This window comes from Epilithonimonas zeae (assembly GCF_900141765.1).
GTDB classification, from domain to species: Bacteria; Bacteroidota; Bacteroidia; order Flavobacteriales; family Weeksellaceae; genus Epilithonimonas; species Epilithonimonas zeae.
In genome coordinates this window covers 230,686-288,356 of record NZ_FSRK01000001.1, presented here as the reverse complement: position 1 = coordinate 288,356, position 57,671 = coordinate 230,686, and the positions used below count along the sequence as shown (strand labels likewise).

The 57,671-nt window shown below is 35.4% G+C and carries 42 protein-coding genes (2 of these 42 only partly in view); 30 read left to right on the top strand and 12 right to left on the bottom strand.

The window, feature by feature from the left end; all coding sequences use genetic code 11:
* A protein-coding gene (gene gldJ / locus BUR19_RS01255; RefSeq protein WP_074233121.1) for a gliding motility lipoprotein GldJ crosses the window boundary here: on the bottom strand, positions 1-864 show its 5' portion. Its footprint begins 744 nt before the window's first position; the window shows 864 of its 1,608 coding nt (coding positions 1-864); it begins with the start codon at positions 862-864; its stop codon lies beyond the left edge, outside the window.
* A 159-nt stretch (positions 865-1,023) separates the two neighbouring features.
* Between gldJ and porU the strand changes: the two genes are divergently transcribed.
* The 3 genes from porU (at position 1,024) to BUR19_RS01240 (ending at position 8,588) form a co-directional block, all read left to right on the top strand.
* Entirely contained in the window at positions 1,024-5,016 is a 3,993-nt protein-coding gene (porU, locus tag BUR19_RS01250; protein ID WP_074233120.1) for a type IX secretion system sortase PorU, read from the top strand.
* Between the two features lie 43 nt (positions 5,017-5,059).
* Positions 5,060-6,190 carry a type IX secretion system outer membrane channel protein PorV gene (gene porV, locus BUR19_RS01245; RefSeq protein ID WP_074233119.1) on the top strand — a complete coding sequence of 377 codons (1,131 nt, stop codon included), beginning with the start codon at positions 5,060-5,062 and terminating at the stop codon, positions 6,188-6,190.
* Positions 6,191-6,332: 142 nt separating this feature from the next.
* A complete protein-coding gene (locus BUR19_RS01240) occupies positions 6,333-8,588 on the top strand; it encodes an FUSC family protein (protein WP_074233118.1) in 2,256 nt (751 codons plus the stop codon).
* A 480-nt stretch (positions 8,589-9,068) separates the two neighbouring features.
* Here the strand turns inward: BUR19_RS01240 and BUR19_RS01230 are convergent, their stop codons facing one another.
* Entirely contained in the window at positions 9,069-9,680 is a 612-nt protein-coding gene (locus BUR19_RS01230) for a 4'-phosphopantetheinyl transferase family protein (RefSeq protein ID WP_074233116.1), read from the bottom strand.
* Positions 9,681-9,824: 144 nt separating this feature from the next.
* Here BUR19_RS01230 and BUR19_RS01225 point away from each other — a divergent pair, with 144 nt between their 5' ends.
* The 11 genes from BUR19_RS01225 (at position 9,825) to fabF (ending at position 24,141) form a co-directional block, all read left to right on the top strand.
* A complete protein-coding gene (locus tag BUR19_RS01225; RefSeq protein WP_074233115.1) occupies positions 9,825-10,202 on the top strand; it encodes a hypothetical protein in 378 nt (125 codons plus the stop codon).
* Between the two features lie 203 nt (positions 10,203-10,405).
* On the top strand, positions 10,406-11,488 hold the full coding sequence (locus tag BUR19_RS01215) for an efflux RND transporter periplasmic adaptor subunit (protein WP_074233113.1): 1,083 nt from the start codon (positions 10,406-10,408) through the stop codon (positions 11,486-11,488).
* Positions 11,489-11,513: 25 nt separating this feature from the next.
* Positions 11,514-14,705, top strand: coding sequence for an efflux RND transporter permease subunit (locus BUR19_RS01210; RefSeq protein WP_074233112.1), 3,192 nt, complete (start codon positions 11,514-11,516; stop codon positions 14,703-14,705).
* Positions 14,683-16,128, top strand: coding sequence for a TolC family protein (locus tag BUR19_RS01205; protein ID WP_074233111.1), 1,446 nt, complete (start codon positions 14,683-14,685; stop codon positions 16,126-16,128). Before BUR19_RS01210 ends, BUR19_RS01205 begins: the two co-directional genes overlap by 23 nt.
* A 153-nt stretch (positions 16,129-16,281) precedes the next feature.
* Positions 16,282-17,715: a helix-turn-helix domain-containing protein gene (locus BUR19_RS01200; RefSeq protein ID WP_074233110.1), complete on the top strand. Its 1,434-nt coding sequence runs from the start codon at positions 16,282-16,284 to the stop codon at positions 17,713-17,715.
* A 1-nt stretch (position 17,716) separates the two neighbouring features.
* On the top strand, positions 17,717-18,835 hold the full coding sequence (locus BUR19_RS01195) for a tetratricopeptide repeat protein (protein ID WP_139297240.1): 1,119 nt from the start codon (positions 17,717-17,719) through the stop codon (positions 18,833-18,835).
* Between the two features lie 148 nt (positions 18,836-18,983).
* Positions 18,984-20,636 (top strand): ELWxxDGT repeat protein, encoded by a 1,653-nt coding sequence (locus BUR19_RS01190; RefSeq protein ID WP_074233108.1) that lies wholly within the window; start codon positions 18,984-18,986, stop codon positions 20,634-20,636.
* 129 nt (positions 20,637-20,765) lie between these two features.
* Positions 20,766-21,359 (top strand): TetR/AcrR family transcriptional regulator, encoded by a 594-nt coding sequence (locus tag BUR19_RS01185; RefSeq protein ID WP_074233107.1) that lies wholly within the window; start codon positions 20,766-20,768, stop codon positions 21,357-21,359.
* Between the two features lie 43 nt (positions 21,360-21,402).
* Positions 21,403-22,125: an SDR family oxidoreductase gene (locus tag BUR19_RS01180; protein ID WP_074233106.1), complete on the top strand. Its 723-nt coding sequence runs from the start codon at positions 21,403-21,405 to the stop codon at positions 22,123-22,125.
* Between the two features lie 349 nt (positions 22,126-22,474).
* Positions 22,475-22,906 (top strand): PaaI family thioesterase, encoded by a 432-nt coding sequence (locus BUR19_RS01175; protein ID WP_074233105.1) that lies wholly within the window; start codon positions 22,475-22,477, stop codon positions 22,904-22,906.
* Positions 22,906-24,141: a beta-ketoacyl-ACP synthase II gene (gene fabF / locus BUR19_RS01170; RefSeq protein ID WP_074233104.1), complete on the top strand. Its 1,236-nt coding sequence runs from the start codon at positions 22,906-22,908 to the stop codon at positions 24,139-24,141. Before BUR19_RS01175 ends, fabF begins: the two co-directional genes overlap by 1 nt.
* Positions 24,142-24,287: 146 nt before the next feature.
* On the opposite strand, the gene BUR19_RS01165 is transcribed toward fabF, so the two are convergent.
* Complete coding sequence (locus BUR19_RS01165; RefSeq protein WP_074233103.1) at positions 24,288-24,812, bottom strand: HugZ family pyridoxamine 5'-phosphate oxidase; 525 nt, start codon at positions 24,810-24,812, stop codon at positions 24,288-24,290.
* A 171-nt stretch (positions 24,813-24,983) separates the two neighbouring features.
* On the opposite strand from BUR19_RS01165, the gene ahcY reads away from it, so the two are divergent.
* Entirely contained in the window at positions 24,984-26,297 is a 1,314-nt protein-coding gene (gene ahcY / locus BUR19_RS01160) for an adenosylhomocysteinase (protein WP_074233102.1), read from the top strand.
* Positions 26,298-26,477: 180 nt separating this feature from the next.
* Here ahcY and BUR19_RS01155 read toward each other — a convergent pair whose 3' ends face one another.
* Positions 26,478-26,993: an FUSC family protein gene (locus BUR19_RS01155; protein WP_083600618.1), complete on the bottom strand. Its 516-nt coding sequence runs from the start codon at positions 26,991-26,993 to the stop codon at positions 26,478-26,480.
* Positions 26,994-27,131: 138 nt separating this feature from the next.
* Between BUR19_RS01155 and BUR19_RS01150 the strand changes: the two genes are divergently transcribed.
* Entirely contained in the window at positions 27,132-28,574 is a 1,443-nt protein-coding gene (locus BUR19_RS01150) for an aminoacyl-histidine dipeptidase (protein ID WP_074233101.1), read from the top strand.
* Between the two features lie 143 nt (positions 28,575-28,717).
* Entirely contained in the window at positions 28,718-31,486 is a 2,769-nt protein-coding gene (locus BUR19_RS01145; protein WP_074233100.1) for a M4 family metallopeptidase, read from the top strand.
* Between the two features lie 83 nt (positions 31,487-31,569).
* Here the strand turns inward: BUR19_RS01145 and BUR19_RS01140 are convergent, their stop codons facing one another.
* Positions 31,570-32,070 (bottom strand): FKBP-type peptidyl-prolyl cis-trans isomerase, encoded by a 501-nt coding sequence (locus tag BUR19_RS01140; RefSeq protein WP_074233099.1) that lies wholly within the window; start codon positions 32,068-32,070, stop codon positions 31,570-31,572.
* Positions 32,071-32,211: 141 nt separating this feature from the next.
* On the opposite strand from BUR19_RS01140, the gene radA reads away from it, so the two are divergent.
* From radA to BUR19_RS01115, 5 genes are all read left to right on the top strand, one after another.
* Complete coding sequence (gene radA, locus BUR19_RS01135; RefSeq protein ID WP_074233098.1) at positions 32,212-33,555, top strand: DNA repair protein RadA; 1,344 nt, start codon at positions 32,212-32,214, stop codon at positions 33,553-33,555.
* 96 nt (positions 33,556-33,651) lie between these two features.
* Complete coding sequence (locus BUR19_RS01130; RefSeq protein ID WP_245799001.1) at positions 33,652-34,671, top strand: AraC family transcriptional regulator; 1,020 nt, start codon at positions 33,652-33,654, stop codon at positions 34,669-34,671.
* 133 nt (positions 34,672-34,804) lie between these two features.
* Positions 34,805-35,926 (top strand): hypothetical protein, encoded by a 1,122-nt coding sequence (locus BUR19_RS01125; RefSeq protein ID WP_074233096.1) that lies wholly within the window; start codon positions 34,805-34,807, stop codon positions 35,924-35,926.
* A 97-nt stretch (positions 35,927-36,023) separates the two neighbouring features.
* Positions 36,024-36,599 carry an acyl carrier protein phosphodiesterase gene (locus BUR19_RS01120; protein WP_074233095.1) on the top strand — a complete coding sequence of 192 codons (576 nt, stop codon included), beginning with the start codon at positions 36,024-36,026 and terminating at the stop codon, positions 36,597-36,599.
* A 105-nt stretch (positions 36,600-36,704) separates the two neighbouring features.
* Positions 36,705-38,165, top strand: a complete 1,461-nt coding sequence (locus BUR19_RS01115; protein ID WP_175565853.1) for a tetratricopeptide repeat protein — start codon at positions 36,705-36,707, stop codon at positions 38,163-38,165.
* 296 nt (positions 38,166-38,461) lie between these two features.
* Here the strand turns inward: BUR19_RS01115 and BUR19_RS01110 are convergent, their stop codons facing one another.
* From BUR19_RS01110 to BUR19_RS01100, 3 genes are all read right to left on the bottom strand, one after another.
* Positions 38,462-38,836: a hypothetical protein gene (locus BUR19_RS01110; RefSeq protein WP_074233093.1), complete on the bottom strand. Its 375-nt coding sequence runs from the start codon at positions 38,834-38,836 to the stop codon at positions 38,462-38,464.
* 66 nt (positions 38,837-38,902) lie between these two features.
* Entirely contained in the window at positions 38,903-39,373 is a 471-nt protein-coding gene (locus BUR19_RS01105; protein WP_034970566.1) for an Lrp/AsnC family transcriptional regulator, read from the bottom strand.
* Positions 39,374-39,502: 129 nt separating this feature from the next.
* Positions 39,503-44,152, bottom strand: a complete 4,650-nt coding sequence (locus BUR19_RS01100) for a translocation/assembly module TamB domain-containing protein (RefSeq protein ID WP_074233092.1) — start codon at positions 44,150-44,152, stop codon at positions 39,503-39,505.
* A gap of 5 nt (positions 44,153-44,157) precedes the next feature.
* Here BUR19_RS01100 and tsaD point away from each other — a divergent pair, with 5 nt between their 5' ends.
* From tsaD to BUR19_RS01065, 7 genes are all read left to right on the top strand, one after another.
* Positions 44,158-45,174, top strand: a complete 1,017-nt coding sequence (gene tsaD, locus BUR19_RS01095; protein ID WP_074233091.1) for a tRNA (adenosine(37)-N6)-threonylcarbamoyltransferase complex transferase subunit TsaD — start codon at positions 44,158-44,160, stop codon at positions 45,172-45,174.
* Between the two features lie 39 nt (positions 45,175-45,213).
* Complete coding sequence (locus BUR19_RS01090; protein ID WP_139297238.1) at positions 45,214-45,717, top strand: hypothetical protein; 504 nt, start codon at positions 45,214-45,216, stop codon at positions 45,715-45,717.
* Between the two features lie 79 nt (positions 45,718-45,796).
* Positions 45,797-46,213, top strand: a complete 417-nt coding sequence (locus BUR19_RS01085) for a hypothetical protein (protein ID WP_074233089.1) — start codon at positions 45,797-45,799, stop codon at positions 46,211-46,213.
* 74 nt (positions 46,214-46,287) lie between these two features.
* On the top strand, positions 46,288-47,169 hold the full coding sequence (locus BUR19_RS01080; RefSeq protein WP_074233088.1) for a DUF808 family protein: 882 nt from the start codon (positions 46,288-46,290) through the stop codon (positions 47,167-47,169).
* Between the two features lie 84 nt (positions 47,170-47,253).
* Positions 47,254-47,946 (top strand): RsmE family RNA methyltransferase, encoded by a 693-nt coding sequence (locus BUR19_RS01075; protein ID WP_074233087.1) that lies wholly within the window; start codon positions 47,254-47,256, stop codon positions 47,944-47,946.
* 89 nt (positions 47,947-48,035) lie between these two features.
* Positions 48,036-48,623, top strand: coding sequence for a DUF1572 domain-containing protein (locus BUR19_RS01070; RefSeq protein ID WP_074233086.1), 588 nt, complete (start codon positions 48,036-48,038; stop codon positions 48,621-48,623).
* 2 nt (positions 48,624-48,625) lie between these two features.
* Complete coding sequence (locus tag BUR19_RS01065) at positions 48,626-49,747, top strand: NAD(P)/FAD-dependent oxidoreductase (protein ID WP_074233085.1); 1,122 nt, start codon at positions 48,626-48,628, stop codon at positions 49,745-49,747.
* Between the two features lie 101 nt (positions 49,748-49,848).
* Here the strand turns inward: BUR19_RS01065 and BUR19_RS01060 are convergent, their stop codons facing one another.
* The 4 genes from BUR19_RS01060 to BUR19_RS01045 all read right to left on the bottom strand — a co-directional run bounded on the left by BUR19_RS01060 (position 49,849) and on the right by BUR19_RS01045 (position 56,590).
* Positions 49,849-50,508 carry a TrmH family RNA methyltransferase gene (locus BUR19_RS01060; RefSeq protein WP_074235499.1) on the bottom strand — a complete coding sequence of 220 codons (660 nt, stop codon included), beginning with the start codon at positions 50,506-50,508 and terminating at the stop codon, positions 49,849-49,851.
* 187 nt (positions 50,509-50,695) lie between these two features.
* Positions 50,696-52,483 (bottom strand): membrane protein insertase YidC, encoded by a 1,788-nt coding sequence (gene yidC, locus BUR19_RS01055; protein ID WP_074233084.1) that lies wholly within the window; start codon positions 52,481-52,483, stop codon positions 50,696-50,698.
* A 169-nt stretch (positions 52,484-52,652) separates the two neighbouring features.
* Positions 52,653-54,266 carry a CTP synthase gene (locus BUR19_RS01050; protein ID WP_074233083.1) on the bottom strand — a complete coding sequence of 538 codons (1,614 nt, stop codon included), beginning with the start codon at positions 54,264-54,266 and terminating at the stop codon, positions 52,653-52,655.
* A gap of 326 nt (positions 54,267-54,592) precedes the next feature.
* Positions 54,593-56,590, bottom strand: coding sequence for a GEVED domain-containing protein (locus tag BUR19_RS01045; RefSeq protein ID WP_083600617.1), 1,998 nt, complete (start codon positions 56,588-56,590; stop codon positions 54,593-54,595).
* Positions 56,591-56,845: 255 nt separating this feature from the next.
* Here BUR19_RS01045 and BUR19_RS01040 point away from each other — a divergent pair, with 255 nt between their 5' ends.
* A protein-coding gene (locus BUR19_RS01040) for a helix-turn-helix domain-containing protein (RefSeq protein WP_074233081.1) crosses the window boundary here: on the top strand, positions 56,846-57,671 show its 5' portion. Its footprint extends 743 nt past the window's final position; only the first 826 of its 1,569 coding nucleotides appear in the window; its start codon is at positions 56,846-56,848; the stop codon falls past the right edge of the window.

The following is a 57,671-nucleotide window of genomic DNA, read 5'->3' as shown; positions in this document are numbered from 1 at the left end:
ACCTAAGTAATTGTTATACTCTCTTTCTTTCTGAAGTCCCAAAGCGGCAAATTCCCATTCAACCTCTGTAGGAAGTCTGAATTTTTCAACCACGCCTGATGCAGCATTTCTGTTAGCAGCAGCAATTTTTTCGTTAGTCGTTTTGATTCCGCTTCTTTGCTGTAGTTTTTTCTTATCAATATAAGCATCCATTTCCGCATCATTGGATTTGAATTTGTCCATATTGAAAGTCGCACCAGCAGTTGCAGCTTTGTCAGCAGTATAAACATCTTTCGATATTACACCCTGTCTCATCAACGCTTTTTCATTCGCTCTATCAGTCAACCAGTCACAATATTTTGTTGCCTGTAACCAAGAAACACCTACAACCGGATAATAATCATATTCTGGAGATCTGAAATAAGTCTCTGCGTAATCATTACGAGATAACTTGTTATTCCAAACTAAAGTATCTGGCAAAGCCCCTGTATATATATGTTTGAAGCTAGGATCAGAAGAAGGAAAAACAAACTTAAGCCAAGTGGTGTATTCTCTATATTCTGAATTGGTAATTTCTGTATCTCCAATGAAGAAAGAACTTACCTGCATTCTTCTTGGTGTATTATTCCAATCATGCATTACATTGTCTTCCACAAGCCCCATCGTAAAAGTTCCACCCTCTACATAAACCATTCCTGGCCAAGCTTTAGGCTTTTGCTGTTTACCCGAGAAGAACCACCCGTCTTTTTCGTTGGGCTTCCATCCGGTTTTGCTGACAAAACCTTTAGTACCACCACCTTTCTTCGAGTTCCCTCCGCCTCCACAACTTACTAAAAGTAGCGTTGAACTTAAAGTAATGATCGAAAACAACCTTATTTTTTTCATAATCTGCTATAGAAATTTTCAAAGTACAAAGAAAAAGGAAATTCTTTAATTAATCAAATATTGTTTCCCTTTTTTTGATAGAACGCAATTAAATTAATTTTATTATATACCATTTTTTTAAAAAAATCGTTTATTTTGTAATCTTAATAAATAACATTGATGAAATTCAAATTTTATACATTCGTTTTCTTTTTTATATCTGTTCTTGGACTTGCTCAAAAAATTAATCTGAATTGGGAAGGTACAAAAGTAATGGACTATGGTACCGAGAAAATAACCTACCCTTTTTTTACGAATCAGAGTTATCATGCAGATGGCAACTCTATTTTTGTTAACGTAAACATAAAAACGGACAATCAGCTAAAAATAGATCAGTTTCAATGGCAGGAATTATCGAGCAAGGATATTCACGATCTTAAAATAAACTCTATAACTTCGAACCCTTCTACAAGTATCAATTATTTTTTTAATGATACTGAAAATGCTAATAATGCTAAAGTAAAGGTCGAAGCTATAAAAGTGGAGAACAATAAGATCTATAGGCTCATATCTTTTAATATCGACCAAAACAATGAAAAAATTACTGCTTTATATAAAGGAAATAACAAATACGGAACTTCTGAAAACCCTTTGAAATCTGGAACTTTCTATAAAATAAAAGTTGACAAGTCTGGAATTTTTAAAATTACCAAACAGTTTTTACAGCAAAATGGAATTAATGTATCAAGCATTAATCCTAAAAACTTCAGAATATATGGTAATGGTGGAATAATGCTACCTGAGCACAATCAAGATAAACGGTATGATGCTTTACAAGAAAATGCTATACAAGTCGTGGGAGAAGAGGATGGTGTTTGGAATGATAATGATTATGCATTATTTTATGCCCAAGGACCAAATGGCTATAATCTTTATGATAAAACAAATGGTGCCGGAGTAAAAAGAAGAGAATTCAGAAGACAAATTGCGCCAAACAATTTTGTTAACATATATGAAGATTATTCTTATTATTTTATAAATTTTGACATTGGTGCTGGAAAAAGAGTTCAGTCAGTCGATAACAGTTTACCACAAGACTTGATAACCCGTTATGATGATTATCAATACATTAATGAAGAAAAATTCAACCTTGTCAAATTAGGAAGAACCTGGACTGGCGATGCCATACAGGGAAACAGAGATATTACTTTCACAACAAAATCTCCAATGCAGCCTGATGATGTTATAAGATTCAAGACACAGGTGATTGGTTTTAATGCTCAGTCTGGAAATATTAAAATCGATATCAATGGATCAAAACGAGATCTAACATTAAGCCCTACAGATCAAAGCTTTGTACCAATAACTCATGAAGGAGCATTATATAATCAAACAGGGAATAGTGTAAAAATAACCTACACAACCAATGTAAGTGCAAATCCTAATGCCAGTTTTTATTTTGATTTTGTTGAAGTTCAATATAAGGAAGATTTAAATTTCAATAATTCTCAAATGAATTTCCGAGATTATGATATTGTAACAGGATCAGGTCAATTGTATGGATTTTCTGTAAAAAACACATCTGATTTAGACCAAATTTGGGATGTGTCCGATATCACCAACGCAAAAAAAATTACGAACAAAAATTCTCAGCCTTCCACATTTAATTTTGGTTACTTAGCTAATAGTGAGTTTTTCAATAATGAGTTTACAGCATTTAAAAATTCAGCAGCTTACGAGCCTGGTTTTGTAGGAAGAATTGAGAATCAAGATTATTCTTCTCTTAAAAATTTAGACTATTTGATTATAACTCAGCCTGCTTTTATAAGTCAGGCACAAAGATTAAGAGATTTTCATAAATCAAAAAATAAATGGGCTGTCGAAGTTGTAGATGTCAACAAAATTTACAATGAATTTAGTAGTGGCAGTAAAGATATTACAGCTATCAGAGATTTCATAACAAGGTTGAATACTACTAATGGTAAACTTAAATATGTCTTATTAATTGGTGATACTTCTTATGATTTTAAAAATCGGACTCCCAATAATACAGATGTTATCCCTAGCTATCAAAGTGAGAACAGTGCAGATGTAAAAGCTTCTTATGTTACAGATGATTATTTTGTAATGACTGCTCCTCAAACTGTGACTGATCTAAGTCAAGTTCCAGATATTCCTATTGGAAGACTTCCAGCCGACAGTCCACAAGAAGCAAAATCAATGATTGACAAAATATTGGCTTATGACAATGAACTACCAAACCAATCTAACCCTTTTGGAGAATGGAGGATGAAATTAGATTTTGTGGCAGATGACGATCACGACGGTAGCGGACCAAAACAATCCGATGGTACTTATGTAAAACCCCCATTTCATTATTTAGTAGATTATGCAATAAATCAAAATTTTTCTGAGACTAATCGATCAGAGTATAATATTCGCAAACTTTATTTAGATGCATTCCCTGCAGTTACCAGTGCAGGAGGACAAAGATATCCGCAAATCAACCAAGCAATTACCAACGATATGGGTAATACGCTTTATTTATTTTATTTTGGACACGGAGGAATCAACGGGTGGGCACAGGAAAGAGTTTTGACATCAACAGAAGTACAAGGATTCAATAATTTTACATCCGTATACAGCAGATTTCCATTTGTATCTACTATCACCTGTGAATTTACATTATGGGATGAGCCTAATACCAATTCTGTTGGTGAGCAAGTTATAAAACATACAACAGGAGGTGCGGCAACAATGATTACTTCGAGTCGAGCGATTACAGTAGATTATGGAAGAAAATTCACTCCAATTTTCACTAAAAATATGTTTACCTTAAACTCTGATGATTTTAATACTATAGGAAATGCTCATCTTAAAGCTCGACAAGAATATTATACTTACTCTGACCCAGGTTATGGTGCTTCATCCGACCCATTAAGGGTCAATTTTTTAGGCGATCCAGCAATGAAAATGAGTAGACCTAAACGTCTTCTAAAGATCACTAACATTGACACACCAATTCCCAATAAAATTAGAGCCTTGGATTTTGTAAAAATCACAGGACAAGTTATGAAGCCAGATGGAGTAACTAAAGATGAAACTTTCAATGGCCGCGCGATCATCAATGTTTTTGATAAAAAAATGAATAAAAAAACACTCAACAATGATAATTCCAGCCAAATGCTTCCCGCTATGGAATATACTGAGGAGCCAAGCGCCATTGTAAAAGCTTCTGGAAAAGTTGATAAAGGCGAGTTTAAAGTAGAATTTTATGTTCCAAAAGATATTAATTATGAAATTCCTGTCGTAAATGGAGAAACCGTAAAAGGCAGAATACTAGCTTACGCAGAAAATTTTGAAGATGCAAAAAGAAATGGAACTGTTGCCTTTGATGTTTTTAATAATCAACCGCAAGTAGTTGGAGACATTAATCCTGACGGGATAAATGACTCAGAACCCCCGGCAATCAATCTTTATATGAACAACACCAATTTTGCTAATGGTGGTATTACAGATCAAAATCCGATGCTTTTAGCTTGTGTAAAAGATAATATGGGTATCAATTCTACTGGTGCAGGGATTGGGCATGATATTACATTTGTTTTGGATGGCGATATCATTAATACAACTTCGGTAAACGATTATTTTTCTCCCGGCGATGGCAACGGATGTAGTTTTGGGGATCTTAAGGATTATCAAAAAGGTTCTGTTACATTTCCTTTCAAGAGTTTAACTCCTGGTGAACACCAATTAGTTTTTAAAGTTTGGGATATCAATAATAATTCTACTTCTTCTACGTTAAACTTTGTAGTAAAAGATGAGTCTGAAAAGAAACTCACTGTTAACAGACTTCTTAATTGGCCAAATCCATTTACTAATAAAACCTATGTTCAGTTTGAACATAATTGTGATGACATCTTGGACGTGAATGTTCAGATCTATACAATAACAGGTAAAATAGTTAGAACATTATCAACCAGTATATCTGCAGAACCATTCCTGCAGGGCTTCAGAACACCAAGACAAGCCATAGAATGGGACGGAAAAGATGATTTTGGTGATACGGTTGCAAAAGGTACATATATTTTTAAGATATTTGCACGCAGCCAGAATCAGGAGAAATGTTCAGGAAGCGCAACAGCTGTAGAAAAAATGGTTCTATTAAAATAAAAAATTAATATATCGGTAAAACTTTTACCTTAAAAGAAAAAAAATGAATTTAACAAAAAGATTATTTTTAGGATTAGGAATTGGCGTTAGTGCCTTTGCCTTTTCCCAAAGCAATGTTCAGCCAGTATTGACGGGTGCTCCTTTCTTGAGAATATCTCCAGATGCAAGAGCTGGTGGTATGGGAGATCAGGGGGTTGTGACATCTACAGATGTTTTTTCGCAGTTTTGGAATGCTGCAAAATATCCTTTTGCAAAAGTTTCTTCCGGATTTGGAGTTAACTATACACCATATATGAGTAAGCTGACAAGTGATGTATTCTTGCTTTATGGTTCTTATTATACATTTTTAGGTGATGATGAGCGTTCTACTTTGAGTGCGAGTATCTATTACTTCAATATGGGTGATGTAGATTTAACAGATTTCGTAGGTAATGAGGTGATTCAAGGAGGAACAGCAAAACCAAATGAATTCTCAATCGACGTAGCTTACGGTTTAAAATTGAGTGATAACTACTCAATGGCGGTTACTGGTAGATTCATCAGATCTGATATCGGCGGAGGTTTCAACTCCAACAGTACTTTGAAACCAGCTAATACTTTTGCAGTAGACGTTTCCGGTTACTATATGTCTCCGAAACATGAAAGTATCAGTGGATATGAAGGTCGTGTAAAAGCAGGTTGGGCAGTTCAGAATCTTGGTCCTAGATTAGATTATACAGGAGATGAAGAATCCAGATCTTACCTTCCTACAATGGCAAGATTAGGTTTAGGTTATGATTTATTAATTGATGATCAAAACCGTTTCAGTTTAAGTGGTGAAGCTTCCAAAATCTTGGTTCCTGGTCCGGATGACACAGGTAACGTTCCAAACGTTGGAGTAATGGAAGGAATTGGAAAATCTTTCAGCAACAAGAAAAGTATTATGTTCAGTGGAGCCGCAGAATATTCTTATGACGAGACTTTCGCATTGAGAGCTGGTTATTTTACAGAAGCACCGGAGCAAGGAGCTAGACAATATGCAACTGTGGGTGTTGGTTTCAAATATGCTTCTTTCGGATTAGATCTTTCTTATTTGATCAATACGTCTAAAATCAATTCAGCTTTGGATAATACTTTAAGATTTGGATTGACTTGGAACATTGGTAGTGAAACTTACAACGCTCAAGATTATTAATTTTCCGAATTAATAATTAATTATAAAATTTTGCCAAGGCTTTCCGCTTTGGCATTTTTTTTTGATTAAATTTAAAATTAACTTTACGTTTAATCTCATCCTGAATATCCCATTAAACCATTACTTTCTCTAAATTTGCAAAATGAACTACAGTTCCGAACTCAAAAAATTCTTAACCAGCCAATACATCTATTCCGGAGCAAGAATCGCTTTAGCAATAGTGATTCCAAGTATCATCTTGGCACAGTTTGGTTTGCTTAAAGAATATTTTCTGTTTCCATTAGGAACGAGTTTCGTAGGATTGACAGATCAACAAGGTCCTTTTATAAGAAGAAGAAACACTTTAATATTATCTATTTTTTCCTTCTTTTTGATTGCACTTTTAGCAAGTTTACTCAAAGGATTTCCCATTGCAGTTTATTTACAAATCATTGTTTTCGGATTTTTCTTTTCGATGATTGGTGTTTATGGGATGAGATTAGCAACCTTTGGATCTATCGCACTTGTAGTCCTTAGTATCTTTATTGACGGGCATCTTACAGGAGATGATATTTTCAAAAGCACATTCATATTTTTCTTGGGCTGTTTATGGTTTTTTATTATTTTTTTGATTGTTTCAAAGTTACAGCCCTACAAATTAGCCAGTCAGGTTGTTGGTGAGAATTATTTGGAATTGGCAGATTATCTCAGAATCAAAGCCGGACATTACACCAAAAATCCAGATTTCGATTCGTTACTGAATCAATTGATTACCCAACAAGTCAAAATCAAAAATCATCAGGAAGATACCAGAGAAATTGTTTTCAAAACCAGACAAATAGTCAACGAGTCTACTACACAAAGTAGAATTCTAATGTTAATGTTCCTCAATTCCATTGATCTTTATGATAAGCTTCTAACTTCTGAAAACGACTATAAAAGAATGAATCAGGTTTTTGGAGAAACAAAACTTCTTCAAAATATCCACGATTATCTTTTGGTAATGGCAGATGAGATTACCAATCTGGGCATTTCTCTCCAAAGCGGTTTGCCTTATAAAGAAATCACCAATTTCGATAATGAACTGAAGAAAATTTACGATGAATTTTTCGATCACCGCGCCAAGAAATTTTCTTCCGAAACAATGGAAGATTTTATGATGATGCGTCAGGTTTTGATGAGAATTACTGAGATTACGGATGAAGTCACAACTATTTTAAAAGTCAATTCTCAGGATAAAAAATTAGCAAAAAGTTTATCATCAGGATTAGATTATTCTCAGTTTTTACCACAAGAAGAAAAACTAAACCTCAAAGTTTTATTCTCCAATTTTTCTCTTAATTCGGGACATTTTCGTCACGCTGTAAGAGTAACAATTGCATTGCTGATAGGTTATATTGTTTCCAGGTTTGAGATTCTCGGCATTGGACATTCTTATTGGATCCTCATTACCATTATTGCCATTCTGAAACCTGCTTATGCAACTACAAAACACAGAAATCTTTTGCGTTTCTTCGGAACTTTGGCAGGTGCAATCATTGCGTATATCACTTTACATTTTGTTGATGAACCTACAACATTGTTAATTATACTTCTTGTGAGTATGATTATCTGTTTCAGTTTGTTGAAGTCCAATTATTTCTGGGCAGTTTTGTTTATGACGATTTATATTTTCTTGTCTTTCAACTTTTTAAGACCTGGAAATATCAATCTCATCTTCAAGGACAGATTATTGGATACAGCGATTGGAGGAATTGTAACTTTCTTAGTCGCATACTTTATTTTGCCAGTTTGGGAACACACTCAGAATCTCGCTTTGATGAAAAAATCTTCAAAAAGTAATCTGGATTATTTCCGATTGGTAATGGATCATTTTTTGAAAAACGAACCGGAGGATCAGGATTTCAGACTGAAAAGAAAAAATGCCATCATCGATTTAGCGAATCTTTCCGATAACTTCCAAAGAATGATTTCTGACCCAAAAAATCAACAAAGAAAACTGGAAGCAGTTCATCAATTCGTGACAACAACGCATTTGATTACAGCTTATACAGCTTCTTTATCACAATACGCCAAATCTGGTCACGAGTTTCCGGAAATCGATTTTCAGAATTGGAAAATCAAAATCTCTGCAGAATTACTGCGCACATCGTCCCTGCTCTATCAACAAGATTTGGATGAACAAATACGTTCCGAAAGCCGCATAAAACCGGAAGATCAGGTTTTTGATTTATTAGAAAAAAGAAAAGCAGAATTGGAAAATCAAGTTTTTTCCGATGAGAGGAAAACCTTTACGGTAAGTCATTTGACAGAAATCAAAAACATCAAAGAATTACTGGAATTAATCAATGATGTTGCAAAAGACCAGCGGAAAATTATAGAGGAATATTTGATTCATCAATCCAAAGCAAATGCTTAAAAAAAAGCAACTTGTCATTTCAAGTTGCTTTGTGATATTAGTTAAGATACTTTTATTTTTTTATCATCTTGAAGTGTGTAAAATTCCATTCTCTAATTTTACATTGACCAAATAGATTCCTGACACCAGTGATGATACATCCAGCCGATGATTTTTTGGGTGAATCGAGCTTAATAAGTTTATCCGGTCAAACTTAGTATTGATATTTCCTTAATATAATAATTCATCTGTTCCACATCTTCGAACTTTATTTTCGAAGCTATTTTCAAACTCAAATCAACAGTTTGTTGTTTACTTTTGCTCAAAACCAAACTATCTAATAATTTGGAAATATTCTTTTGAGCAACGAAAAAAAATGGAAACAAAAAAAATAATATAAGCAGGCTCTTTCTCGGAACTATCATTCTCATTAATATAATTAGAACATAAAACACACCAATTACCGCAATAATTTTCACAATCTAAAACTCTGATTCATAATCAATCTACAACGGCAAAACAATAGTTATCGAAGAAAGAAATTTTGGCTTTGTAAAAATCTTCATTCTCCAAATCATAAACTCTACTTTTCACAGTGAATTCTTCCTGCAATTCAAAAGATAAAACATCGTAATGCTTTTTCAATGACCAATGTTTACTATGATGAATTTTGTAAAGCGCTTCTTTCACACACCAGATTGCCGTTAAAAAATCAACTTCCTCAGAATTATCAATATAAACCTCTTCGTGAAGAATAAATTTGTGTCGAATGTTCTTGATTTTTTCTTTACGTTTTTCAAGATCTATTCCCAATTTCTTTTTAGAAATGGCCAAAGCCGCCAACGGATAAGAATGACTGATTGAAATATGGAAATCCTGCGGAAACAAATAAGGTTCGCCATTTTCTCTGTAAAGAATTTTGTGATTGGGAAGCAATACTTTCAGCATTTTCCTTACCATCAAAAACTCCGAGATTTTGTTCGGATGATAGCCTAGAATTTTATCCTGATTTTCTGGCTCCAGCAAAAGATCAGAATCCAATTCTTCATTTTCATCAAATTCCCAAATCAGAATTTGAGCAATATCATCGGAGAGATCTTTGTAAAGCGGCATCAATTACTTTTTAGAATGGCTAAAATTAATAAAAAAAGACGACTTCAAAAATGACAATCCTGATTCTCAGAACTTAAAAATGCCTTAAAAATGAGACTTTAAGATTATTTTAACAATTATCCGATGTAAATTTGCAATATCAAAATGAAAAACGCAATCGTATATATTCTAATGTTTATTTTTCTGCTCTTCACAGCAGAGAACAAGCAGACGCTTGATTTCCAGCAAGATTTTGGAACTCAGAATGTATCATTGCACCTTCTTTCTTTTGCAAAAAAACATCATTTGAATCATACTTTGGAGAAAACTGCTCTACAGCAGATCAATGATTCTTTGGATTCTCCTGAAGAGATTAATCTGAACTTTTCCGATGCTCTTAATGTAGTTGCAATTGCAGCAACATTCGGCTTTGGTTATCTTTTACATTTATATTTCAGACGCAGAACGCAAACTTTTCACGAGCCAGAACTTATTCTTTCTTCGGTAAAAAGATTTATTCTGCTGCGTACGATCCGTATTTAAACTTCAACTTTTCAAAAACAAAATTACCCTTATTCCAAAGTGGTAACATTCTTTGTTGTTTTTGAAAAATTCCCCTATTCAACCTTGAATGATCATTAGCAATGATTTTAACATTTATTTTAATTCTAAAATCTGATGTCCAAAATCTAATCCTTGTTATCATTCTTTCAATATTCAATCAAAAAAAATAAAATTTATTTAAAATGAAGAGAGTCACACTTACTCTTATTTTCAGCACATTATTGATGATTTTAAGCTGCAACGACAAGAAAGAAGAAAAAGAAGAATCTGTCGTTTACCCAACAACGTCTCCTTTAAAAATGGACACCGTGATTAACAAAGAATTTGTTTCCCAGATCAGATCCGAGAGAAATATCGAGATCAGAGCACAGGAAAAAGGATTCTTAGAAAAAATATATGTTGATGAAGGTCAACACGTACAAGCAGGACAGGTTTTGTTCAGAATTATGCCTCAACTTTATCAGGCCGATGTTTTGAAGGCTAAAGCAGAAGTTGCACAGGCTGAAATTGAATTACAAAACTCTAGCACATTAGCTAATAACAATGTGGTTTCCATTAATGAAAAAAGAATGGCTAAAGCTAAATTAGATGCTGCAAAAGCTGAATTGAACTTAGCTCAAACCCATTTATCTTTCACTACTATCAAAGCCCCATTTTCGGGAATTATCGATCGTCTTCCTCTTAAATTAGGAAGCTTAGTAGATGAAGGCGACCTATTGACAAGCCTTTCCGACAATGGTGGAATCTTCGCCTACTTCAATGTTTCCGAACCAGAATATCTTAACTATCAGACGCATTCTGCAGAACGGGGAAACAATCAGGTTTCTTTGATTATGGCAAATGGAGAAACTTTCCCAAATAAAGGAATTATCCAAACCATTGAAGGTGAGTTCGATAATGAAACTGGAAATATCGCTTTCCGAGCCAAGTTCCCAAATTCAAATCAATTACTAAGAAACGGAGAAACAGGCAAAATCCAAATGACGCTTCCTCTTAAAAATGCTTTGATTATTCCTCAAAAAGCGACTTACGAAATCCAAGATCAGAAATATGTTTTCGTAATTGGAAAAGATGGCGTTGCAAAATCAAAAAACATCAAAATCGCTTATGAATTACCTGATATCTATGTAGTTTCCGAAGGTCTTGATGTTGGAGACAAAATATTGCTAGAAGGTGTTCAAAAGGTGAAAGACGACCAGAAAGTGGAAACCAAATTCCAGGATCCGAAAAAAGTCTTGAGCTCATTAAAATTACAAGCCAACTAATTTTTCCTTATAAAAACGAACAATTATGTTTAAGAAATTCATTCGCAGACCAGTTCTGTCTATCGTAATCTCTTTGATTATCGTATTTATGGGAGTCTTGTCTTTGGTAAAACTTCCTATAACGCAATTCCCTTCTATTTCTCCGCCAAAAGTAAATATCACGGCGGAATATCCTGGAGCTAATAACGAATTGCTGATTAAATCTGTTGTAATTCCTTTGGAACGTGGACTAAACGGTGTTCCAGGAATGAAATATATGACTTCCGACGCCGGAAACGATGGAGAATGTTCCATCCAAATCGTTTTTGATTTGGGAACTGACCCAAATGTTGCAGCTGTGAACGTTCAAAACCGTGTATCATCTGTTGTTAACAAGCTTCCGCCATTGGTAGTTCGTGAAGGTGTTAAAATTACTCGTGAAGAGCCAAATATGCTAATGTATATCAACCTTTACAGTGATGACCCGAAAGCAGATCAAAAATTCCTTTTCAATTATGCTGATATTAATGTAATGTCAGAATTACGAAGAGTTAGCGGAGTTGGTTTTGCTGACATCTTGGGAACTCGTGAATATGCAATGCGTATTTGGCTGAAACCTGATAGAATGACAGCTTACGGTATTTCTGCAGACGAAGTAATGGAATCTTTGAATGCCCAAAGTTTGGAAGCTTCACCAGGAAAAACAGGTGAAAGTTCTGGTAAACGTTCTCAGTCATTTGAATATATTCTGAAATATCCAGGTCGTTTCAATAATGAAAAAGATTATGGAAATATCATTCTGAAAGCTAAAACTGACGGAGAGTTTGTAAGACTGAAAGATGTTGCGGATATAGAATTTGGTTCCTCAATGTATGACATCTACTCTACTTTGAACGGAAAACCATCAGCCGCAATTACCTTGAAACAATCTTATGGTTCTAACGCAAGTGATGTTATCAAGAATGTAAAAATATTAATGTCTGATTTGCAGAAAACCTTCCCAAAAGGAATGCATTACGAAATCAGTTATGACGTTTCAAGATTCCTGGATGCATCTATTGAAAAAGTTGTTCATACTTTATTCGAAGCATTCATATTAGTAGCAATTGTAGTTTTCCTATTCTTAGGAGACTGGCGTTCTACATTGATTCCGACAATTGCCGTTCCGGTTTCATTAATAGGAACATTTGCGATAATGTCCGCTTTTGGAATTACATTAAACTTGATTTCACTCTTTGCTTTGGTGATGGCCATCGGAATTGTCGTCGATGATGCGATTGTTGTGATAGAAGCCGTCCACGCCAAGATGGAAGAGAAGCATCTGTCGCCACTCAAGGCAACGGAAGAGGCGATGCACGAAATCAGCGGTGCGATTATCGCAATCACTTTGGTAATGGCTTCGGTTTTCATTCCGGTTGCGTTTATGTCTGGTCCGGTTGGGGTTTTCTATCGTCAGTTTTCAATTACGATGGTTTCATCCATCATTTTATCTGGAGTTGTGGCTTTGACATTGACACCGGCTTTATGTGCAATTATTCTAAAAAACAATCACGGAAAAGAGAAAAAGAAAACACCAATCACAAGATTTTTGGATGGTTTCAATAACTTGTTTACAATTGGAGCCGGGAAATACCACAACTTATTAACTAAAGTTGTTACAAGAAAAATGGTAACACTTCCGTTATTGGTTCTTTTCTGTATCGGAACTTTTTTCTTGAGTAACAAACTACCTTCGGGATTCATTCCAAGTGAAGACCAGGGGATGATTTATGCAATTATTCAAACGCCGCCAGGTTCAACTTTGGAAAGAACGAATCAGATTGCTTTGCAACTTCAAAAAGCATCTGAAGATATCGATGGCGTTTCATCTGTTTCATCTTTAGCAGGTTATGAGATTTTGACCGAAGGAACAGGTTCTAACTCAGGAACTTGTTTGATTAACCTTAAAAATTGGGACGAAAGAAAAGAATCTGCAACAGAAATCATTGAGCAACTGGAACAAAAAGCGAAAGAAATTCCAGGAGCGAATATAGAATTCTTCCAACCGCCATCAATTCCCGGTTATGGAGCTGCAGGAGGTTTTGAATTAAGACTTTTGGATAAAGCAGGAAGCGGTGATTATCACAAAATGGAACAGGTCAGCAATGACTTTGTAAAAGAATTAAAAAAACGTCCGGAACTGGGTTCTGCATTTACATTCTATTCTGCGAGTTTTCCTCAATATATGTTGAAAGTCGATAATGATTTGGCGGAACAAAAAGGCGTAACGATAGAAAAAGCGATGGATAATCTTTCAACATTGATTGGTTCCAATTACGAAACGAGTTTCATCAGATTCGACAGACCCTATAAAGTAATTGTTCAGGCCGGTCCACAGTATCGAGCTTTGCCAAGTGATTTATTGAAATTATATGTCAAAAATGATAAAGACCAAATGGTTCCTTATTCAGATTTTATGCATCTTGAAAAAGTTTATGGATTGTCGGAAATCACAAGACATAATATGTACAACTCTTCCGAAGTGAGTGGAACGCCGGCTCCTGGATATAGTTCCGGAGATGCAATCAAAGCGATTCAGGAAGTTGCAGATAAAACGTTGCCAAGAGGTTTCGGAATCGATTGGGCAGGGATTTCTAAAGACGAAGTTTCCAGAGGTAATGAAGCGATTTACATTTTCTTGGTTTGTCTTGGATTCGTGTATCTGATTCTTTCTGCTCAATACGAAAGTTTCATTTTACCGTTGCCAATTATTTTGTCATTACCAACGGGGATTTTCGGAGCGTTTTTATGTTTGACACTTTTCGGATTAGAGAATAACATTTATGCACAAGTTGCAATGGTAATGCTCATCGGATTACTCGGAAAGAACGCCGTATTAATTGTTGAATTTGCTGTTCAGAAAAAAGCAGAGGAAGGACTTTCTACAAAAGAAGCTGCGCTACAAGGAGCATCTTTGAGATTCCGTCCGATTTTAATGACATCATTCGCATTTATCGCGGGATTGATTCCATTAGCATTAGCAACAGGACCTGGAGCTGTAGGTAACAGAACCATTGGAACTGCAGCTGCGGGAGGAATGCTTATCGGAACTATTTTCGGATTGATGATAATTCCTGGATTGTATTACATTTTCGCCAACATCGCAGCTAAGTCAAAACTGACTTACTATGAAGAAGAAAATCCTTTAACAGAAAACACTGAACCTTACCAACACGATGGAAAATTTGAAGATAAATAAAAACATAATAGCTGGGGCATTCATTTCATTAGCATTGATTGGATGTAAAGCGCCAATGGCGACCAAAATTCAGGATAGAGTAAAAGAAACTATTCCTCAGAATTTTGAGAATCAGACTGCATCGGAAAACAATTCCGGAATCACGCCTTGGAAAGAGTTTTTCACAGACCCGAATCTTGTGAATCTGATTGATGAAGCTTTGAAAAATAATCAGGAATTAATGATTACGCTTCAGCAAATCGAAATCGCGAAAAGCGATGTGATGTACAAAAACGGAAAATTGAGTCCGACTGTTGCAGCAAAATTAGGAGCCGGAATTGAAAAAGTTGGCCGCTATACAAGTACCGGAGCCGGTGATGCTTCCACAGAAATAACCGATGGAAAAGAAGTTCCAGAGAATTTAGGGAATTTCGAAGGTGGTTTGGTTGCCAATTGGGAAGTTGATATTTGGCATAAACTGAGAACTGAAAAACAAGCTGCTGTTGCTCATTATTTGTCAACGGTTGAAGGAAAGAATTTCGTTCTGTCAAGTTTGATTGCTGAAGTTGCTGATAATTATTATGAATTACTATCTCTTGATAATCAATTGGATATTATTCATCAATATATGGATTTGCAGAAAAAAGCACTTGAAGTAGCAAAAATTCAAAAGCAGGCAATGGCTGCAACTGAATTGGCTGTGAAAAAATTCGAAGCTGAATTGGCAAAATCCAATGCCACTGAATACGATTTAAAACAGCAAATCACAGAAAAGGAAAATCAAATCAATGCTTTGCTTGGACGTTATCCGCAGACGATTGTAAGAACAAAAGAAAGTTTTATGTCAATTGTTCCTCAAACAGTTTATACGGGAATTCCGTCTCAGTTATTGGCTAATCGTCCTGACATCAAGCAAGCTGAATTAGAATTACAATCTGCGAAACTAGATGTAGAAGCGGCGAGAAAAGAATTCTATCCAAGTCTGGAAATCAATGCTGCGCTTGGTTTGGAAGCTTTTAATCCTTCATATTTGGTAAAAATGCCAGAGTCGATTGCTTACAGTTTGGTTGGAGAATTGGCTGGTCCGCTGATTAACAAAAGCGCGATTCAAGCGCAGTTCAAGTCAGCTGATGCAAGACAAATCCAAGCTTTGTACGAATATGACAAAACCATTTTGAGTGCTTATCTTGATATTACCAATCAAATGTCGGCGATTAAAAACCTCGATAAATATTATGAAATGAAGTCTCAGGAAGTTCAGGCTCTTGACCAAGGAATTGACATTGCCAATCAATTGTTCAGAAATATGAGAGCGGATTATCTGGAAGTTCTGATGAATCAGCGTGATGCGTTGGACGCCAAAATGGAACTCATCGAAGCTAAGGAAAGGCAGCTGAGCACAGTTGTCAACATCTACAAAAGCTTAGGTGGCGGTTGGAAATAAACATTCATTATTCTCTCTATACGCGATGCTCTCGGAAATTTTTTCGGGAGCATTTTTTTGCGACATATTCAATATTTGTGATATAAAAGATAATTTTTTGAAAAAATATTTACATAAATTTACTGGTTTATAAGCAATCAAGCCTATTTCGTTTTGAAATTAATTTTAGCATTTTTTATCGTATTCGGTACAATCATCAAAGCGCAAAATAGCCGGGATGCAGAAACTTTGTTCCTGGAATCCAAGGATTTACTTTATAAAAAACCTTCAGAATCTGCTGTTATTTCAGAATTCCTTTCCAAAAACAGTTCGGATAATAATGATAAAATCAAAGCACTTTTACTTCTTACCGAAAGTTATCTGATAAGAGGCGATTACAACTCGGCGAGTGAGAAATTATTTCAATGTCTGGAACTTTCAAAAAAGTCTAATCGTCCTGAAAATGAATTTCAAATCAACTTTCTTTTGGCGAGACTTTGTGATGAATTGGGAATCGAATTTTCTCAATTATATCTCATTAAAAATGAAAAAGAAATCACTCAGAATTATTACGAAAAAGCCATAAAATCTTACTCTGATTCTAATTGGAATCAAACGATTAAGGATTTAAAATTATTTGAAAAACAGAAAAATAAATCTTTTCCAGAGCTTAGCAATTTCTATTACGCTCTCTCCTATTCCAATCTCGGAAAGTTGGATTCAGCACAATATTATGCTCAGAAAATTCAGCGTTACGAGCCTTATTATTTTTATGTGAAAGCAAAGATTCAATCCTCAAGAAAAGAATCTGATAAGAATATTGATTATCTCGAACTTTTAAAACCAATTGAAAAGAAAGTTCAGGATGTTTGGCTGAGAGAAGAGATTTATAATTTGGCGGTTCAGAATTTTAATGAATCAAAAAACAAGGAAAAATATCGGGAATATTATCAGCTTCAGACTGCTTTGCAAGATTCTTTGAGTTCAGTGAAGGAAAATGCAAGAATATCTTTTTTAAATAAAATTGGTCAAAAACAAGATGAAATTCTGGAAGGAAAATCAGAACAACAGACAAAGATAATTTACTTCATCGCCATTGCGATTTTGCTTGTGTTCATCATTGGATATTTTATCAATCGGAAATTAAATCAAAAACAAAGCACCTACGAAAAATCCAAACAGGAAGCTGAAGACAGAGAAAAATTCATCGCTGAAAACAAAGCGCAGGAAAGTGCAGGAAAAATTGTAATTCCTGATAAAACAATTAGTTTTCTGTTGGAAAAACTAGAAAAATTCGAATCAAATGATGAATATTTGGATTCAGAGATTTCGCTTAATCTTCTTGCAGAAAACCTGAACACGAACACAAAATATTTATCCGAAATCATCAATACTTATAAGAATAAAAATTTCCACTCGTACATCAATGAACTGAGGGTCAATTACATCATCAATAAACTAAAAAATAATCCGGTCTATCTTAAGTACAAAGTCAGTCATTTGGCTGAAGAAGCCGGATTTTCTTCACATAGTTTGTTTTCTACCGTTTTCAAGCAGGTTACAGGACATTCGCCGGCTTCGTTTATTAAAACTATTAAAAATCAATAAGATGAGAGTATTTAGAATTTTCATATTAATGATTTTGATTGTTTTGGGAAATTTTTCTTTTGCACAAAACAATAAAGAAATTGACAGTCTGATTGGTTCTGCTAATGCATTTTTATTCAAAAATCCTGAAAAGACCATTGAAATCGGGAAAGACATTTTGAAGAAAAAAGATATTTCTGATTCCTATAAAATCTCATCTTACATCTTGATATCTAACGGATATTCGGGTTTGAGCAATTACCAAAAAGCGATTGAATTTGCCTTGAAAGCCAACGAATTATCGGAAAAAGCAAAAGATAACGCTAATCAAATCAGAACTTTAGGATTAATTGGAAATCTCTATATCCGTATAGAAATGCGTGACGAAGCGTGGCATTATCTGGACAAGGCGGACAAACTTTCGCAATCGGTTTCTCTGCCAGATTCTATGAAATATCTGATTGGAAATATCAATCTGCTGAAAGGTTTTCTTTATAAAAGAAGTCTAGATTGTGGTTATGCGATTAAGCATTTTAATAAGGCCATTGCGGAATTCCAGAAAGATAAAGGCAATGGCTTTGCAGTTGCCAATCTCGGGCAGGCTTACAATCAGAAAGGTTATTGTTATCTGAAAATCGATAAAGATTCGGCGCAAGTCAGTTTTGAAAAAGGTTTGGCTGATGCCAGAAAAAATGGCGCAAAATCTCTCGAATGTAATGCATTGATCGGGCTTTCTGAAATCAAAAACTCAAAGAGTGATTTCAAAATATCAAATGAAATCTTGTTTTCCGCACTTCCACTTTCCAAAGAAGTGAATCAAATCGAAATGGAAAGCAGGATTTACAAATTATTGGCTGAAAATTACATCGGACTTGATGATTTTGAAAATCATTTGAAATACCAAAATTTATTTGATTCTATCCAATCCAAATTTTCTGAAGAAGAAATAAAAACGGTTAACGAGCTCATCAAAAAAAGAAACGAGTTCAAACAGAAAACTTATGAATCAAAACAAAAAAATTATAAAATTCTCATTTGGATTCTTCTTGGGATTTTATTGATTTCAATCCTTATATCAAGTTATTTTTTGGTCATAAAGTCAAGAAAAATTAATAAAAACATCAAAAATAAAATTTCTTAATCTAAAAATAATACAGATAAAACCATCTGTTTTTCAAGTAATTAAAAATAAAAAATTTTTGTTTTCTTGAAATTTTCAGATATCTAAAAGCATACTTCTCCGCTTTCTTAGATTAAGGTTCTAATTTTACTCAAAAGAAATTATTTATATGAAGAGTAAATTTATCCTTGCGGCATTATTGGTTTCATTTCTGGAAATTAGTGCTCAACAGACGCCAGTCTTTAAAATGGTAAAAGACATCAATCCTTCCGGAGATTCTTTACCGGAGAATCTTATCAAACTTGATTCAAAAATTTATTTTGTAGCTGATGACGGCGAACACGGAAAAGAACTTTGGGTCACAGATGGCGAAGAGACAAAACTGGTAAAAGATATCAATCCCGGAAGTAATGGTTCTGACATTGGTAATCTAAAAATTCTTAACGGAAAATTGATTTTTACTGCCACAGATGAAACTAACGGAAATGAGCTCTGGACATCTGACGGAACAGAAGCCGGAACAGTACTTGTGAAGGATATGTATCCCGGCAGCGGAAGCTCTTATGCTTTTGAATTTGTGGAGTTCAACAATGCGTTATACTTCAGGTCAGAGGATGGCATTCACGGAACCGAACTTTGGAAAACCGACGGAACAACAGCAGGAACCGCAATGGTTACAGATCTCCGTGAAGGAGAATTTGGTTCCAATCCTTCTTATTTCACTGTTCTGAATAATAAGCTTTACTTCAATGCTCTTGACGGGTTCGATTATGACAATGGACAACACGGCTTCGAACTTTGGGCAACAGACGGGACTGCGGCAGGAACGCAAATGGTAAAAGATATTCACGCAGAAAGTTCCAACCCTTCAAACCTGAAAGCATTTGGCAATAAAATATATTTCAATGCCGACGACGGGACAAACGGTATAGAACTCTGGGCAACGGATGGAACCAGCGGTGGGACTTATATGATAAAAAATATCAATACTGATGGAAATGGAAACTCTCTGCCTGCAGATTTTATTGACTTTAATGGAAAATTATTTTTTACAGCTTACAGCAGTGAAACCGGTAGAGAGATCTGGACAACAGATGGTACTGAAGCTGGAACTAAAATCTTGAAAGATGTCTACGAAGGAACTGAAAATGGTGTAATTCCACAGTTTAAATATATCATTTATAACAATAAGTTATTTCTAACATTAAGAGATGCGGAGCACGGCGGAGAAATCTGGGTAACCGACGGAACACCGGAAGGGACTCAATTATTTATGGATGTTTTGCCGGGGCCTGGTGATTCTATGGGCATTACTATTTCACCAATGCTTTTCCAGGTGATGGGATGTAAACTATACTTCAGAGCTGTCAATAATGAAGAATATTATCAGTTATGGAAATCCGACGGGACAGTTGCAGGAACCCAAAAGATAACAGCCGACCCAGAGAATCCTTCGCAGGACGCATTAGGATACACACCATATTTTACTGCAATGGGAGACAAATTATACTTTACTGCCAAATACAATGACAGCGGATACGAATTATGGACTGTAGCTGCTGACGAAGCAATGGCTGTAACCAATTTTAATAAAAATAAATTCTCTCTTTATCCAAATCCAGCCGTTGATATTATCAATATTTCCGGAGATTCGCAGATCTCTTCTGTTCAGGTTTATGATTATTCTGGGAAATTATTATTGGGTAATCCAGCTAATACAAAAAAACTACAGCTGAACGTTTCTTCTTTACCAAAAGGAAATTATGTTATTAAAATTTTATCTGAACAAAAAAGCAGTTCGTATAAAATTATCAAAAAGTAAGATTTTTCAATTTTAAAGTTTAGCCCGAGAGTTTTTTGACTTTCGGGTTTTTATTTTCAAATAAATTTTCAAAATATACCAATTGGTATATAATTTAATTATCTTTGCAAAGTCAATTTAGAAATCAAAATGTCAAAAGCAGAAAAAACAAGACAGTTCATCATCGAACAAACCGCAGAACTTTTCAATAAGAAAGGTTATGCTGGAACCTCTTTATCGGACATTACTTCTGCGACAGGATTAACAAAAGGAAGCATCTACGGAAATTTCGAAAACAAAGATGAAGTTGCCAAAGAAGTTTATCTCTACAATTCCAAAAGACTTCAAAACAGTTTTATCGGTCAATTGACGAGTGAAATGTCAACTCGTGAAAAACTATTCACAATTATTGATTTTTACAGAAAAACCTGGGAAATCAATTTCTCTCGTGGCGGTTGCCCACACTTGAACACAGCTGTTGAGGCCGACGATACAATGCCTTTTCTTAAAAATGAAGTCTCAAGAAATTTTGAAGGCTGGGCCAATCAATTCAGCAAAATTTTAGAAAAAGGAAAAACTCAAAACGAAATTGTAGAATCAATAGATTCTCAGAAATATGCTTATCAATTCATTACATTAATAGAAGGTGGAATTCTGCTTTCAAAAACGATGAATAACAAAACTCATCTTTTCAACGCCTTAGAAAGAATCGAAAAAATCATCGATAACGAATTAATCAAATAAATTTTTTTCAATAAAAATATACCAATCGGTATCAAATATCATTATGAAAACAACCAACAACACAGTATTTATTTCAGGTGGTTCAGCCGGAATCGGATTAGAAATAGCCAAATCATTTTCCGAAAAAGGAAACAAAGTCATTATCAACGGAAGAAATCAGGAACGTCTTGACAAAGCTTTGGAACAATTGGAAAATGCAGTCGCGATTCAGGGAGATTTATCTATCGAAAACGAAAGAATTAGAATTGCCAACGAACTGATTCAGAATCATCCGGACCTCAACATCGTCATCAACAACGCCGGAGAAGCTTATTACTATAACTTAGCAAACAACACCAATTCTTACGAATTAGCCAAGAAAGAAATCAATACCAATTACCTGACCATCATTCATTTTACGGAGTTATTGCTTCCACATTTGTTACAAAAAGATTCTGCGGTTGTCAATGTAACGTCTATCGCATCGCTGGTTTCTTACGCGCCTGTTCCGACTTACGCTGCCAGCAAAGCCGCACTTAGAAGTTACACGCAATCACTGAGAAATGCTCTCAAAGAAACTTCAGTTAAGATTTTCGAAGTTCTGCCACCTTTGGTCAACACAAGTTTTTCAACAGAAATCGGTGGCGAAAACGGAATTCCACCAAAAGAAGTTGCGGACGAATTATTGATAGCTTTGGAACAAAATCAGTTCGATGTTCCTGTTGGACAGACCAAAGTTGTACTTGGCGTTTTTCAGGAAGCTTTAGCAAAATTGAGTCAGAATTAAAAATCTAATATTTGTTTGGGCAGCTTAATCCGCCTGCAGTTTATCCTGAGCTTGTCGAAGGGCTCTCAAACCTAACGAAGTGGTTCGACGAAGTCAATCTTTTTTGCAGACGATTTTAGTTTAAATAGAACTCGAGTACAAGCAAAAAAGGATTTCCGCTCAAATCGAGGAACGAGATTCATCGATTCAAATAAAAATATACAAATAGGAGATAATTCGGGCTGCGAGTGATTCAACGCTAAACAAATTAAACTTATTTTTAAGACTCAATAATTGCCTTGGCGACTTATAACAATTTAATAAATTCAAAAATATTGCGCCTTTGCGATTAAATATAAAATCTAAAATTATGGACAGATTAGCACATTTGAAATCATTAATCGGAAAAGAATTCACAGACTCTCCTTCGCCTTTTATGCGTTGGCTGAAACCAGTTGTGATTTCAGCAGAAAAAGGTCATTTGGAATTTCAGTACACGATTCGTCCGGAATGGCTGAATCCAATTGGAAACCTTCACGGCGGCGTAACGGCTGCCATTATTGATGACGTTTTGGGCGCAACAATGTTTTCTTTGAACGAACCAACTTTCTATACAACGATTAATAATGTCATCGATTATTTCTCAATCGGGAAAGAAGGCGAAAATATCATTGCCGAAACACACATTACGAAATTGGGAAAACAATTCATCAACGCCACTTGCGAAATATGGAATTCTGACAAAACCAAACTGATTGCAAAAGGCACTTCAAATTTATTCAAAACACAAATTACAAGATAATGAAACGAGTTGTAATAACCGGAATGGGAGCCGTAACTCCTTTAGGAAACGACGTCGATACTTTTTGGAACAATATTCTGAAAGGCAAAAGCGGCGCTGATAAAATCACGCATTTCAATCCAGAGAAATTCAAAGTTCAGTTTGCTGCAGAAGTCAAAAACTTTGCTCCGGAAAAATATCTGGACAGAAACGAAATCAAAAGAAGTGACCTCTTTACGCAATTTGCTATCTACGCTGCTGCAGAAGCAATGCAAGATTCTAAATTAGATTTAGAAAATATTGAACCTTTTGATATTGGCGTTATCTGGGGAACCGGACAAGGCGGAATGGAAACCTTTGAAAATGAAGTTACTGAATATGTTTCAAGAGACGGAACACCGAGATTCAGTCCGTTTTTCGTACCAAAACTTATTGCTAATATGGCTTCCGGAATGATTTCTATGAAATATGGTTTAAGAGGAATCAATTATACAACGGTTTCTGCTTGCGCCACTGCCAACACTGCTTTTATGGATGCATTCAATTATATCCGCTGGGGAAAAGCAAAAGTAATTGTAAGCGGTGGTTCAGAAGCTCCAATTACACCAGCATCTGTTGGTGGATTTTCATCAATGAAAGCAATGTCAACAAGAAACGATAATCCAAAAGCCGCAAGCCGCCCTTACGATGTTGAACGTGATGGTTTTATAATGGGCGAAGGTGCCGGAGCGTTGATTTTGGAAGAATACGAACACGCCAAAGCCCGAGGTGCAAAAATCTATGCAGAACTAATCGGCGCAGCAATGACCGCAGATGCCTATCATATGACGGCACCTCATCCGGAAGGAATTGGCGCTGCAAAATCTATGGAATTAGCTTTACAAGATGCAGAGATTCTCCCTGAGCAAGTAGATTATCTGAATCCGCACGCTACCTCTACTCCACTTGGAGATTTAGCAGAACTGAACGCCATTAATAAAGTTTTCAAAGGCAGTCCAAATCTTGACATCAGTGCTACCAAATCTATGACAGGCCATTTGTTGGGCGCTGCGGGAGCTGTGGAAGCGATTATTTGTATCAAAACGATTCAGGAGAATATAATTCCGGCAACAATTAATGTTTCAAAGTTGGATGAGAATATTCCGGAAGGCATTAATATCATTACTGAAAATAAAGAAAAACCAATCAATATCGCTATGAGTAATGCGTTTGGGTTTGGAGGTCATAACTCGACGGTTATTTTTAGAAAAATATAAATTAAAAGCACTTAGGCTCCATTCAGTGTGACATTTCTAATATTAAATGTTCGAATTTTAGCAATGTCAGTCTGAGGTTCTCGAAGACTTTAGAACTAAAAAAGGCTTAGTTTTACTAAGCCTTTCTTATATATTTGAAATTGTAATTATTTCTGTGTGTGATTGATATCGTTTCTGTGTTCCATAATTTCAAGATTGGCATCTACGAAATATGCACTTCCAAAACCATTAACATAAGCTCCTTTTACAGGATGAAGAGCAACTAGGATAAAGTCAGTCATTTCATTCAAAACATCTACGATTTTTCCGTGTCTTTCTTTTAGTTTTCCAACGATGTCGTTCCAATCATCAGAATCTCTCTCGATTTGAGAAGTAGAAACCTCGACTGTTAATCTTTCTCTTGCATAAACTTGCTTCGTAGCAGACTCATCCTCGATGAACATTGCAGACACTTTTCTACCTTCAGCAAGATTTTTGGTATGTTTCGCCATAAAAGAAACCAAAACATAGAATTTGTTATCAATTTCTACAAATGGTGCATAGCTAGCATTTGGTGTTCCTTCTGCGTCTACAGTTGCCAAAGTTACGCTTAGCGTTTTAGCAATTAATTCTTTTACTTTTGGAGCAACTGGTTTTGCTTGTTTCTTTGCTTCTTCTGTATGTTCACTCATAATATATTTTTTTGATGCCACAAAAATAGTTATTTAGATTTAAACTAAATAAATTCTTGCTATGTAAATTGTCATAATTGGAAGATAACTTATGGTTTTTATATCTTAATTATATATCGTAATTTTGCACTTTGATTTCTAATCGATTTTAAACTTATTTTAATTATAAATATGAGTACAACAACACAATATGTTCCTTACAAAGTGAAGGACATTTCCTTAGCAGAATGGGGAAGAAAAGAAATTACTTTAGCTGAAGCTGAAATGCCAGGTTTGATGGCTATCCGTGAAGAATACGGACCGTCTCAACCGTTGAAAGGTGCAAGAATCGCAGGATGTCTGCATATGACAATCCAAACTGCAGTTTTGATTGAAACTTTGGTAGCTCTAGGTGCTGAAGTTACTTGGTCTTCTTGTAATATTTTCTCCACACAAGACCACGCTGCTGCTGCTATTGCTGCTGCCGGAATTCCTGTTTATGCTTGGAAAGGTCTTAACGAAGAAGAATTCGATTGGTGTATTGAGCAGACTCTTTTCTTTGGCGAAGACAGAAAACCATTGAATATGATTCTTGATGACGGTGGAGATTTAACCAATATGGTTTTTGATAAATATCCAGAATTCACAAAAGACATCAAAGGACTTTCTGAAGAAACTACAACCGGAGTTCACAGATTGTACGAAAGAATGAAGAACGGAACTTTGGTAATGCCAGCAATCAACGTAAATGATTCTGTTACCAAGTCTAAATTCGATAACAAATACGGCTGTAAAGAATCTGCAGTCGATGCTGTAAGAAGAGCTACAGACCTTATGCTTGCCGGAAAAAGAGTTGTAGTTTGCGGATACGGAGACGTAGGTAAAGGTACTGCTGCATCTTTCAGAGGTGCTGGTTCTATCGTTACGGTTACTGAGATTGATCCAATTTGTGCACTTCAAGCTGCAATGGATGGTTACGAAGTGAAAAGATTGGATACAGTGGTTGATAATGCAGATATCGTAATCACGACTACTGGTAATTTCAACATCGTAAGAAAAGAGCATTTCTTAAAATTGAAAGATAAAGCGATTGTTTGTAACATCGGTCACTTCGATAACGAAATCGATATGGCTTGGTTGAATGAAAACTACGGTCACACAAAATCTGAAGTGAAGCCTCAGGTTGATATCTACACTATCGAAGGTAAAGAAGTTATAATCCTTGCTGAAGGTCGTTTGGTAAACCTTGGTTGTGCGACTGGTCACCCATCTTTCGTAATGTCTAACTCTTTCTCTAATCAGACTTTGGCTCAGATCGAACTTTGGACTAACTCTGCAGCTTACGGAAACGAAGTTTATATGTTGCCTAAGCATTTAGATGAAAAAGTAGCAGCTTTACACCTTAAGAAATTAAGCGTTGAGCTAGAAGTTCTTTCTCCAGAACAAGCTGAATATATTGGTGTTGATGTGAAAGGACCTTTCAAACCTGAGTATTACAGATATTAATTTTCTGCTTAATGATAGAAAAACCTTCTCAAATCTGGGAAGGTTTTTTATTTTTAGGACTTAATCCCGCTATCCGCTCATACTCCTCGTTCCAGCGTTCGCCAAATCACAATCCCCCAACTCTCCCACTTTACTGCAGGGTAGCCGCTACTATCAGGACTAAGGATTTTGTATATTTCTTCAATGTTTCAGATACGTTTGACCATAAATCTTGAATTTCGAAAAAACAAAAGTGATAATCAGCGCCACAAAACATCCGATGCAGACACAAATCACGCGCTCAATAGGAATCAGCCAATCGTGAGCCTGATTTTCCTCAATCAAAACAATAACCATCGCTGCGAGAGCTGAACGAAGCGTATTATCCAACCTTAACGCAATTCCTACAAGAATCGTCAAAGCCACACCAATACAAATCAATAAAATATTAGGAATTGGAATCAGAAATAAAATCATTCCGATAGAAGCGCCGAGAAGATTGGATTTGATTCTGTCATAAGCCAGCTTATTACTATTATCCGGCGAGAAAACAATCACAACCGAAATCAACGCCCAATAAACAGGATACTGCGGCAAAAAAATGTAAAACAAATAACAAATAGATGCACCGATTACACATTTCACTAGATAAATCCACTCAGAAATAGAAACTCTTAATCTTAAAAATTTGGAAAACTGTTGTATGAAATTCGACATCAATATCTTGCTAGAAATAAGACTTCAAAATTATAAAACATAAAACGAAACAAAGATTCTGGAAACATTATTTATGTCATAAAGATTTCATTTTCCTTTCATAATTAGTAAATTGCCACATCAAAAAATTTCAAAAAAATGGAATATTCACAACTGGAACCAAAAGTGATTTGGAAAAATTTCGAAGCATTGAATTCGGTTCCTAGACCATCAAAAAAAGAAGAAAAAGTTATAAAATTCATAAAAGAATTTGGAGAGAATTTGGGATTACCAACAACGGTTGACGAAGTTGGAAATGTCATCATCACAAAACCTGCAACTGCTGGAATGGAAAACCGAACGCCAATTGTGATGCAGTCGCATCTTGATATGGTTTGCCAAAAAAACAACGATGTCGATTTTGATTTCGAAACTCAGGGAATCCAGATGTATGTGGATGGCGATTGGGTAAGAGCAAAAGGGACAACTTTGGGTGCTGACAACGGTTTGGGTGTTGCTACGATTATGTCAATATTGGAAAGTAATGAAATTGCACATCCGGAATTGGAAGCTCTTTTCACAATTGACGAAGAAACAGGAATGACGGGTGCATTAGCTTTGAAACCAGGACAATTGAAAGGAGAAATCCTTCTTAATCTTGACACAGAAGAAGATGACGAAATCGATATAGGTTGTGCCGGTGGTGTTGACGTGACGGCTTCTGCTAAATTTGATTTAGAAGAATCAAAAGGCGAAACTTTCAAAATTGAAATCAAAGGTTTACAAGGAGGACATTCCGGAATGGATATTCACAAAGGTCTTGGAAATTCTAATAAATTACTGGGAAGATTCTTGTTCTCAGGATTGGAAAATCAAATTCAGTTAGTTTCTATTGATGGCGGAAGTTTGAGAAATGCTATTCCAAGAGAAGCTAAAGCTACGTTTTCTGTCAACAATTCAGAAAACTTTTCTTCAAAGATTGAACAATTGAAATCTGAAATCTTAGAGGAATTTGCTTCCTTAGAAAAAGATTTGGTTATCAATATCGAGAAAATTGATTCTTCAGAAAAAGCGATCTCTGTTGAAGATTCTAAGAAAATAATTTTCGCAATCAATGCAGCTCATAACGGCGTTTTCAGAATGAGTCCAGATGTTGAAGGTTTGGTAGAAGCTTCTAATAACGTTGCAAGAGTTGAACTGAAAAATGGAGAAATCAAGATTTTAAACTTAACCCGTTCGTCGGTAGAATCAACAAAATGGGAAGTGGCAAATCAATTAAAATCCGCATTCGAAAGTAATTTTTTAAAAACAGAATTCGGAGGTTCTTATCCCGGCTGGAAACCAAAACCGGAAGCAGAAATCATCAAAGTAATGACTGAACTTTACGAAAATAATTTTGGTGAAAAACCTTTAGTTGTCGCTTGCCACGCTGGTTTGGAATGCGGAATTATCGGTGCCAATTATCCAAAAATGGAAATGGTTTCTTTTGGTCCAACAATCAAAGGCGCACATTCTCCAGATGAAAGAGCCAATATACCATCTGTTCAAAAATTTTGGAAATACACGCAAGATATTTTAAAGAATATTCCAATCAGGAATTAATAATTCAATTTTAAATCCAACAAAAATTTGTTGGATTTATTATTTAAAATTGTTTTTGATTAAAATTCTAAACATAATTCATCTTAATTCTTAAACATTCATTAAAAATTTACTAAATTGGCTCGAAATTTAATACTTAGTATATGAAGAAAGAACTTTTACGAATTGGTATTTTGTGCAGTATTTTTGGATTTACCCTATCCGCAAATGCGCAGGAATACGTTGACAAGAAAATTACCGAGAAGAACGGGAATGTTAGTTTAGTAACGTTTAAGAGTAATGCAAACTTAAAATCGGCTTCAAAAACTGATTTATTTAAGGAGATTTTAAAGCTTCCTGTTGGAGCAGAACTTAGACTTACTAAATCGGAAAAAGATGCTAAAGGCAGTTTTTTGGATGAAAAATATCAATTATACTACAACAACGTAAAAGTTGAATTTGGAATTTATAATCTGCATTATAAAAACGGAAATCTTACCAGTATGAATGGTGAGATTTTCGACACGAATAATGTTAGTATTTCACCAAAAATATCTTCGCAATCTGCATTAGACAGAGCCATTCAAAACGTTGGAGCACAAAAATATATGTGGGATGATGTTGAAAGCAATGTTGATAATTATAAAAAGCCTACTGGGGAATTAGTTTTGCTACCTATTCAACAAGCAGATGAAAGTTACAAATTGGCTTTAGCTTACAAATTTGATGTTTTTGCATCTAAGCCAATGAGCCGAGCTTACATTTATGTAGATGCTTCAAGTGGTCAGATTTTACTTTCTGATGCGATTATCAAACACGCCAAAGGACATCATCACAATGTATTAAAAGGCGACTTGGATACCGACAAAATAATTTCAGAAGTAAAAGATTCTGAGCTTAAAGAAACAATTTCAAAACTGGCAACTGGTAACGCTGCTACACGTTATAGCGGAACTCAGTCCATTGAAACCTCTTTGAATACTGCTGGTGACAACTATATCTTGTTTGATACTACAAGAGGTGCCGGCGTGCGAACTTACAATGCTAAAAAAAGTACAGCTGTTGGAAGTGCTGTAGATTTTACAGACGCAGATAACGATTGGACTGCTACAGAATTTGATAACTCTACTTGGGACAATGCTGCTTTGGATGCGCATTTCGGTGTAGAAAAAACTTATGATTATTTCAAAAATGTTCATAACAGAGACAGTTATGACAACAATGGTTCACTGCTAAGAAGCTATGTGCATTATGGAAGTAATATCAATAATGCTTATTGGTCTGGTTCTTATATGCTGTACGGCGATGGTGACAGAACGAACAACTTCAATGTTTTGACAGCGTTTGATGTTACAGCTCACGAATTGGGTCACGGTGTTTGTGCTACATCTGCAGCATTAGCATACCAAAGAGAATCTGGAGCAATGAACGAAGGTCTTTCTGACATTTGGGGAGCGGTAGTAGAAGAAACTTACCTTCCAAACAAACAAGCTTTCGCGATTGGAGAAGATATCACTCTGTACTCACCTTTTTACTTAAGGTCAATGAGTAATCCAAAATCTGCTGGACAACCAGATACATACAAAGGTATCAACTGGCAGCCAGCAACTGCTGCAGAAGGTTGTACTACACCCGCTCAAGACACTAATGATTATTGCGGTGTTCACACCAACAGCGGCGTTCTTAACCATTGGTATTATGTATTGGTACAAGGAAAAACCGGAACCAATGATATTGGAAAATCCTACAGTGTGACAGGAATTGGTTTTGAAAAGGCATCAAAAATCGTTTATCGTTTAGAGACTGCTTTCTTATCTTCCAATTCTACTTATATGAATGCAAGAAATTTTGGTATTCAGGTTGCGACAGAACTATACGGAGCGAACTCAGCTGAAGCAATTGCAACTCAAGATGCATTTTATGCAGTGGGTTTAGGTGCAAAGTATAATCCAAACGGACCAGATACAATAGCACCTACTACTCCACTTAATCTCGAAGCAACTTCTACAACCAATGTTTCTACTTATTTGACTTGGGATGCCTCTACAGATAATTTTGCATTAGATGGCTACAATGTTTACAAAGACAACGTCTTGCTTGGAACAACTTATAAAACCTCTTACTATGTTACGGGATTATCTGCATCTACAACTTATAATTTCAAGGTTGAGGCAAAAGATGAAGCTGGTAACAAGTCCGCTTTCAGTAATATAGTTCCAGTGACTACATTAGCCACGGGTAACACTTATTGTACTTCACAAGCTTCTAATACAAGCTTTATGAAAATACAAAACGTAAAACTTAATACAATCGATAATGCAAGTACAGGAAGCACTGGATATGAGGATTTCTCTTATTTATCAACAGATGTAAAGAAAGGTGAAACCTATACAATTACCATTACTCCTTTCTGGTCTGGAACTGTTTACCCATTGAGATATAGATTGTATGCAGACTATAACAACAATGGCATATTTACCGATGCAGGAGAAACTGCATGGTCACAAACTACTGCCACAAATGCTGCCACAGTTACAGGAACGTTTACAATCCCTGCAACTGCAACAACCGGAAGAATTAGAATAAGAGTTCAGGCAGCTTACTCTCAAACACCAACCTCTTGTTCAACAATAACTTATGGACAGGTGGAAGATTATTCGTTGGACATCCAGGAGGTTTTAGCCGTTTCTGATGTTAACAATGATAACAAAGTATCCATTTATCCTAATCCTGTAAAAGATGTTCTTAATATCAAAACTAAGGAAAGTGGAGATTCTACTTATAAAATTTTCAATACAGCCGGACAATCTGTAGCTAACGGAAAATCTATTGAAAATAAAATAGATGTGAACAGACTTCCTACAGGAAATTATGTTATTGAATTAGTGAATAAAAAAGGAGAAAAATCTACTCAGAAATTCATTAAAAAATAGAAAGTTCATTTCTTAATACAACAAAAGCTTCCAGATTTGGAAGCTTTTGTATTTTATATTGACTAAAAAATTTAACTTATATATTAATGTCCAGAATGACCATCTTCTCCGTGTGCATGACCGTGAGCCAATTCTTCTTCCGTTGCAGGACGTGTGTTCAGAATTTCAACATCAAAATGTAGAGGTCTTCCCGCCATTGGATGATTAAGGTCTACAACTACAGCTTCTGGTGTAACTTCTACAACCACAGCTTGGAAATTATTCCCCTGATTGTCAGACAGTGGAAGTACTGCACCTACAGGAGGCAATTCTTGCCCTTGGAACATATCAACAGGCAATTGTGTCACAGCTTGAGGATCTCTCTCTCCATAACCTTCGCTAGGCTCTATAGTGAAAGATGCCGTTTCGCCTATATTTAAATTTTGTATTTCCTGTTCAAACTTCGGAATCATCATTCCTACGCCATAAAGAAACGTCATTGGGTTTTCTGCTGAGGTCTCTTCCACAAAGATTTTTTCTCCCGCCTCATCATTAGTATGTAGAACGTATTTTAAAGTTACTACGTGATTTTTGTCTAATGCCATTTTTATTTAATTTTAATTTTCTGATATCATCGTTGTAATATATCGTGAACAAATTTAAGGTTTTCAAAATAAAACATTAAACCAGCTTTTAAACTGACCTCTAATTTTTTATTTTCCAAAATTTTTCTGGAACTTAGCAGAATGGCAAAACTAAAAACTCAATATTTCTGTCAAAATTGTGGTGCGCAATATTCCCAATGGCACGGGCAATGCAAAACTTGTGGAGAATGGAATACACTTGTGGAAGAAATTGTAGAAAAATCTACAAAATCTGTCGTTGCAAAATCCAAATCTTCAATCATCAACATCATAGAAGTTGAAACTAATGAAGAGCCAAGAATCAAAACACCTTCTGAAGAATTGGACCGGGTTTTGGGTGGCGGAATTGTTTTGGGTTCTGTAACCTTAATTGGTGGCGAACCTGGAATAGGAAAATCGACTCTGCTTCTTCAATTGGCTTTGAAGATGAAGAAAAAAATCCTCTATGTTTCCGGAGAAGAAAGCGCGTCACAAATCAAAATGAGAGCCGACCGTTTAGCCGAGGTTAAAAATCCGAATTGTTTCCTGTTTACTGAAACTAATGTTGAAAAAATCTTGCACGAAGCCAAGAAATTGATGCCAGATTTTATGATTATCGATTCCATTCAGACGCTTCAATCCCAATTGATAGAAAGTTCGCCAGGAACGGTTTCACAAATCCGAGAATGTTCTAATGAAATCATCAAGTTTGCCAAAGAAAATAACATTCCGGTTTTTCTAGTTGGTCATATCACAAAAGATGGACAAATCGCCGGACCAAAAGTTTTGGAACATATGGTAGATGTTGTTCTGAATTTCGACGGCGATAGAAATCATCTGTTCAGATTATTGAGAGCAAATAAAAACCGTTTTGGATCTACGTCGGAAATCGGAATTTATGAAATGATTTCGCAAGGTTTGAAGGAAATCAAAAATCCATCTGAAATTCTCATTACTAAAAAATCAGAAGAGCTTTCCGGAAATTCTGTTGCGGTAACTCTCGAAGGAAATCGACCAATGTTATTGGAAATCCAGGCGTTGGTTTCTACCGCAGTTTATGGAACGCCGCAAAGAAGCTCAACCGGTTTTGATTCCAAAAGATTGAATATGCTTTTGGCAGTTTTGGAAAAAAGAGCAGGCTTCCAACTCGGAGCGAAAGATGTTTTCCTTAATATAACAGGCGGAATAAAAACTGATGATCCCGCTTTGGACTTAGCTGTTGTTGCTTCTATCCTATCAAGCAATGAAGATATTGCCATCTCGGAACATTATTGTTTTGCAGGAGAAATTGGCTTAAGTGGTGAAATCCGTCCAATTGCACAAGCCGAACAAAGAATTACCGAAGCAGAAAAATTGGGTTATGAAAAGATTTTCATTTCAAATCTTAATAAACTTCCGAAGAAAAAATTTGGAATTAAAATAGAAGAAATTAGTAAGATTGAAGATTTTGTAGAATTACTTTTTTAAAAACACATAATGTCATTTGAGAATATTCAAAAGTTTGTACTTACATTGCTTTACGGAGGTTTGATCTTACAATCATTTATTGTACTTATAAATCCTATGAAGGTAAACCAAAGGGCTAATGCCTTATTTGGCTCTTTTCTTTTTCTTTGGTCAAGCTATTGGATATTGGATGTATTACAATTTTGCGGATTATCTCCCAATCAATTGTTCGTTTTTTTTATTTATTTTATAGAGATATTAACACCTATTTTTCTATTTTTCAGTGTTGTATTTTTTATTAATCCAAATTATCGTTTCAGCAAAAAAGATACAATATGTCTTATTACTCCAATTATTTATCTGATTCTTCTATTAAATGCTGAAGGTAATAAGACAGTTGGCATTACCGCTGATTTTGTGGCTATATTTCATAATCTGCCTTACATTGCCATCATTTATATCCGAATCAAGAAATACCAAAAACGGATAGAAAGTATCTCTTCCAATACAGAAAACATTAATCTGGAGTGGTTAGCAAAATTAAGCTTACTATTATTCTGCACGATTATTATCACCGTATGTTACGAACTTTTTAATGTATTCATATACAAACTAAATAATCATTTAGCAATGGATTTACTTTTTTTGTTCATTGTTTACAGCACATCTTACCACATTTTAAGGCAGAAAGAAATCTATCCTGTCAATGAGAAAGAACGGCAAGAATTATTATCAATAGAATTAGAGGACGAATTAAAATCAGAAAAGAAAAAGCTTATTGCCGACAGTGATTTTGAAAATCTAAAACAAAAATTAATCGACTACATGAAGACCGAGAAACCGTATTTGGATGGCGAGCTTAATCTCTCTAAACTTTCCGGTTTTATTGGAATCAATGCTCATCAACTTTCATATTTGTTGAATAATGGATTCGGTGAAAATTTCTTCCAATTTGTCAACAAATACAGGGTTCAGCGAGCTAAAGAATTATTATGCGATGATTCTTATAGAAAATTATCAATTTTGGGAATTGCTTTTGAAGCAGGCTTTAATTCTAAAACGGCCTTCAATACAATTTTCAAAAAACTGACAAATGAAACACCTTCCGAGTTTCGTAAAAATCAAACCGATTTATAAAATAGAACATTTTCTATTTCTATATCATTGATAATCAATCAATATCAATATTTATTTTTGGCGATCAAAATTATAAAGAGAAGCTTTTACATTATTCTTCATCAATACTTTTGTCATTATAGTAATTGAAAAAATGTATTTGCGAAAAGTAATTACCAAAAAAGATATACGCTTATTTTTAGACCTTCCTGATAAGACCTATAAAGATAACTCCAACTACATAAAACCTCTGGACAGAGATATAGAGGAAGTTTTTGATTTGAATAAAAATATTCATTTTCAAAACGGCGTGTGCGAAAGATGGATTCTAATGAACAAAAACAATGAAGTCATAGGCAGAATTGCATCTTTCATCATCAATACAGAAACTGAAAAAAGCAAGACAGGTGGCATAGGTTTCTTTGAATGTGTTGATTCTCAAAAAGCAGCAAATTATATGTTCGACTATTGCAAAGAATGGCTACATAATCAAGGAATTAAAATAATAGACGGTCCGATAAATTTTGGGAATCGCATGCAATGGTGGGGCTTGCTTATACACGGATACCAGACGCCGTTATACAGAATGAATTACAATCCACCTTATTACCAAAAACTTTTTGAAAGTTACGGATTCGAAATTTACTTTCTTCAAAACTGCTACGCCATAGATTTGAAAGCAAAACTACCACAAAAATTTTATACCATCAATGATCTACTTACCACCAACCCTTCCTACGAGTTACGGCAACTTAGTAAAAATAATATTACGGAATTTGCGAAAGATTTTGCTACGATTTACAACAAAGCTTGGCAAAACAATCAGCATGAAAAAATCCTCAATATAAAACAAATTACAAGAACCTTCAAGGCAATGCGGCCAGTAATAGATGAAAAAACAGTCTGGTTTGTATATCATAATAATCAGCCAATCGGCTGCTGGCTAAATTTACCAAACCTTAATGATTACTTCGGGAAAGTGAGTTCCAGGTTTGGAATATTTTCGATGCTGAAATTTTTGATGCTGCAAAAATTCTGCAAAACAAAAAAACTAGTAGGATTGGTTTTTGGTATTATTCCCGAATTCCAAAATAAAGGCATTGATGCCTACTTAATTGTCAAAGCACTGGAAATGATAAATCTAGAAACTACTTATGATACATATGAAGTGCAGTGGATTGGAGACTTCAACCCAAAAATGTCAAAAATAATTGAAAATCTGAGTGGCAATCTTACAAGAACTCTCTCAACTTACAGATATATAATCAAAGTTTAAATTATATTCGGGTTGAACTACTGATCTCCTTACTATTTAAATTATTTATCCTAAAAACTGTAATCAATATCAATTATAACAGTATCTTTATGATAAAATGAATTATCTCGCGCACTCTATTCTTTCATTCACAGACCAACAACTCGTTGGGAATATGATTGCGGACTTTATCAAAAATAACGAACGGGAAAATTTTCCTCTTGAAATCCAAGAAGGAATAAAACTTCATCGTGCTATTGATACTTTTACCGATTCTCATCCTGCAGTTTCAGAAGCTAAGAAGATTTTCAGTCCGTTGGTCAGATTATATTCAGGAGCATTTGTGGATGTTGCCTTTGATTACTTCACTGCACATCTTTATACAGAAAAGGAACTAAAAGTACATTCTCAGAAAGTCTATAATATACTTTGGAAAAATGAGATATGGCTTCCGGAAAATTACAAAAAGATGCTTATAAGAATGGAACAGGATGATTGGCTGACGAATTACAGAACAGATCAAGGCATAAAATTCAGTATGTTGAATGTTTTGAACAAAGCAAAATATCTTGATAAAGACATTCCTGTTTTTGATGCATTTTTAAAAAGCAAAGAAGAGCTGCAATTTCATTTTGATCGATTTTTTCCAGACATTTTAGCAGAATGTGATACTAATTTTAATCCAACTAGTTAACCGAAGTTAATAATTCAATTGACAACATCAAGAATCCTTCAATACTTTCGTTATTTTGGCGGTAATGTTTGTTTTTTTAATATTTTTGCATTCGCATTGGACGCTGTGGATTTTCAAAAAAAATTATTAATACTTTCTTTTCTATTTTCCTTTCTTTCGGAATCGGATGCGCAGCAATATACACCTCAGCAAGTAGACCAATTAATTGCAAAAACTTTTAAGATTGCTGATCGGAACGAAGCCCTAAAAATCAGTAATAAAACATACCAAATTTCCGCGGATATTGATTACTATCAAGGAAAAGCAAAATCTCTAAAAGCCGATATCAGTTCTTATCTTGGACTTGGAGAACAGGAAAAAGCTTTAAAATCTGCTGACAAATTATATGAAATAGCTAAGAAAGAAGGTGACGATTACCATTGTACCCAAGCTTATATTGCAAAAGCAATAGCTTATGCTTATTTAGGTTTTTTTGAAAAAGCCATTAAAACAAATGAAAAAGCAGAAGAACTTTGTAAAAAAATAAAGATCAATGATGACCTTTACAGTTCACTTGGGCAGATCTACAATGGAAAAGCAGAAATCCTAAATCTGCAATATACAGATCCACAAAAAACACTGAGGTATGATCTACAAAGTATCGAGTACTTTAAGAAAATAAAAGATAAAACAAAACGTAATAACTGGCTCTCCGCACAATATTCCAGTTTAGGAGTAATATATATAGATCTGGAAGATTACAAACCAGCAATCTACTACAGTAGAAAAGCCTACGAGTTGGGTAAACTGGAAAACGACTCTATCAATCAAGCATTTGGTTTATTTGGTTTAGGGAATGCCTATTTGGAAATGAAACAGAATGATAGTTCTATCCATTATTATAAACAAGCCTTACCTATTTTTGAGAAAGCTAATGACATCTATCGTTTACAGTATATCTACGATGACCTTGGCCTTATCTATGAGCAGATGGGTGATGACAAAATTTACTCTTATTACACAAAAAAATCTCGCGAATTAAATGAAATCATCCGTAAAAAGGAAAAATTAGAGACGGATAAAGTTTCCCAAAACATTTTAGAAGAGGAAAAGAAAAACTGGTATCAGAATCTCTATATTTTTATTGGAAGTATTATCTTTCTTGCAGTTGTATTTTTCTTTTTTACAGTTAAATATTTTAAAAGCTACAAAGAAGAAAAAGAGCAAAAGGAAAACATCGAGGATGACCTAATAGAAAAAGAAGAGGAACTTAATCATTTGGAACTTAAAGTCAATGATGCATTTGCAGAACTTTTGGAATTAGCCAAGAGTAATGACTCATCATTCTTGAGCAGATTCAAAGAAGTCTATCCATTTTTCTATAATAAACTAATCACCAATTATCCAGAGCTCACAACCGGACAATTGCAATTTTGCGCATTACTGAAACTTAATTTTACCACAAAAGAAATTGCTCATTACAACAATATTTCTGTAAGAAGTGTAGAAACCCGAAAAAACAGATTGAGAAAACAATTGGACATCTCTTCAGAAATTGATTTGAATAAATGGATGATGGATTTCTGATAAAACCTCCATGTCAGAATCCAAAGATCTCATTATCAAAACATTAAACCACTGGCGTAGTTATGTAGTAGTTCCTTTCTTGTCAATATTATGTTAAATGATAATCTTTGTGGCATAAAACTAAACACTTTATTCGTCCCTTAGATTCTGAAGGCACACAAGATGAACATAGATCTGTTTAAAATTAAAATATACAGATTAATATCAGCAAATTTTTCAATAAATATCACGTCAATGCTGATAAAAAGATAACGCTCTGGATTACTTCTGGAGCTTTTCTATTTATAAATATGTCTTTATTTCATCACATCATCATTCCAGCGTGGAATAATTGCTATCAAACCAACTCCCACAAAAAGAAATAAGGCGGTAATATCAGAATACAGATAAGTGCTCAAAAAATAATTATGTAGCCCAAAATGCAACATTACCAAAACAGGAAAAAGTATTACGCCTATCTTTCTAAAAAATAGAATAAGTAGCCAGCTTAAGATTATCAAAATATCAATTCCAAATGTATAGTAGAAAAATCCAGTCGGAATATTAAGCGATTGATGTTGAGAAAATTCTGCTAAATCCGTATTTAAACTTAACAAAAACACCAATAATATAAGACCGAAACTAAGGTAATAATCTTTATTATTTTTAAAACTTTTATCCACTGACTTCATCCCATAAAATTACAAAAAAAGAGCTTAATAAATAAGCTCTTCTTTATAGAAATTTCTATTAACTAACTATATACTAACCGCATTAATTAAACGGTTTTTATCACTGATGTACTCCTCCATAGAGATCATACTCTCTGTTCTCATTACATCCTGGATATCATCTATTTGATAAATGATTTTTTTAGCATCTTCGGTATTTTTTGCTTTCATTTTACAGAAGATGTTATATTTTCCAGATGTTACGCTAGCTTCTACAACATTTGGGATTAAAGCTAATTGCTTCAAAACTTCTTGTGTATGGTTTGACTTTGTCAACAAAATACCGATAAAAGCTGTGAAATTATAATCTAGTTTACTGTAGTCAATGTTAAGAGAAGAACCCAGGATAATCCCAGCATCTTCCATTTTCTTAACTCTTACGTGGATTGTTCCTGCAGAAACATCCATTTGTTTTGCAATCTCTGTAAAAGGCATTCTAGTGTTTTCTACTAAGAAATCCAGAATCTTTTTATCGATATCGTCTAATTGATAGTTCATTGTATGATTTTATTATTTATTTAAAATATATCTAATTTTTTTGCAAATTTATAAAAAATATTTTAAATAAAAAGAAATATCAAAACATTAACAGCTTTTAACAAAACTTCATATTCACTATGATAATTATCATTTATTCAGCTTGTTTTTTACAGAATCTATTTTATTTTGTTCAACGTTAGCAGAGTCCTTTTTTATCCTTTTTCGGCTTTTGAAGATATATTTGAAAGAATTGAAACTTTTACTATACACAACCCCAACACCATAACTTTGATTGGCTCCTGGTGCAGTGGTAATACCAATATTAGATGGTTTGGAATAAGCTCTCAGTAAACGGCTTCCATTATTATTTCTACTCCAGTCATATTCCACAATCCCTTCTGCAGATAAATAATTAGCATTAGCATTATCTGTTCTTGCAATAGGAACTCCCAGACCTGTTTTCAGTTTAAACCTTGGAGAAAGTGCCAAACTTACACTGGTATTTGCTCGGTCGGATGTATTAGAACCCACATCGCCACTTATATAATCCAGATTAATCTGAAACGCACTACTAATTGTATTAAGAACAGAACCCAATTGTTTGAAAGCCATACTATAACCTGTACTCACTGCAGTTTGAGACACATCCACTTTCAGACCTCCTGAATTGACCACGTTAAAGTTATTAAGTACCAAGATGGATCCGAACTGAATAATCCTTTCATCGTCTGTACTCATTTTTGTTGCCAGAGTTTCTCTAACTTGTGAAGACCCATCCGGAGCTGCAACGCCAAATTCAATATCAGGTTTGGTTAATGTTTCTGTAATTTTCGTTGTCAAAACGACATTAATAGGCTGCGTAAGAGACATTCCCAGATATTCTCCTGCATTGGTTACAGTTCTGGTGTAATTGGCGGTAATATCAAGCGCCGGCGTCATTGGATTTCCGCTCCATTGGATGCTGCTGTTTTTGGCAATTTGGAAGGTTCTATTTAAGATCGCTTTCGAAACAAATGTTCCATTATCAACGGTATAAGTTCCATCCATCAAAATGTTTCCACTTCTCTCCATCTTGAATTTAAGATGACGCGCTTCTCCTCGCACAGAAATATTTCCTACATCATCACCTACCAATACATTTACTAAAGAACCTTTGTCAATGGTTACATCAAAGTCAATCAACATATTAGCACCCGATCTTTTCTTTTTTTCGATCGAGATCTGACCAGAATCGTCACGTTTCAAAAATCTTAATATTTTAAATTCCTCAACATTCGCTGTCGACGCACTATTGAATGTAAACGTACTGTTATTCAAAACTCTAAGCCCATCATTTGGCGTAGAAATCTCTAATGCTGAAACCGGTCCACTCACATAGACGTCGCCTTGTCCTGTAACTCTTCCCCAAAAAAGATCATTGTCATCTTGTGTCGAGTTCAAAACCAAAAGATTATCGGCCCGCATAATTAAGTTGATTCCTAATGAAGACAAAGTTTCAAACTGTATAGATCCCGAAATATTCCCTTTAGAATTCTCTCTTCCGTCTCGTATTCCAATATTGTTCAGCAGCGCCAAACCTTTTGAAAGATTAATAACTGTATCATCCATGGAATAATCTACACCCGTGAATAATAACTTCAAACCAAATCCTTTCAGAGCAATATCACCGCTGTAATCTATATCATTCACCGGGCCTGAAATTTTAAGATCTCCAGTTGCTTTTCCCCGGAAATTCCCAAAAATTTCTTTTACAAATTGCTGTGCAAAACCAAGATCGAACTCATTCATTTTTGCACTAAGATCAAGAGCCATAGATGATCCTGTATTATCAACAGTTCCTGTCACATCCAAAGTATTTTGTCCTAATAATTGTGATGACAAAGCTTGGATACTTACATCAAAGACATTGGGTTTTTCGCTTTTTGTAATTTTGGTTTCGATGTTACCCATCGCTTTACCATTCATAAAAATATCATTGACATCCAGATCAACCAAAGGTTCCAGATTGTTTCCAGACTTCTTGATTTGGATGGTTCCATTCGCTGTACCTTTGATATCCAATGCATTTTTATCTTTACTAAAAGCAAGAAGCTTCGAGATATCAAGATTTTTCACCTCAGCATCTGCCGTGAATTCTTTTGCCGATTTGAAATCTGCATTTTTGACCAAAAGCTCACTTTCATCAGAATAAATCCTGAGATTTTCTACAATGAAATCTTTTTCTTTCTTCCTATAGGTAATCGAATGATTGAGTTCCGGACTTGTATCCACGCTCCAAGCTACATCATTAAGTTTTACAGTAGTCGGCTCAAAACGCAACACATAATCTCCAATAGCATTGGTTGTCTGGTTAATGTTCACGGCATATTCTTTCATTTGTTTTGCCGTTTCATCTTCCAAACTTCCCAGTTTGAAGACCGTTCCGATATGCAAAACTTGCGAATTTTCATTACTGGCAGTCAACTTCACATCCTGAAGAACATTATTACCATATTGTCCTCTTTTTATAGTCGCAAGCAACTGTTGGTCAAGGTTAGAAGTGTTTACTCTCAGCTTCAGACTGTCGACCATTGCGCTATCTTTCACTTTGTTAAGGTCTGGTTGGTAAGTTGCATCGGTTTCTGCTAAGAATTTTTCAGCTTCGCTCAGTTCTTTTTTGCTGGTCATCACATATTTGATTTGAGCTGCATCAGCATTCAGAATCAAATCATTGGTTGCTCCGACATAATTTCCAGCGACTTTTGCGCCGTCCGGCAATTCCAAATCCGGAACAAAAAATGAAACCAAACCTTGCTTCACATCAAAATCGAAATCGAAATTCTGTCCGTTGTAAGTTTTTTTCGGAGGATTACCCACCAGAATTTTGTTGATACTATTCATCACCATATTTCCGATATCTTCCAAATCAAATCTACCGGAAACTCTTCCTGTAACAGCTCCGGGCGCATCGACAGAAACAATTCTGTTTCCGTTTTCAAAAAAAGCTTTGAGTTTGGAATCTGGAATATGCAATTTTTGAGAACTTGAATTGAGAGTCAATCCTTTGATATTAGTATCGAGATTAAGGTCATTCAGGTTGGTCATAGAAACTTTCCCAACAAGATGACCGCTGACAGAATTGGTATCACCAGCCGAAATACCGAAATATTTCAGATTAACATACTGAATATTAGCATCAAAATCTGCAAACAATCTTTTGGTGCTGAAGTCTACAATGCCTTTGAAATTCCCTTTTACATTTGCATCATTAGCATTAACATTTCCTGTGAATCTTTTTTTATTCAGAACACCATCGATTTCAATATTATTAAGGCTTTTGCCCATTAAATCTATATGATTGACAGCCGAAGTGGTTTTCACATACATAGTATTCACATCAAAACCTTCGCCCTGAACATTGAACTTCCCGGAAATCAATCCAACTTGCTTGTTTTTGGTCAAAGCGGTTACATTCAAATCTTTAACATCTACATAACCTCTGTATTTTGGACGTTTTGTACTATAATCAACAAGATTGAAGTCTTTCATCTTCGCCTGTCCAATTCCTGTAATGACATTTCCGGTGGCAAAAATCTGTTTTGGATTCACTTTTACAGAACCATTATATTTTAACCTTCCAAAATCATCCGCAATATTCCCCAACTTCGAAGAAATAAATTTCGGAAGTGAGGCTTTCAGACCTTTGTATGTAAAATCAGCAGAAACATCTTTACTTTCAATGAAAAACTTCTTGTCTAGAACACTGGAGATGGTCATCTTTTTGGTATTCAGATTGATTTCCTGCGAACGAATTAAGAAATTATTCAAAGTAAAATCATTCAACGGTCCGGTCATTGTTCCGGAGATATTGATAGGTGTGTAATTGTCCCAATCCGGCACGAAATAACTCAAATCATAGCCACTGATCTGGCTTCCCGGAACCATTCTCAAATCCCAATTCACCTTATTTCCAAAATCTGCAAATTTCGTCTTAGGATCAAGATTCAGAATGGCTTCACCTTGCAAAAGAGAATAATTGGTATTGAAAGTCAAATTCCCAAGCTTCAAATGTTTTTTAGTCAATTCAAAATTGGTGGAAAAAGTATCTACGGTATGTTCTTTACCGTGACGCTTTGTGATGAAATTAAAGTTTCTGATATCCGCAAAAACATCAGCGCCTTCTACTTTTAGAGAAGTGACATTAAGATTAACGTTTCTTGCATCCAGCCATCTTCCTGCTTCGCCCGGACTATTTTCATTAACAATACTTGCAATCCCATTGATGATATCGAATTTCATTCCCATTTTAAAGGGTTTTCTCTTCGGATCACGTGGTTTTCCATCATCAAAATTATCCACATACCGGATAAAATTACTGATGCTATCACCTTTATAAGTAATCACCCGGATGGTCGGCTCAATAATTGTAGCCTGGTTGAATTTGATATCTCTTGTATTGAAAGCCAAAGCAAACCAGTCAGAAGCCACGCGCATCTCTTTTGCTTTGACAAATTCGTAGCCTTTATAATCTTTCAAGTGCAGACCTTTGATGGTCACATCACCGAAAAAATTGACATCGATGTCATCAATAGACATTCCCATTTTTAGGTCTTTGTTCAGAAAATCGATGGCTTGATTGGCAATGTATCTTTTGGTAATAGGAAGGTTGATTATAATCAATACCAAAGCCACCAAAGCAATAATCCCGTAAGAAACAGTGCTGAGAATTCTTAGAAAAAGAGGTCGCTTTTTCTGGCTGACAGGTTTGTCAATATGTGGTTCTTCGTTATTTGTATTTTTATTTTCTAACTTTGCCATCTATTATGAGTGCATCAATTATTTTAGGTATAGAATCTTCTTGTGACGACACTTCTGCAGCCGTTATCAGCGGTAGCAAAATCCTTTCCAATGTGGCTGCCAATCAGGAAATCCATAATGAATATGGTGGCGTTGTCCCCGAGTTAGCTTCCAGAGCGCATCAGCAAAACATCATCCCTGTCGTAGAAAAAGCATTCTCGAAAGCAAATATACAACAAAATGACATTTGCGCGATTGGTTTCACAAGAGGTCCAGGACTTTTGGGCTCGCTCTTGGTAGGAACCTCTTTTGCCAAATCTCTGGCAATGAGTCTGGACGTTCCGTTGATAGAAGTCAATCATTTGCAGGCTCATATTTTGGCTCATTTTATTGATGATGCCAATCCTACTCCGCCAGCGTTTCCATTTTTATGTTTGACCGTTTCCGGCGGTCATACGATGATAGTTTTGGTAAAGGATTACTTCGATATGGAAATTATTGGAAAAACCATAGACGATGCGGCTGGTGAAGCCTTTGATAAAATCGGAAAAATCTTTGACCTCGATTATCCTGCAGGACCAATTGTTGACCGATTAGCCAAAGAAGGCAATCCTTACGCTTTCAAATTCAACAAACCGAAAATGGAAGGTTATGACTATTCTTTCAGCGGGATTAAAACTTCGGTTTTATATTTTATTCAGAAAGAGGTGAGAAAGAATCCAGACTTCATCAAGGATAATATCAATGATCTTTGTGCTTCTGTTCAAAAATCAATCATCGAAATCCTGATGGACAAACTGGAAAAAGCGGCGAAAGAACTCAATATAAATGATATTGCGATTGCCGGCGGTGTTTCTGCCAATTCTGGTCTTAGAAAAGCAATGGAAGACAATCATGAAAAACTCGGATGGAATATCTTCATTCCAAAATTCGAATACACGACAGACAATGCTGCGATGATTGCAATGGTTGCGAAACTGAAATACGAACGTGGCGAGTTTACGGATATTAGGACGACGGCGACGGCAAAGTATGATTTGTAATGAAAAAACTTTGTTTAAAAGACTCAATAAATAACAAAAATGAAAAGGTTTCTTTTTATATTAATGTTCTTTAAATTTCTTCATTTGTTCGCACAAGAATCTAATTCTAGAAAGTGTAATCTTATATATGAAGTTGATACAATTGGGCTTTCCAAGACTGGAATAGTTAATTTAAATATTACCAATAAAGAACTATACGGACTAAAACTTTCTGATATTTTTCACGAAGTTTATATACAACCAATTAATGTAGAAAAGTCTGAAAATAAGTCGAATATTTTTTATGAAACTTCAAAATCAATCAGTGATGTGAATTGTTTAGATTGTTTTGGAAAATTCAAAAACGTAAAGCCAAACAAAACCATATCATATTCTATTAATCTTGATGAATCAAAATTTTTTAAAAAAGTCTTAAGTTCCAGAAGCACAAAATATCGTTTTAATATTTGGTTTGACACAATTGATTTACTAAAAAATTCTACAAAGTCAAAATGTTATGTAGGAAGTTTTACATCAGATAAAATCATCTACACTACAAAATAAAATAATCAGACCGTTGGCGCGAGCATCTTGCTCGTGCAAACAATACGAGCGAGAAGATCACACTAGCCAAATAAATCCTATGAAACTACTACTAGAAGAAAAAATACTCGGAAAACAATCTAAAAAAAGTTCAAAATTCTACTGGATTTTAGAAACGATAACGGGCAAAACGGAAACTACGGAAAAGTCAGAAGATTTTGACCTAATCAGTTCTGAAAAAGGCTATCTTCAGGATATCAAAGAAGAAATTCTGGGAAAAATCAATACTGAAAATGTGTTTAGTTTTGCGTACGAGCCAAAAGAGGGTGATTATCTTTCCATCAAAAACAATTTGAAAAAACAGGAATATTTAAATCTGATTTTCATCAACAGCACTTGGGTCGAAGAAATCTATATGTGTTCTTTGCGCGAGTGCGATACAGATATTTACACGACTATTAAAACCGGCGTTGCTTTCATCAGTGAGAATGAAATTGCATTCCAAAACATCAAATAAAAATATTCTGACCATTAACTTTAAGCATTGAATTTTAAAGTTTAAAACTTATTTTTGCATCAAAATAAAAAGTTATGGCTTCAGGATTCTTCGCAATCTTAGATGATATTGGCGCATTGATGGACGACATCGCAGTGACCAGCAAACTCGCAACAAAAAAAACAGCCGGAATACTTGGCGACGACCTTGCCGTAAATGCGGAAAAAGCAACCGGATTTCTGTCTTCCCGCGAGATTCCCGTGCTTTGGGCGATTACCAAAGGTTCCTTTATCAACAAACTGATTATCATCCCAATTATATTTTTACTCAAATGGCTTTATGAGCCAGCAATCATTTATATTTTAATTATTGGCGGGGTTTATCTGGCTTATGAAGGCGTAGAAAAAATCATCGAATTCCTTTTTCACAGAAATAAAAAAGGACACGAGGTTGTAGAAGAAAGCACTTTACCAGAAGATGATGAGAACTCTGAAAAATCAAAAATAAGTTCGGCTATCAAAACCGATTTTATTTTGTCTTTGGAAATTGTCATTATCGCGTTGGGAACAGTTATCGAGAAACAACATCCACTTTTAACACAGATTCTAAGCGTTTCTTTTGTAGCGATTATCGCAACAGTTGGTGTTTACGGAATTGTCGCTTTGATTGTAAGAATGGATGACGCAGGATTCTTCCTAATGAAAAAATCAGGAAATAAAGGATTTCTTTCTGGTCTTGGACAAGTTCTGATTAAAGCTTTACCAATCATCATCAAAATTTTGGGTGTAGTAGGAACAATTGCTTTATTGCTTGTTTCTGGCGAAATTTTCCTTCATAACATTGATTATATCCATCATTTACTTCCAGAAAACATTCTTTCAAAATTCGGATTGGGAATTGTGTTTGGATTGGGCGCTGTCTTATTGGCTACGATTGGTAAGAAAATAATCTCTGCAGTAAAGCCTGCAAAAAAATAACACTCACTTTTGTCATTCCGTAGGAATCTCGACTGTTTAGATCTCTACGAAATGACAAATAATCTGCAAAATAATTAATACAAAATGAAACTTTTCTTTGGACAGATCTTTCCGGAAATATTGATCGATTCTGACGAACAACAGCACATCACAAAAGTTCTCAGAATGCGAGAAGGCGAAGAAATTTTCGTAACCGACGGTAATGGAAATCTGGCTAAAGGAAATCTCGTTTACGAAGGTAAAAAAGTATCATTAGACGTTTCTGAAGTCAAAGAAAATCTTCCCGATTTCTCTCCGAAACTTCATATCGCAATAGCTCCTACTAAAAACATCGACAGAATCGAATTCTTTGTGGAAAAAGCTGTGGAAATGGGAATCTCTGAAATCAGTTTTATCCTCACAGAAAAAACCGAGCGCAAAAACATCAGTATCGATAAACTGAGAAAACAGGCCATTGGAGCTTCGAAGCAAAGTCATAGATTTCATTTTCCGAAAGTCAATGATTTGACCAAGTTTTCTGACTTTATGAAAAATTTAGATTCCGAAAATACTTTCGTTGCGCATTGCAATGAGAATTTGGAAAGAATTAATTTGAATGATATTCCAAAGCTTGAAAATTACACTTTTCTAATTGGTCCGGAAGGCGATTTTTCTGATAAAGAAATTCAATTGTTAGCAGACAAAGGCATCAAAGCTGTTTCTCTCGGTAATCAAAGACTGAGAACAGAAACCGCGGGAATTTTTGTTGCCGCTTGGAACTATGATAAGATGTTTTAATTTTAAGTAAAACTTTTTGACTTTAAAATTCACAATTCCTTTCAAATATCTGAGAGGAATTTTTATATTTATTAAGAAAAATTTTCAAAATGAAAGACTTATTCATCAAGCGATTTCTGTATTACAAAGAATTGGGTGACAAATCATTTGCCCAACTTTCTGATGAACAATTGTTCTGGCAGTACAACGAGGAAAGCAATTCTATAGCAGTTATCATTAATCACATTGCCGGAAATATGCTGTCCCGATGGACTAATTTCTTAACCGAAGATGGCGAAAAAGATTGGCGAAACCGAGATTCTGAATTTGTTGATTCTTTCAAAACAAAAGCTGAAGTTCTGGCGTATTGGGAAAAAGGTTGGAGCTGTCTTTTCGAAGCTTTGAGCCAAATCACAAATGAAAATATCAACTCTACAATCTATATCAGAGGCGAAGCTCATTCGGTTTTGGATGCAGTTTTTCGTCAATTAGCGCATTATCCTTATCACATCGGACAGATTGTTTATATTGCCAAAATGATGAAAAATAATGATTGGAAAACGCTTTCTATTGCCAGAAACAAGTCGGCAGATTTTAATCAGGAGATGCATTCAAAATTTGATTCGAATCAGGAAAATTCTTCGCCAGTTTACTTTGCGAAAAGTGATGAAGTGAGAGATGATTATAAATCTGAGTAACTATGAAACCAGCCAATTCAAGCATTTGGGAAACCGAAACTTTTTACAGAAAACGTGACATTACAATCATCGGTTCGGGATTTACCGGACTTTGGGCAGCTATTTCCATCAAAGAAAAACACCCTGAAAAATCGGTTTTGATTATTGAAAGAAATTCTGTTCCAACTGGCGCTTCGACTCGGAATGCTGGTTTTGCCTGCTTCGGAAGTGTGACAGAGATTATTTCTGATTCCGAAAAAATGGGTTGGAAAAAAACTTTGGATTTGGTAAAAATGCGATTCGAAGGTTTGCAGAAAATCCAGAATTATTTTTCTAAAGATGAAATTGATTTTGATTTGTGTGGCGGTTATGAAATTCTGAATGACAAATCAGCTTTAGAGAAACTGAGTGAAGTCAATGAAAGATTGGCCTCAATCACAAAAACGGAGAATACTTTCAGAATTGCGAATGAAAAAAATGAAGAATTTGGATTGGGAAAATCTGATTTTTTGGTTGAAAATCTTTGTGAAGGAAGTTTACATTCGGGAAAGTTATTGACAAAGCTTTTAGAAAAATGTCACGAACTGAAAGTTGAATTTCTATTCGGAACCGAAGTAGAATCCGTTTCAGAAACTGATAATGAAATCGAAATTAAAATTGATGATAATCTTATTCTAAAATCTGATAAGGCCATCTACTGTACGAATGCTTTCAGTTCCAAATTTTTAGAATCTGAGGAAATCATTCCCGCAAGAGGACAAATTATTTTAACAGAACCAATCAAAAATCTTAAACTGAAAGGCACATTTCATTATGATGAAGGTTTCTATTATTTCCGAAATCTGGGAAACCGAATTCTACTTGGAGGCGCAAGAAATCAGGATTTTGAAACTGAGAGAACAACCAATTTTGAAACAACAGATTTTCTACAAAATCATCTGGAACAATTTTTAAAAGAAGTGATTCTCCCGAATCAAGATTTTAAAATCGAAATGCGCTGGTCCGGAATTATGGCAATGGGAAATGAAAAAACACCGATTGTAAAACAAATCTCCGAAAGACAGTTTTGTGCCGTAAGACTTTCTGGAATGGGTGTTGCGCTGGCTCCGAAGATTGGAGAGATTGTTTGTGAGTTGATTTACTAATTTTTTGAACGCAAAGTCCACAAAGTTTTTTTCACCAATATTGAAAATATTTTAAGTTCGCAAAGACGTAAAACTCATCAAAGAAATACAAAGGGTATAAATTAAGAATTCTCTTTGAGATACTTCTCCAAAATCATATCTCCACTCGGAATCGAATTTTTCGCCCAGCGTATTTTCATCTGGAGTAATTTTTCTTCGGACAATTTATAGTCGATATTAGATTTCAAAAGTTTTTGTTTGAGCTCGTACATACAAATTGCCGCAGCTACAGAAACATTGAAACTTCTGGTAAAGCCAAACATTGGGATTGCTAAAGTCTCATCTGCAAAATCTAACAATTCATCCGTTGTTCCCTCCCATTCTGTTCCGAAGACCAAAGCTATTGGTTCTTCGATTTTATAATCTGGTAGCATTTTTGCGTTATTTTCGGCAGAAACCGCTACGATTTTATAACCTCGATTTTTTATATTTTGTAGAGATTCTATTGTTCTTGGCATTTTCTCCACCTCAACCCAAGTATCAGCGCCTTTTGTGACTTTTAGATTTGGTTCAAAGAAATTCTCTTTTTCCAGCGCAACCACTTTATGAAATCCACAAGCTTCTACGGAACGAACAATTGCAGCAGCATTTCGGAATTGGTAAATATCTTCCATTACCGGCAGAACAAAATCAGAACTTTCTTTGGAATAATGTTCGATTTTTTGGAAACGTTCTGGCGTTAAGAATTGCTGGAGATATTCGTAAGTGGATTCTAGATTCAAGGTTTTGGATTTAAAATTTGATGGTTGCAAATTTCGGGATTTTTTGAAAGAAATTAACAAAAATATTTCTCACTGATTTTACAAATTAAGCAGATTACTCTTCTAAAATTTCTTCTGCCAAATCTGTTTAATCTGCGAGAGATTATATATTCATAAAAAAAGCGGTAAAAATTACCGCCTTTAATATTTATTTCTTTTTGTTTCTAGCTTGCTCCTGCAATTTTTGTTGCTCTTGTGCTTTCTCCATCATCTCTCTCATTCTCTTTTGGAAAGTCCCTTCTTTTTTCGGCTCTTTCTTTTTGTTCTCCTGAATCTGAGCGTGGATTTTTTTCTCATCAAGGATAAAATACTTGATGACCAAGATAATCACAATGTTAATTGCATTCGATACAAAATAGTACCAAGATAGACCAGACGCAGAACTATTTAAGAAGAATAGGAATGTGATTGGGAAGATATACATCAAGACCTTCATATTCGGCATTCCTTCTTGTTGTGGCTGCTGAATGTTTCCTGAAGTCATAATGGTGTAAATCAAAATCACAACCGTACAAGCCAAAGCAAATACACTTAAGTGATTTCCTAACAACGGAATGTTGGTTCCCCAACTGATGATATCATCATAAGCGGTCAAATCCGGTACGAACCAGAAGCTTTTTCCTCTAAGGTCCAACATATTCGGGAAGAAACGGAATAGTGCATAGAACAACGGAATCTGAACCAACGCCGGTAGACAGCCCGCCATTTGATTCACGCCGGCCTTTCGATAAACAGCCATTGTTTCCTGTTGTTTTTTCATTGGGTCAGCATCTTTGAATTTGGCATTAACCTCATCAATCTCCGGACGAATCACCTTCATCATCGCACTTAGCTTGTGCTGTTTGAACATTACCGGAGACAAAATCAATTTAACGATAATTGTCATCCAGAAAATTGCCCAACCTGCTGCAATTCCCCATCCTGAAATCAAATTGTACAATGGAATAAACACATATCTGTTCAATGAACCGATAAATGACCAGCCTAACGGAAGAATCTCATCAAAGTTCTTGTCATAAGATTTCAATAATTCGATATCCAAAGGCATAAAATACCAAGTGAAATCCTGATTCAACTCGTTTCCAGCCAAGTTGACCTGGCCATCGTAATTGAATTTCTTCAAATATTCGCCTTCTGGAATAGCTTCCTGAAAACCTTTGGATTTTGTGAATCCGTTTTTAGCCTCGATAACTGCTGAGAAAAACTGTTGCTTGATACCAATCCAGTTAAGCGTTTCATCTGGCTCATCCATATCAGAACGAGCGTCATAATCGTAATCTTTATAATTGTTGAACGCATATGCAAACTCTGTGTGGGTCTCTTCCTGCGAACGTCCTTTTTCTGCGCCTCTTACATTGTAATTCCAAACGAAATTAGCTTTTCCGTCATTCACAACACTACCCAAGCCTTGTGTTTTCACTTGGAAATCAACGGTATATTTTGCTTTAAGTGTATAAATGAACTGGATAACCGCGTTTCCTATTTTGGTATTCAGCGTTACTACATTTCCTGCAACCTGCGGCGCAAAAACTAAATCCTTGGTATTGAAAACTTTACCCGATTTATCAGTAAACTGAAATCCATAACTCGCATTGTTATTATTGAAAAGGTACAATGGTTTTCCACCGAATGCTTCAAATTTATTCAATTTAACAGAACTCAATTGCCCACCAACACTGGAGAATTCCAGAGACAACTCATCATTCTGAAGATTAACTTTCTGAACAGAATTGGGTGTTACCGTAGCTGCATTCAGGTTGGTAGCAGCAGGTTTAGATTTTGTAGTCTGCTCTGTTTTCTTAGCTTCCAGAGCTAATTTTTCTTGTTCGGCCTGTGCATTTCGGTTTTGGAAATAAAACATAAAACCGATAAGAATCATAGAAAAAATACCGAAACTAATCAGTTGTTTTTTGTCTAATCCGTTGTTTTGTTGCATTATAGAATTGAGTTTAAAGTTTAAGGTTTTGAATTTTAATATCCTTCGACAAGCTCAGGATGACATTTCAGAAACCTACATCATTTTGGTCTGCAAAAATAGGTTTTATTTTTCAGATTCCGTTATAAAGACGAATGGCTCAGAGAAATACTTTGAGCCATTCATTAATTTATGATTTATTCTTAACCGTTGCGCTGATAAAAGCTTTGAACAATGGATGCGGCGTTGCCACTGTACTTTTGTATTCTGGGTGATATTGTACACCAACGTAGAAAGGATGGTCTTTCAACTCTAATGTTTCTACCAATTCTGTTTCCGGGTTAAGTCCGGTTGGTGCCAGACCTTTGTCTTCGAAGTCTTTTTTATAGTCACTATTGAACTCATATCTATGACGATGACGTTCCGAAATGGTTTTTGCACCATAAACTTCTGCCAGTTTGGAACCTGTTTTCAAGGCACATTTCCAAGCGCCAAGACGCATTGTTCCGCCTTTATCTACAACATTTTTCTGCTCTTCCATCAAAGAAATCACCGGGTCTGGTGTAGAAGTATCAAACTCCATACTGTTGGCTTTGGTTAATCCCAGAACGTTTCTGGCGAATTCTATCGTCATAATCTGCATTCCCAAGCAAATCCCCAATAATGGAATTTTGTTTTCTCTTGCATATTTTGCAGCCTGGATCTTACCTTCAATCCCTCTGTCTCCGAAGCCTGGTGCAATAAGAATTCCGTCCACGCCTGTCAATAATTTTTCAACGCCTTCTTGTTCGATATCTCCACTGTAAACCCATCTTACCTTCACTTCGGTTTCCATATCAGAACCTGCGTGGATAAAAGCTTCGGCAATAGATTTATAAGAATCCTGAAGCGAAACATATTTTCCAACCAATGCAATTTCCACACTGCGTTTCGGGTTTTTATATTTTTTAAGAAATGTTTTCCAGTCTTTCAGATTGACATCTTTTCCTACTGGAAGATTTAGTTCTTTTAGAACCACCTCGTCAAAATTCTGTTTCTGAAGGTATAATGGAACTTCGTAAATCGTGTCCATATCGATACATTCGATAACATTTTCCAGCCCTACATTACAGAACTGAGCTAGTTTCGAACGTAAATCTTTCGGAATGGTGTGTTCCGTTCTACAAACCAAAACATCTGCCTGAATTCCGCTTTCCATCAATTGACGAACGGAATGCTGAGAAGGTTTTGTTTTCAATTCTCCACTTGAAGATAAATAAGGCAACAATGTCAAATGGATGACCATCGAATTGTTTTTACCTAATTCCCATTGCAACTGGCGAACGCTTTCTATATAAGGTAAGGATTCTATATCGCCTACAGTTCCACCAATTTCTGTGATAATGATATCATAGTCTTTTTTGGAAAGCATTTTTATCCTGCGCTTGATTTCGTTGGTAATGTGCGGAATCACCTGAACGGTTTTCCCAAGAAAATCACCTTTACGTTCCTTTTCAATAACGGTCTGGTAGATTTTTCCGGTTGTAACGTTGTTGTTCTGCGAAGTTGGCGAATCCAGAAAACGCTCGTAATGCCCAAGATCCAGGTCTGTTTCCGCGCCGTCTTCGGTCACATAACATTCGCCGTGTTCGTAAGGATTAAGCGTTCCGGGATCGATATTGATATAGGGGTCAAGTTTTTGGATGGTAACTTTGAAGCCGCGGGATTTTAGCAAAAGTCCCAAAGAAGCGGAAACAATACCCTTACCAAGTGACGATGTTACACCTCCTGTCACAAAGATGTATTTCGTTTCTTTTTTACTCATTAGATTAGGTTTGTGCAAAGTTAAAGCATCTGGGCTTAAAAAACAATTTTAGGGGAACAATTAGGGTTTTGTTAACGAATATTTGTTTAGCAGATTTTTAGGATTTAGCAGATTATTACCGTTGAATTACAGCAGCCGGGCTTGAGTGGAAATCCTTTTTTGCCGGTTCTCAAATTGTATTGAATGGGAACACTTTCTGCAAAAAAGATTGACTACGTCGAACCACTCCGTTAGGTTTGGGAACGGAAGACGGATTAAGCTGCCCCAATAAAAAGAAAACCCACACCAATATTGATGCGGGTTTTTCTCATAATTATGATGAAGATTTATTTTTTGATAACCTTGAACGTTTTTATTTTTCCGTCCTGCGTAGTTGCTTTCACAACATAAGTTCCTGTAATTAATGTTGATAAATCCAACTGAACTTTTGACTCGTTAAGACCTGCGAAGTTTCTTACCAGTTTCCCTTCTATATTGTAAACTGAAACATTGGTTACATCTTTCTCACTAATCAGATTAAGGATATCTTTTACTGGATTTGGATAATAACTCACTGATTTTGAATTAATATCATCCACTCCAAGTGTTTCTTTCACATCCAATGTGTAATCTTCTGCCTGACCGTAACCGTAGATCGAGTTGTCGCAAGGTGTCGTGATAGATGCATCCCAATTCAGCATCACTCTCATTCTTGCTTTACCTACAGTTGCAGTAGAAGGAACAGCGATGTTGCCTGTGATCTGTGCGCCATCCATCCCGTCAGAAGTCATTGCTCCCACTTCGTAGATTTCTCCTGCATCTGTGAATACGCCGTTTTGGTTCCAGTCTACGAAAACTGTCGCATAGTCGTAACCAGTATTGGTATTAGCTTCTATGGCAATTGGATATTCGTTGCCTTGGTAAACTTCCCCAACTTTGTCCAGATAATATTCGTTAGCTTGGCTAGAATATAGGTCTGATGTATTATCGATTCCTGCAAACTGAACTTTTGTAATAGAGTCCACTCCATATTGAGGCGTTGTACTGCAATAAACATCATTAACAATCACTTGGAACGAACATACGTAAACGATTTTTCCATCTGCATCCACCAAGTTGTGAACAACGTTTGTCACACCAATCGGAAACTGAGAACCTGACTCATAACCAGAAACCAGAACTGTCTGTAATCCTGTAGAAGATGATGAACCACAAGTAACCGGCAATGTATAAGTCACAACAGCTGATGTCTGAGATGCGCTTGCAAGAGTTGTTTCAATATTCTCAGGACAAGTGATTGAGCAATCGTTGCTGCTTAACAATAGACCATTAAGATTAATAGCCCAACCTGCTGCAAAAAATGGCGGAATAGAGTTATCAAATCCAGCAATGAAGTTTCCATTTGCAGAAATTCCCATTGCGGTTCCTAATTTACCATCGAAAGTAGTAACTGTAACGTTTTGGCTCGTCAAAATATCTTTTAGGAAAACCGGATTAGAACTCAAAGATGGATGATAGATAATCACTTCTCTGTTTCCGGCATAACCTGCATATCCAACAGCAATTCCATTTTCTGAGATGGATGTAAATGTTGCAGTATCAAAACCTGCAGGAATATTGAACTCTTTATAAACATTGGTATTGATGTCATAGATGAAAGGCTTGTTATCTTTCACACCTACAACTTGCCCAGCGTCATTGATATCAGCCGCTTCTCCGTAACCCAAATCTCCGATGTAATGCACGACTCCATCTGGCGTGTAATAAACCGGAATCCAATAGGTACTTCCGTTGATAGAATATTTGTTGACAAATCCTGACACAATCCCGGAACTGTTAACACCTTCCCCTCTTCCATATTCAAAAGAGCCGTCACCGTCAAATTTTTTAATTGTTCCAGCTTCTGTATCATATAAGTATGCATAGCTCCCAGAAACATCTACAGAAATTTGTCCCGTTACATACTTACTGTTTCCGGAAATAGCATTCGCACTACTGAACCAGCTATTTCCGGGAACATCACCAGGAAAATATCCGATAGCATTCCAAGTTCCATTCTTTTTATAGGCAGCCTGACCAATTTCACTACCATCTTCAGCAGTGAAAGCCATCAATCCGGCAACATCTCCGGCATTGTTCAATCTGTTGGTACCCTCGCCACCTTCTGTAGGAGTTGTGACTCCGGTAGCAAAATCATAATAAGCGCCGGAATGGATTCCCTTTCCGCTGTCATTGATGTCGTAAAGACGAGAACCAAATCCTGTAAGAACTTTGAGTTCAATTTGTTGGGCATTGATTCCTGACACAGTCATCATTCCCATTAAAAACAAGTAAACTTTTTTCATAATAATAGATAAATATTGATAGTAATTTTTCTTCAGTAGTTATTGACTTCTTGTTTCAAAAACTTGTTTACAATGTTATGTATTAATACCATCAATTCCTAAAGTTTACCTTTTTGAATTCGTGAATTTTTAAAGCATTAATTCTAAAAATAGCTGGTTTTCAAATATTTAATAAAACCACAATAACAATGTATTTTTCACTAAAGAATTATTAAAAATCATACAATTCACAAATAAAAAAACTATTTTTGTAGTATGTTCAGGGTATTTTTTTTGTGGTTGATGGTTGTTTCCGGCGTCATTTTGACTTCGGCGCAAAGCAATCCAGAAACATTAAAACTTCTTGACAAAGCTTACCAAAGTCTTTACGAAAATCCTGACAACGCCTTCCAGATTCTTCAGAATATTGATATCAATAAAGAACCCGAACTCATCAAACAACGTGTTCAAATCATCCTATCGAGAGCTTACAATTTCAAAGGCGATTATGCAAAATCCATCGATCAATCTATCGATAATCTGAATAAAAATAGAAATGAAAACAACTCATTCTATTCGGATTTTGCTTTGGCGCAACAATATCAATCGCTCAGGCTTTACAAACAATCTATCAGAATTTCCCAGAACCTTGTTGACAAAGCTTCTAAAATCAAATCTCAGCATTATCCAGAAAATCTTTCAGCTTACATTTTTCAGTTGAATGCTTCAAACTTAATGGTTCAGAAAAAATGGAAAGAAGCGGAAGAAAACCTATATCAAAGTAATGCTGAATTAAAAAACACGAATGAAGATTTCATCATTTCGATAGAAAATCAGATTTATCAAACTTTCATTTATATTTCTCAAAATCAAATTAATAAAGCTGAAAAACTGGTTAATGAGATTCAGAAAAAGCTGGAGAAAACGCCTCAATATGTTTTTCTGAGAGCTTTCAATCTGGATAATTTTGGTAGAATTAATTTTCTGAAAAAAGATTACGTCAAATCAACCGGAAATCTGAATCAGGCTTTAGAATTAATTCAAAATAAAGCTTACGACGCATTAAGATACAGAATCTATGATGATTTGTCTAAAAATTATC

What these genes read in the sequence shown, in the direction of transcription:
- porU (WP_074233120.1), top strand. Translation starts at nt 1,024, where the DNA reads ATGAAATTCAAATTTTATACATTCGTTTTCTTTTTTATATCTGTTCTT.
- porV (WP_074233119.1), top strand. Translation starts at nt 5,060, where the DNA reads ATGAATTTAACAAAAAGATTATTTTTAGGATTAGGAATTGGCGTTAGT.
- BUR19_RS01240 (WP_074233118.1), top strand. Translation starts at nt 6,333, where the DNA reads ATGAACTACAGTTCCGAACTCAAAAAATTCTTAACCAGCCAATACATC.
- BUR19_RS01230 (WP_074233116.1), bottom strand. Translation starts at nt 9,680, where the DNA reads ATGCCGCTTTACAAAGATCTCTCCGATGATATTGCTCAAATTCTGATT.
- BUR19_RS01225 (WP_074233115.1), top strand. Translation starts at nt 9,825, where the DNA reads ATGAAAAACGCAATCGTATATATTCTAATGTTTATTTTTCTGCTCTTC.
- BUR19_RS01215 (WP_074233113.1), top strand. Translation starts at nt 10,406, where the DNA reads ATGAAGAGAGTCACACTTACTCTTATTTTCAGCACATTATTGATGATT.
- BUR19_RS01210 (WP_074233112.1), top strand. Translation starts at nt 11,514, where the DNA reads ATGTTTAAGAAATTCATTCGCAGACCAGTTCTGTCTATCGTAATCTCT.
- BUR19_RS01205 (WP_074233111.1), top strand. Translation starts at nt 14,683, where the DNA reads ATGGAAAATTTGAAGATAAATAAAAACATAATAGCTGGGGCATTCATT.
- BUR19_RS01195 (WP_139297240.1), top strand. Translation starts at nt 17,717, where the DNA reads ATGAGAGTATTTAGAATTTTCATATTAATGATTTTGATTGTTTTGGGA.
- BUR19_RS01190 (WP_074233108.1), top strand. Translation starts at nt 18,984, where the DNA reads ATGAAGAGTAAATTTATCCTTGCGGCATTATTGGTTTCATTTCTGGAA.
- BUR19_RS01185 (WP_074233107.1), top strand. Translation starts at nt 20,766, where the DNA reads ATGTCAAAAGCAGAAAAAACAAGACAGTTCATCATCGAACAAACCGCA.
- BUR19_RS01180 (WP_074233106.1), top strand. Translation starts at nt 21,403, where the DNA reads ATGAAAACAACCAACAACACAGTATTTATTTCAGGTGGTTCAGCCGGA.
- BUR19_RS01175 (WP_074233105.1), top strand. Translation starts at nt 22,475, where the DNA reads ATGGACAGATTAGCACATTTGAAATCATTAATCGGAAAAGAATTCACA.
- fabF (WP_074233104.1), top strand. Translation starts at nt 22,906, where the DNA reads ATGAAACGAGTTGTAATAACCGGAATGGGAGCCGTAACTCCTTTAGGA.
- BUR19_RS01165 (WP_074233103.1), bottom strand. Translation starts at nt 24,812, where the DNA reads ATGAGTGAACATACAGAAGAAGCAAAGAAACAAGCAAAACCAGTTGCT.
- ahcY (WP_074233102.1), top strand. Translation starts at nt 24,984, where the DNA reads ATGAGTACAACAACACAATATGTTCCTTACAAAGTGAAGGACATTTCC.
- BUR19_RS01155 (WP_083600618.1), bottom strand. Translation starts at nt 26,993, where the DNA reads ATGTCGAATTTCATACAACAGTTTTCCAAATTTTTAAGATTAAGAGTT.
- BUR19_RS01150 (WP_074233101.1), top strand. Translation starts at nt 27,132, where the DNA reads ATGGAATATTCACAACTGGAACCAAAAGTGATTTGGAAAAATTTCGAA.
- BUR19_RS01145 (WP_074233100.1), top strand. Translation starts at nt 28,718, where the DNA reads ATGAAGAAAGAACTTTTACGAATTGGTATTTTGTGCAGTATTTTTGGA.
- BUR19_RS01140 (WP_074233099.1), bottom strand. Translation starts at nt 32,070, where the DNA reads ATGGCATTAGACAAAAATCACGTAGTAACTTTAAAATACGTTCTACAT.
- radA (WP_074233098.1), top strand. Translation starts at nt 32,212, where the DNA reads ATGGCAAAACTAAAAACTCAATATTTCTGTCAAAATTGTGGTGCGCAA.
- BUR19_RS01130 (WP_245799001.1), top strand. Translation starts at nt 33,652, where the DNA reads ATGAAGGTAAACCAAAGGGCTAATGCCTTATTTGGCTCTTTTCTTTTT.
- BUR19_RS01125 (WP_074233096.1), top strand. Translation starts at nt 34,805, where the DNA reads ATGTATTTGCGAAAAGTAATTACCAAAAAAGATATACGCTTATTTTTA.
- BUR19_RS01120 (WP_074233095.1), top strand. Translation starts at nt 36,024, where the DNA reads ATGAATTATCTCGCGCACTCTATTCTTTCATTCACAGACCAACAACTC.
- BUR19_RS01110 (WP_074233093.1), bottom strand. Translation starts at nt 38,836, where the DNA reads ATGAAGTCAGTGGATAAAAGTTTTAAAAATAATAAAGATTATTACCTT.
- BUR19_RS01105 (WP_034970566.1), bottom strand. Translation starts at nt 39,373, where the DNA reads ATGAACTATCAATTAGACGATATCGATAAAAAGATTCTGGATTTCTTA.
- BUR19_RS01100 (WP_074233092.1), bottom strand. Translation starts at nt 44,152, where the DNA reads ATGGCAAAGTTAGAAAATAAAAATACAAATAACGAAGAACCACATATT.
- tsaD (WP_074233091.1), top strand. Translation starts at nt 44,158, where the DNA reads ATGAGTGCATCAATTATTTTAGGTATAGAATCTTCTTGTGACGACACT.
- BUR19_RS01090 (WP_139297238.1), top strand. Translation starts at nt 45,214, where the DNA reads ATGAAAAGGTTTCTTTTTATATTAATGTTCTTTAAATTTCTTCATTTG.
- BUR19_RS01085 (WP_074233089.1), top strand. Translation starts at nt 45,797, where the DNA reads ATGAAACTACTACTAGAAGAAAAAATACTCGGAAAACAATCTAAAAAA.
- BUR19_RS01080 (WP_074233088.1), top strand. Translation starts at nt 46,288, where the DNA reads ATGGCTTCAGGATTCTTCGCAATCTTAGATGATATTGGCGCATTGATG.
- BUR19_RS01075 (WP_074233087.1), top strand. Translation starts at nt 47,254, where the DNA reads ATGAAACTTTTCTTTGGACAGATCTTTCCGGAAATATTGATCGATTCT.
- BUR19_RS01070 (WP_074233086.1), top strand. Translation starts at nt 48,036, where the DNA reads ATGAAAGACTTATTCATCAAGCGATTTCTGTATTACAAAGAATTGGGT.
- BUR19_RS01065 (WP_074233085.1), top strand. Translation starts at nt 48,626, where the DNA reads ATGAAACCAGCCAATTCAAGCATTTGGGAAACCGAAACTTTTTACAGA.
- yidC (WP_074233084.1), bottom strand. Translation starts at nt 52,483, where the DNA reads ATGCAACAAAACAACGGATTAGACAAAAAACAACTGATTAGTTTCGGT.
- BUR19_RS01050 (WP_074233083.1), bottom strand. Translation starts at nt 54,266, where the DNA reads ATGAGTAAAAAAGAAACGAAATACATCTTTGTGACAGGAGGTGTAACA.
- BUR19_RS01045 (WP_083600617.1), bottom strand. Translation starts at nt 56,590, where the DNA reads ATGAAAAAAGTTTACTTGTTTTTAATGGGAATGATGACTGTGTCAGGA.